This window comes from Marinomonas phaeophyticola, assembly GCF_026966905.1.
Classification (GTDB): Bacteria; Pseudomonadota; Gammaproteobacteria; order Pseudomonadales; family Marinomonadaceae; genus Marinomonas; species Marinomonas phaeophyticola.
The window spans coordinates 57,672-115,342 of record NZ_JAPUBN010000015.1; the positions used below are offsets into that span (position 1 = coordinate 57,672).

The 57,671-nt window shown below is 41.5% G+C and carries 52 protein-coding genes and 2 pseudogenes (2 of these 54 cut by a window edge); 20 read left to right on the top strand and 34 right to left on the bottom strand.

Features of this window, described 5'->3' with window-relative positions; translation table 11 throughout:
* The 5 genes from O1D97_RS09360 to O1D97_RS09380 all read right to left on the bottom strand — a co-directional run.
* Positions 1–414 carry the beginning of an iron-siderophore ABC transporter substrate-binding protein gene (locus O1D97_RS09360; RefSeq protein WP_269124983.1) on the bottom strand. The gene continues 516 nt to the left of window position 1, outside the view, so 414 of the gene's 930 nt are visible here — the first part of the coding sequence; the start codon lies at positions 412–414; the stop codon falls past the left edge of the window.
* Positions 408–1,175 (bottom strand): ABC transporter ATP-binding protein, encoded by a 768-nt coding sequence (locus O1D97_RS09365; RefSeq protein ID WP_269124985.1) that lies wholly within the window; start codon positions 1,173–1,175, stop codon positions 408–410. The genes O1D97_RS09360 and O1D97_RS09365 overlap by 7 nt, the downstream gene beginning before the upstream one ends.
* Positions 1,168–1,887 (bottom strand): siderophore ferric iron reductase, encoded by a 720-nt coding sequence (locus O1D97_RS09370; protein WP_269124987.1) that lies wholly within the window; start codon positions 1,885–1,887, stop codon positions 1,168–1,170. The genes O1D97_RS09365 and O1D97_RS09370 overlap by 8 nt, the downstream gene beginning before the upstream one ends.
* Positions 1,888–1,920: 33 nt before the next feature.
* A complete protein-coding gene (locus O1D97_RS09375; RefSeq protein ID WP_269124989.1) occupies positions 1,921–4,050 on the bottom strand; it encodes a TonB-dependent siderophore receptor in 2,130 nt (709 codons plus the stop codon).
* Between the two features lie 116 nt (positions 4,051–4,166).
* Positions 4,167–5,084, bottom strand: a complete 918-nt coding sequence (locus tag O1D97_RS09380; protein ID WP_269124991.1) for a helix-turn-helix domain-containing protein — start codon at positions 5,082–5,084, stop codon at positions 4,167–4,169.
* 242 nt (positions 5,085–5,326) lie between these two features.
* Between O1D97_RS09380 and O1D97_RS09385 the strand changes: the two genes are divergently transcribed.
* Positions 5,327–6,460, top strand: a complete 1,134-nt coding sequence (locus O1D97_RS09385; RefSeq protein ID WP_269124993.1) for an MFS transporter — start codon at positions 5,327–5,329, stop codon at positions 6,458–6,460.
* Positions 6,461–6,497: 37 nt separating this feature from the next.
* Here O1D97_RS09385 and gmhB read toward each other — a convergent pair whose 3' ends face one another.
* Positions 6,498–7,055, bottom strand: a complete 558-nt coding sequence (gene gmhB, locus O1D97_RS09390; RefSeq protein ID WP_269124995.1) for a D-glycero-beta-D-manno-heptose 1,7-bisphosphate 7-phosphatase — start codon at positions 7,053–7,055, stop codon at positions 6,498–6,500.
* Between the two features lie 91 nt (positions 7,056–7,146).
* On the opposite strand from gmhB, the gene O1D97_RS09395 reads away from it, so the two are divergent.
* Positions 7,147–8,070 (top strand): lysophospholipid acyltransferase family protein, encoded by a 924-nt coding sequence (locus O1D97_RS09395; protein ID WP_269125391.1) that lies wholly within the window; start codon positions 7,147–7,149, stop codon positions 8,068–8,070.
* A 25-nt stretch (positions 8,071–8,095) separates the two neighbouring features.
* Here the strand turns inward: O1D97_RS09395 and ybaK are convergent, their stop codons facing one another.
* From ybaK to def, 6 genes are all read right to left on the bottom strand, one after another.
* On the bottom strand, positions 8,096–8,566 hold the full coding sequence (gene ybaK, locus O1D97_RS09400; protein ID WP_269124997.1) for a Cys-tRNA(Pro) deacylase: 471 nt from the start codon (positions 8,564–8,566) through the stop codon (positions 8,096–8,098).
* A gap of 86 nt (positions 8,567–8,652) precedes the next feature.
* Positions 8,653–10,101, bottom strand: coding sequence for a TrkH family potassium uptake protein (locus tag O1D97_RS09405; RefSeq protein ID WP_269124999.1), 1,449 nt, complete (start codon positions 10,099–10,101; stop codon positions 8,653–8,655).
* A 162-nt stretch (positions 10,102–10,263) separates the two neighbouring features.
* Entirely contained in the window at positions 10,264–11,637 is a 1,374-nt protein-coding gene (gene trkA, locus O1D97_RS09410; RefSeq protein ID WP_269125002.1) for a Trk system potassium transporter TrkA, read from the bottom strand.
* 237 nt (positions 11,638–11,874) lie between these two features.
* Positions 11,875–13,224 (bottom strand): 16S rRNA (cytosine(967)-C(5))-methyltransferase RsmB, encoded by a 1,350-nt coding sequence (gene rsmB, locus O1D97_RS09415; RefSeq protein WP_269125003.1) that lies wholly within the window; start codon positions 13,222–13,224, stop codon positions 11,875–11,877.
* Positions 13,214–14,230: a methionyl-tRNA formyltransferase gene (gene fmt, locus O1D97_RS09420; RefSeq protein ID WP_269125005.1), complete on the bottom strand. Its 1,017-nt coding sequence runs from the start codon at positions 14,228–14,230 to the stop codon at positions 13,214–13,216. Before fmt ends, rsmB begins: the two co-directional genes overlap by 11 nt.
* Before the next feature lie 137 nt (positions 14,231–14,367).
* Entirely contained in the window at positions 14,368–14,874 is a 507-nt protein-coding gene (gene def, locus O1D97_RS09425) for a peptide deformylase (protein ID WP_269125008.1), read from the bottom strand.
* Positions 14,875–15,148: 274 nt separating this feature from the next.
* Between def and dprA the strand changes: the two genes are divergently transcribed.
* Positions 15,149–16,441 carry a DNA-processing protein DprA gene (gene dprA, locus O1D97_RS09430; RefSeq protein WP_269125009.1) on the top strand — a complete coding sequence of 431 codons (1,293 nt, stop codon included), beginning with the start codon at positions 15,149–15,151 and terminating at the stop codon, positions 16,439–16,441.
* 175 nt (positions 16,442–16,616) lie between these two features.
* Here dprA and hslR read toward each other — a convergent pair whose 3' ends face one another.
* Entirely contained in the window at positions 16,617–17,030 is a 414-nt protein-coding gene (hslR, locus tag O1D97_RS09435) for a ribosome-associated heat shock protein Hsp15 (RefSeq protein WP_269125011.1), read from the bottom strand.
* 76 nt (positions 17,031–17,106) lie between these two features.
* On the opposite strand from hslR, the gene cysQ reads away from it, so the two are divergent.
* From cysQ to O1D97_RS09460, 5 genes are all read left to right on the top strand, one after another.
* Complete coding sequence (gene cysQ, locus O1D97_RS09440) at positions 17,107–17,955, top strand: 3'(2'),5'-bisphosphate nucleotidase CysQ (protein ID WP_269125013.1); 849 nt, start codon at positions 17,107–17,109, stop codon at positions 17,953–17,955.
* A 254-nt stretch (positions 17,956–18,209) separates the two neighbouring features.
* On the top strand, positions 18,210–19,160 hold the full coding sequence (gene hemF / locus O1D97_RS09445) for an oxygen-dependent coproporphyrinogen oxidase (protein ID WP_269125015.1): 951 nt from the start codon (positions 18,210–18,212) through the stop codon (positions 19,158–19,160).
* A gap of 1 nt (position 19,161) precedes the next feature.
* Entirely contained in the window at positions 19,162–20,001 is an 840-nt protein-coding gene (aroE, locus tag O1D97_RS09450) for a shikimate dehydrogenase (protein WP_269125017.1), read from the top strand.
* A gap of 31 nt (positions 20,002–20,032) precedes the next feature.
* Complete coding sequence (locus O1D97_RS09455; protein WP_269125019.1) at positions 20,033–21,187, top strand: GNAT family N-acetyltransferase; 1,155 nt, start codon at positions 20,033–20,035, stop codon at positions 21,185–21,187.
* A gap of 103 nt (positions 21,188–21,290) precedes the next feature.
* A complete protein-coding gene (locus O1D97_RS09460) occupies positions 21,291–22,169 on the top strand; it encodes a DMT family transporter (protein ID WP_269125020.1) in 879 nt (292 codons plus the stop codon).
* 81 nt (positions 22,170–22,250) lie between these two features.
* Here O1D97_RS09460 and hmpA read toward each other — a convergent pair whose 3' ends face one another.
* Positions 22,251–23,435 (bottom strand): NO-inducible flavohemoprotein, encoded by a 1,185-nt coding sequence (hmpA, locus tag O1D97_RS09465; protein WP_269125021.1) that lies wholly within the window; start codon positions 23,433–23,435, stop codon positions 22,251–22,253.
* Positions 23,436–23,685: 250 nt separating this feature from the next.
* On the opposite strand from hmpA, the gene norR reads away from it, so the two are divergent.
* Positions 23,686–25,275: a nitric oxide reductase transcriptional regulator NorR gene (norR, locus tag O1D97_RS09470; RefSeq protein WP_269125022.1), complete on the top strand. Its 1,590-nt coding sequence runs from the start codon at positions 23,686–23,688 to the stop codon at positions 25,273–25,275.
* A gap of 78 nt (positions 25,276–25,353) precedes the next feature.
* Here the strand turns inward: norR and O1D97_RS09475 are convergent, their stop codons facing one another.
* Together O1D97_RS09475 and O1D97_RS09480 are read right to left on the bottom strand one after the other, a co-directional pair.
* Positions 25,354–25,800 (bottom strand): group II truncated hemoglobin, encoded by a 447-nt coding sequence (locus O1D97_RS09475; protein WP_269125024.1) that lies wholly within the window; start codon positions 25,798–25,800, stop codon positions 25,354–25,356.
* Between the two features lie 45 nt (positions 25,801–25,845).
* The gene (locus O1D97_RS09480; RefSeq protein WP_269125025.1) at positions 25,846–26,013 is read right to left on the bottom strand and encodes a hypothetical protein; all 168 of its coding nucleotides are present in this window, start codon (positions 26,011–26,013) and stop codon (positions 25,846–25,848) included.
* 456 nt (positions 26,014–26,469) lie between these two features.
* Here O1D97_RS09480 and O1D97_RS09485 point away from each other — a divergent pair.
* Positions 26,470–27,704: pseudogene (locus tag O1D97_RS09485) on the top strand (MATE family efflux transporter).
* A gap of 92 nt (positions 27,705–27,796) precedes the next feature.
* Here the strand turns inward: O1D97_RS09485 and O1D97_RS09490 are convergent.
* Positions 27,797–28,573: a TSUP family transporter gene (locus O1D97_RS09490; RefSeq protein ID WP_269125027.1), complete on the bottom strand. Its 777-nt coding sequence runs from the start codon at positions 28,571–28,573 to the stop codon at positions 27,797–27,799.
* A 207-nt stretch (positions 28,574–28,780) separates the two neighbouring features.
* On the opposite strand from O1D97_RS09490, the gene O1D97_RS09495 reads away from it, so the two are divergent.
* Together O1D97_RS09495 and O1D97_RS09500 are read left to right on the top strand one after the other, a co-directional pair.
* Positions 28,781–29,389: a gamma-glutamylcyclotransferase family protein gene (locus O1D97_RS09495; RefSeq protein ID WP_269125029.1), complete on the top strand. Its 609-nt coding sequence runs from the start codon at positions 28,781–28,783 to the stop codon at positions 29,387–29,389.
* Complete coding sequence (locus tag O1D97_RS09500) at positions 29,379–30,440, top strand: class I SAM-dependent methyltransferase (RefSeq protein ID WP_269125030.1); 1,062 nt, start codon at positions 29,379–29,381, stop codon at positions 30,438–30,440. Before O1D97_RS09495 ends, O1D97_RS09500 begins: the two co-directional genes overlap by 11 nt.
* Positions 30,441–30,531: 91 nt before the next feature.
* Here O1D97_RS09500 and O1D97_RS09505 read toward each other — a convergent pair whose 3' ends face one another.
* The 7 genes and pseudogenes from O1D97_RS09505 to O1D97_RS09540 all read right to left on the bottom strand — a co-directional run bounded on the left by O1D97_RS09505 (position 30,532) and on the right by O1D97_RS09540 (position 38,442).
* On the bottom strand, positions 30,532–31,539 hold the full coding sequence (locus O1D97_RS09505) for a peptide ABC transporter ATP-binding protein (RefSeq protein ID WP_269125031.1): 1,008 nt from the start codon (positions 31,537–31,539) through the stop codon (positions 30,532–30,534).
* Positions 31,536–32,504: a dipeptide ABC transporter ATP-binding protein gene (dppD, locus tag O1D97_RS09510; RefSeq protein ID WP_269125033.1), complete on the bottom strand. Its 969-nt coding sequence runs from the start codon at positions 32,502–32,504 to the stop codon at positions 31,536–31,538. The genes O1D97_RS09505 and dppD overlap by 4 nt, the downstream gene beginning before the upstream one ends.
* A gap of 9 nt (positions 32,505–32,513) precedes the next feature.
* Positions 32,514–33,409: pseudogene (gene dppC / locus O1D97_RS09515) on the bottom strand (dipeptide ABC transporter permease DppC).
* A gap of 24 nt (positions 33,410–33,433) precedes the next feature.
* Complete coding sequence (locus O1D97_RS09525) at positions 33,434–34,444, bottom strand: ABC transporter permease subunit (protein WP_269125037.1); 1,011 nt, start codon at positions 34,442–34,444, stop codon at positions 33,434–33,436.
* Positions 34,445–34,508: 64 nt separating this feature from the next.
* Positions 34,509–36,107 carry an ABC transporter substrate-binding protein gene (locus tag O1D97_RS09530; RefSeq protein WP_269125039.1) on the bottom strand — a complete coding sequence of 533 codons (1,599 nt, stop codon included), beginning with the start codon at positions 36,105–36,107 and terminating at the stop codon, positions 34,509–34,511.
* A 422-nt stretch (positions 36,108–36,529) separates the two neighbouring features.
* Positions 36,530–37,396 (bottom strand): NAD(P)-dependent oxidoreductase, encoded by an 867-nt coding sequence (locus O1D97_RS09535; RefSeq protein WP_269125041.1) that lies wholly within the window; start codon positions 37,394–37,396, stop codon positions 36,530–36,532.
* 419 nt (positions 37,397–37,815) lie between these two features.
* Complete coding sequence (locus O1D97_RS09540) at positions 37,816–38,442, bottom strand: SGNH/GDSL hydrolase family protein (protein WP_269125043.1); 627 nt, start codon at positions 38,440–38,442, stop codon at positions 37,816–37,818.
* Positions 38,443–39,134: 692 nt separating this feature from the next.
* Between O1D97_RS09540 and O1D97_RS09545 the strand changes: the two genes are divergently transcribed.
* The 4 genes from O1D97_RS09545 (at position 39,135) to O1D97_RS09560 (ending at position 42,219) form a co-directional block, all read left to right on the top strand.
* Positions 39,135–39,575, top strand: a complete 441-nt coding sequence (locus O1D97_RS09545) for a universal stress protein (protein ID WP_269125044.1) — start codon at positions 39,135–39,137, stop codon at positions 39,573–39,575.
* Positions 39,576–39,584: 9 nt separating this feature from the next.
* Positions 39,585–41,132, top strand: coding sequence for an alanine/glycine:cation symporter family protein (locus O1D97_RS09550; RefSeq protein ID WP_269125046.1), 1,548 nt, complete (start codon positions 39,585–39,587; stop codon positions 41,130–41,132).
* 187 nt (positions 41,133–41,319) lie between these two features.
* Positions 41,320–41,451 carry a hypothetical protein gene (locus tag O1D97_RS09555; RefSeq protein WP_269125048.1) on the top strand — a complete coding sequence of 44 codons (132 nt, stop codon included), beginning with the start codon at positions 41,320–41,322 and terminating at the stop codon, positions 41,449–41,451.
* A gap of 33 nt (positions 41,452–41,484) precedes the next feature.
* Positions 41,485–42,219, top strand: a complete 735-nt coding sequence (locus O1D97_RS09560) for a substrate-binding periplasmic protein (RefSeq protein ID WP_269125050.1) — start codon at positions 41,485–41,487, stop codon at positions 42,217–42,219.
* 14 nt (positions 42,220–42,233) lie between these two features.
* Here the strand turns inward: O1D97_RS09560 and O1D97_RS09565 are convergent, their stop codons facing one another.
* Positions 42,234–43,310 (bottom strand): GGDEF domain-containing protein, encoded by a 1,077-nt coding sequence (locus tag O1D97_RS09565; RefSeq protein ID WP_269125052.1) that lies wholly within the window; start codon positions 43,308–43,310, stop codon positions 42,234–42,236.
* A gap of 304 nt (positions 43,311–43,614) precedes the next feature.
* Complete coding sequence (locus O1D97_RS09570) at positions 43,615–44,280, bottom strand: 7-cyano-7-deazaguanine/7-aminomethyl-7-deazaguanine transporter (RefSeq protein WP_269125054.1); 666 nt, start codon at positions 44,278–44,280, stop codon at positions 43,615–43,617.
* Positions 44,281–44,599: 319 nt separating this feature from the next.
* On the opposite strand from O1D97_RS09570, the gene O1D97_RS09575 reads away from it, so the two are divergent.
* Both O1D97_RS09575 and O1D97_RS09580 read left to right on the top strand, forming a co-directional pair.
* A complete protein-coding gene (locus O1D97_RS09575; RefSeq protein WP_269125056.1) occupies positions 44,600–46,708 on the top strand; it encodes a putative bifunctional diguanylate cyclase/phosphodiesterase in 2,109 nt (702 codons plus the stop codon).
* Between the two features lie 113 nt (positions 46,709–46,821).
* Complete coding sequence (locus O1D97_RS09580) at positions 46,822–47,901, top strand: GGDEF domain-containing protein (RefSeq protein ID WP_269125058.1); 1,080 nt, start codon at positions 46,822–46,824, stop codon at positions 47,899–47,901.
* Between the two features lie 10 nt (positions 47,902–47,911).
* Here the strand turns inward: O1D97_RS09580 and O1D97_RS09585 are convergent, their stop codons facing one another.
* The 5 genes from O1D97_RS09585 to mtgA all read right to left on the bottom strand — a co-directional run bounded on the left by O1D97_RS09585 (position 47,912) and on the right by mtgA (position 53,159).
* Positions 47,912–48,916 (bottom strand): LLM class flavin-dependent oxidoreductase, encoded by a 1,005-nt coding sequence (locus tag O1D97_RS09585; RefSeq protein ID WP_269125060.1) that lies wholly within the window; start codon positions 48,914–48,916, stop codon positions 47,912–47,914.
* A 125-nt stretch (positions 48,917–49,041) separates the two neighbouring features.
* Positions 49,042–49,260: a DUF6500 family protein gene (locus tag O1D97_RS09590; protein ID WP_269125062.1), complete on the bottom strand. Its 219-nt coding sequence runs from the start codon at positions 49,258–49,260 to the stop codon at positions 49,042–49,044.
* A gap of 42 nt (positions 49,261–49,302) precedes the next feature.
* Positions 49,303–51,231, bottom strand: a complete 1,929-nt coding sequence (locus O1D97_RS09595; RefSeq protein WP_269125064.1) for a B12-binding domain-containing radical SAM protein — start codon at positions 51,229–51,231, stop codon at positions 49,303–49,305.
* A 149-nt stretch (positions 51,232–51,380) separates the two neighbouring features.
* Positions 51,381–52,376, bottom strand: a complete 996-nt coding sequence (locus O1D97_RS09600; RefSeq protein WP_269125066.1) for an ABC transporter substrate-binding protein — start codon at positions 52,374–52,376, stop codon at positions 51,381–51,383.
* A 99-nt stretch (positions 52,377–52,475) separates the two neighbouring features.
* On the bottom strand, positions 52,476–53,159 hold the full coding sequence (gene mtgA / locus O1D97_RS09605; protein ID WP_269125068.1) for a monofunctional biosynthetic peptidoglycan transglycosylase: 684 nt from the start codon (positions 53,157–53,159) through the stop codon (positions 52,476–52,478).
* Positions 53,160–53,393: 234 nt separating this feature from the next.
* On the opposite strand from mtgA, the gene O1D97_RS09610 reads away from it, so the two are divergent.
* Positions 53,394–54,098 (top strand): metal-dependent hydrolase, encoded by a 705-nt coding sequence (locus O1D97_RS09610; RefSeq protein ID WP_269125069.1) that lies wholly within the window; start codon positions 53,394–53,396, stop codon positions 54,096–54,098.
* Positions 54,099–54,162: 64 nt separating this feature from the next.
* Here the strand turns inward: O1D97_RS09610 and O1D97_RS09615 are convergent, their stop codons facing one another.
* Positions 54,163–54,897, bottom strand: a complete 735-nt coding sequence (locus O1D97_RS09615) for a helix-turn-helix transcriptional regulator (RefSeq protein WP_269125071.1) — start codon at positions 54,895–54,897, stop codon at positions 54,163–54,165.
* Positions 54,898–55,022: 125 nt separating this feature from the next.
* On the opposite strand from O1D97_RS09615, the gene O1D97_RS09620 reads away from it, so the two are divergent.
* A complete protein-coding gene (locus O1D97_RS09620; RefSeq protein ID WP_269125073.1) occupies positions 55,023–55,610 on the top strand; it encodes a glutathione S-transferase family protein in 588 nt (195 codons plus the stop codon).
* Positions 55,611–55,652: 42 nt separating this feature from the next.
* Here the strand turns inward: O1D97_RS09620 and O1D97_RS09625 are convergent, their stop codons facing one another.
* Together O1D97_RS09625 and polA are read right to left on the bottom strand one after the other, a co-directional pair.
* A complete protein-coding gene (locus O1D97_RS09625) occupies positions 55,653–56,351 on the bottom strand; it encodes a transposase (RefSeq protein WP_269125075.1) in 699 nt (232 codons plus the stop codon).
* A 509-nt stretch (positions 56,352–56,860) separates the two neighbouring features.
* Positions 56,861–57,671, bottom strand: the 3' end of a protein-coding gene (gene polA, locus O1D97_RS09630) for a DNA polymerase I (protein WP_269125077.1). The gene runs 1,955 nt beyond the window's last position; only the last 811 of its 2,766 coding nucleotides appear in the window; its start codon lies off the right edge, out of view; it ends in the stop codon at positions 56,861–56,863.

The following is a 57,671-nucleotide window of genomic DNA, read 5'->3' on the forward strand; positions in this document are numbered from 1 at the left end:
ATCTTCTCTATAGGTATCAAAAACAACAACGGGAGCGATGTGTTCTAAACGAGCCTGTTGAGACTTTAGTGCATCTGAAATAAGAATGACATCTGGTTTAAGTTGAGCCAAGCGTTCTAAGTTTGGCTCGGCTCGGTTACCTATGTCTATAGTTGCATCTGGAATGGCTGGTTTTACAACCCATTCTCTGTAGGCCTTAATTTCTGGTACGGCGATGGGTGTTATACCAAGCTCGATGACATTTTCAGCTAGTGCCCAATTAAGTACAGCGACTCGGGTTGGTGTTGTTTTAAAAGTGACTTCTCCTTGACTATCCTGAATGACAGTCTCGGCTGGCGAATTGGCTGAAAAAAGTAGTAGAAAGTTTATGATACACGCCATATAAAGTGCTGTAGTGTGAGTGAGTATTAACATGCAAGAGCAACCTTGGTATTGTTTTCTGGATGGTTGATGAGTGTCATAGGGATATTATAAAGTGATTCTAATTGCTCTTTTTTCATGAAATCGTCAACTGTTCCATGAAAAACACAACGGCCTTCATCGATGGCGAGAATACGATCAGCATAACGAGCTGCAAGATTAACATCGTGAAGTATTATGATAATCCCCTGACCTGTTTCTCTGTTTAGTTTTTGTAAAAGAGACAAAAGCTCATATTGATGGCTGATGTCGAGAGCCGATGTGGGTTCATCAAGTAAGAGAACGGGTGATTGTTGCGCTAATAGCATCGCTATCCACGCCCTTTGTTTTTCTCCTCCAGAAGCTTCTTCGACCAATTGATTTTCATAGTGAGATAACCCAACTTGCTTTAGTGATTGTGTCACTATGTCATGGTCCTTCTGCCGCCAGCGCCCCCATGTCCCATGCCAAGGGAATCGTCCTAATTGCACCAGCTCTCTAATAGTTAATCCAGCGGCTTCAGATAAAGACTGTGGGAGAAACGCAATTTCTTGAGCGAGTTGCCTTTGAGAAAAACCTAACAGTGGTTTTTCTTTAAAACGAATGCACCCTTTCGATGGATGTAACTGTCTGGCAAGACATTGCATTAGAGTGGTTTTGCCTGAGCCATTTTTTCCTAAAATCACGGTTAACTTGTCTGTAGCAAGCGTTAAATTAGGGATATCAAGAATGGGTCTCTGATTACGTTCAATAATGAGTTGAGAGAATTCAAACATGTCTTGGTTGACTCTTTTTTTGTTTAGGACAATTGTTGCAAAGATCGTTTTTCTGACAACGGAATGTTAAGCAGCAGGTTCGTCGGTGGAATATAATCTGATGACCTTGCCTTTCTAATCGATCAATAGGGTCAAGTGGCAGAGCCATAGGACTTGACCATTTGAGGTAATCTTCCTGAATTTTTTTAGGATTGTATTTTGGTATGTTTTGAGTGGCCGTTGTAAGATACCCCATCATTAGATCTGCAAGCAGAGCTTTATATAAAGTTGATTTACCTTTAAATTCGTCAGTGTGAGAATTTACTAAAGGGTCGAACAACAGCGCAAGTTGTGACGCGGCAGACTGAATACGAGCCTCTAGTGAACCTATTAACCAAGTGCCATCACGTAAGGTATAACCTGCAATATAGTTGTGATATTGATACTGCTGTATTGATGCTAAGGTATCAGGTACTTGCTTTAAGTGATAAACACACATTAATGCGAGTGAAACGGGCTGCCACCAGCTTAATTCCCACGCTCTAATTCGCCAGTAAGGTATGCCTGCTTCAGGGTGTGCTTGCTGTAATCCTTGTTTTAAATTACGTAATGCTTTAGTGGCTGAACAGCAAGAAAAGTAGTCTATTGCATCCTCCTCCTGCCATTCTTTTCCCTTTAGTGGTTCATAGAACTGTTGGGCTCCTGCGAACAATTGATCAAGAGGTTTCATCATAGCCTAAGGGTACCAAATACTGATTTCATAGTACTAAAAGTCATAGCGAGCACTTACTTCAAATGAGCGTTCATCGCCAAACCAGCAGTTATTTTCATCGTAGCAGCTATAGTATTCTTCATTAAAAGCATTAGAAATTGACAGCTGAATATTTGCTCCTTGTAGATCTGGAGACAATTTAGCTAGGTCATAACCCATGGATAAATCCACTAAGGTAGCAGAAGGAACTTTGTCAGTATTACGGCTGTTTAGCTCCATTTTCCCAATATATCTGACACCAGCGCCTAAAGTCGCTCCGGCCAAATAGCCTGATTGGGGCGCATAATTTAGCCAAGATGAAAGTTGCTGCTCAGGAGTCCAAATCGGTGTATTTCCTTGAATACCGCTATTGTCTTTGATCACTTCAACATCTTGTTTTGTATACGTAGCTAACAAATTAACTTCAGAGGTAATATGTTGCTGTAGCTCAAGCTCAATACCTCGAGAACGGACTTCCCCTACCTGTATCAAATCGTATGGGCTGCCGTTTGGGTCTCGAGTGAGTACGTTTTCTTTATTGATTTGATACGTTGTCAGACTGGCAATGGTGTTTCCGGAATCGTATTTAATTCCTGCTTCCCACTGACCAGCAGTGGATGTGTCATAAGTTTTGCCATTGACTCCACGGCCTGGTACGGGTTCAAAACTTTGTGCGTAGCTAATAAAAGGCGATATGCCATTATTGAGTTCATAAAGTGCACCAATTCGACCAGTAAACTGGCTTTGATCAACCTGTGTATCCGTCTGCGAGCCGTATTTCTTGCCTTTTTCTGTAGACTCAAAACTGTCATAACGACCACCTGCAATAAATACCCATTGATCTAATCGAATCTGATCTTGTAGGTACAGTCCCACTTGTTCTTTCTGAATAGTAAAATCACTGCTGTAATAAGGGTTATAACTCAAAGCGGAGCGAATAATTTGATTATGATTCGGGCTAAATAGATCTAGAGAAGGTGCTGTGGCGTCTTCATATTTAATATCAGAAGTTAATTTTAAAAAATCTAGCCCGACGAGTAGGTTGTGTTCTGCTGCGCCAACATCAAACAAGGCGGAAAATTGGTTATCAATAGTGATGCCTTTTGACGATTCGTCGGTCAGGTAAGCTTGACGTGTTATTGTTCGTTCGTCTTCCCCTAAGCCGGTTGAATATGTGTTTTCTTGGTAGGCTGTTGCATCCATGCCCCTGACATTTTGTAAGAAGCTCCAGGTACCGTTAATAGAATGATCGAGTTTATACCCAAATAGTAATACATCACGATCATAGGTTTCCCAATTACGATCACCTGCATAAGTATTAGGACTAAGAGAGCCATTTACATTATCAAAAACCGTTCCTTTCGATGGTAAGGAAGAATAAACCCCTGCTGCAGGGTCTTGTTGATAATATAGGTTTAGATTAAGTTGAGTTCGTTCGCTGAGTTCTAAGTCGAGTGATGGCGCAATCATGATTCTTTCTTCTTTAGAGGTCAGTGCTTGACCGTCTTTTTTTCTGATTAAACCAATGACTCTGTAGTTTATTTTGTCGCTAATAGGCCCAGTACTATCAATTTGTACTTCTTGTTTATTATCACTACCCAATGTGATTTCAAGGTGATTTTGGCGGCTTACTTGGGGTGATTTGCTGATAAGATTGACCATACCTCCTGGAGGCATAGCACCATATAAGGTAGACGTTGGTCCTTTAAACACTTCAACTTGTTCGATGGCTGCCGTATCTATTTGTGGTTGTAAATTCCAGTCGTTATATAGTAGTTGCAACCCATCGTAATAGTTTTGTTGGTTATTAAAGCCTCGAATATTAATGAAATCATTGCGGCTTATCGCCCCTCCTCTTAATTCGGTATTGGTACCTGAGGTATAACGGATGGCTTCAGATACGCTTTGAGTACCCCTTTGAGTAAGGCTTTCTTTCGTTGTGATGGAAATACCTTGTGGCGTTTCATAAGGTTCTAATAAGGTTTTGGTTGCTGTATTCCGGTAGGATTGCCCTTTTACGTTAAGTACCTCTAACAGGTCTCCATTGACTTCTCGTTCTTGGGCAACACTAACTATGGAATAGGATGAAGCGATAGCGATAGTAAGGGCGATTAAAGACGGTCTAAAGTGAGTAGGCGAAGGCATTGGAGCTCCAAGAAGTAGATGCTATTGATAATGAATCTCATTATAGTTTCTATTCTAAAGGAATACTTAACCTTTTGGGGCATTATTGATAAATAACGATGAATTTTATAATGGCATTAAGCTGTTTGTGTATGGGGGCGGATAGGAATCCAATACTCCATATCGCTGTCAGGGTTGTTAGCGTCATAGTTCGGCTCGTACTTTTCTAATTCAAACCCTGAAACACCATCATAATTAGACTCAGGCAACCAATGGCACAGGAACCAGGTCAGCGCTTCTTTAATTGCTTGAGCGTTGCCATGTATTGGGATAACAGCATATTCTTGGGTGGGGACTTCTAGTATCTCTTCAAAAGGCAAAGGATCTCGATGAGTGGATTGGTATCCAGCCCAATATAATACTTGTTGCGGATAATCACTATTATCGTAAGTATTAACGACACCTAGCGCGTTTTCTTCGAGGTGAAGTCTTGATTGACTTTGTTGATAGAGAGAGTGTTGATTCTCAAGCCATTTCCATAGCTTAGGTACAGATGTCTGGAAGTTTGGTTTGGAAGAAGAGAGTCCATGGACCCAGGTAGATATACCGTAAAGAGTAAAAGCGTTATGACTTTCAATACGAATTTGCATAAAGGCTTTCGTTGGCGTCCAAGGTGATTTACTTGTTGTATGACAAAGTAACGGAGTTCTTAGGCCGTGACGCTGGCCTCGTTGACGGTACTCCCTTGGTGAACAAGAGAATAACTGCTTAAACGCTCTGCTAAAACTGACATCTGATTCGAATCCGCACTCAAGTGCAATTTCGAAATGTTTCGCGTTAGAGGATAAGAGTTGCTCTGCCGCATGACTTAAGCGTAATTCACGAATATATTGAGCCACAGTGAGGCCTGTTGTTTCTAAGAATACTCTCTGTAGCTGCCAGCGAGACCAGCAGCTTTGTTCGGCAATCTCAGTAACATTTATTGATTTATCTAGATTAGCGTGAATGTAATCCAATATTTTTTCTATACGCGTAAATCGTGTTGTCAGAGCCATACAGTGTTTCTTATAAAATAATAATGATTCTCATTTTATAAGAAACGAATTAAATACTCATTACTTTCATGCAGATTTTTATATTAGCTAAACTGTAAAAGAGATTAAGTAATATTAAGAGAGATTTTACCTAGGTAACTACTATTTTTTCATCGGCCGACATGATTTACTTCCGCTGAAAAATTTTGTCATGATTAGCCTTAGTAAAAAGGCGCTTTAAAAGAAATTGAATGGGGTTTTAAATGAGAGAAGTGCCACGCACCGCCACCTATTGTTCCATGTTTATTGCGGCCGGTCTGATTAGCGGTGTGCTTGGCCCTAGTCTAATTTATTTATCGAATTTGGTTGCGGCGAGTGTGACTGAAATTTCCACTCTTTTTGTCGCTCGTTCTATTGGTAATATGTTTGGTGCCGTGATTGCTGGGCGTGTTTACGACAAAATCAAAGAAGCACATCACTACTTAATCGCTATGCTCGTCATTGGTTGTGTTTGCATTGCTCTTACTCCTTTTTCTACCAGTTTATTGATGCTTATTATGGTGTTCGCTGTGATGGGGTTCGCTGAAGTGTCGATCAATACTGGCGGCAATCTCATGATTTTATGGCTGCATAAGGACAAAGCAGGCTCTGCGGTTTCGCTATTACATTTGTGTTATAGCTTGGGTAATATGGTTGCGCCTTTGATTCTAATTCTCGGTGGAACATTAGGCCATGATTATGGTCCTGGGTACTGGATTATCGCCCTTTACACGTTATTTTTTCCTTTTCTGTTGTGGCGCCAATCAAGTCCTAAATTGGAGTCAACCCATAAACAAAATGGCCCACAAGCCTTTAATAAAGTGTTCTTTTTGTGTTTTGTGTTAACCATTTTTCTGTATGTAAGTTTGGAAATTACAGTAGCAGGTTGGATCAGTACTTACGCCGTATTACAAGGGGTAGATAAAACACAAGCGGCCATTTTGGTTACCTGGTTTTATGTTGCACTTTCTTTTGGTCGTTTTATTTCTGTACCTGCTTTACGTTGGGTTTCGTTAGTGTATTCATTATTTGCCTTATTATCACTTACTATTATTGGTGTGCTAGTACTGTTATTTTCGTCGCTTTCTATGGTTGGGGTAGCGTTGATTCTAGGACTTGGTTGTTCTGCTTTCTTTCCGATTTTATTTTCATTTGCAAACGGCGTGGTACCATTAACAGGCAAATTAACGGGTTACGTTTTTATGGGTTGTGGGCTCGGCGCCATGATTATTCCGGCTATTACTGGACCTCTTATAGATCATTTTGGGGCCAGTGTTTATCCTATTATTTTGCTGTTAATGGCGCTTCTCTTAATGGGCAGCTGGGTGAATCTACTAAGACTTAGCAAGGTTAAATAGGGCCTTAGTAGAGACGTTTTTATTGATTGAGCGTTACTTATTGATACTTAAATAACGTTTCTAGAGTAAATGCGGCGAGGTCGGTAAAGACATTGAAATGGAAGTCCATGTTTTTGTATTGGGTATCTCGGCCTTTTCCCGTTAACACCAACACAACCTTACAGCCTCTAGCTATGCCTGCTTCTAAATCCCGTTTAGAATCACCTACCATAATCGCTGGTGTGGTATTGAAGTTAACGCCTAGCTCCTGTTCGATCGTTTCTATCATGCCTGCTTTTGGCTTGCGACATGAGCAGTTGTCATCAGGTCCATGTGGACAATAGTGAATACCTGCAAAAGTACCACCTTCGTCCTCGACGAGCTGTTGCATCTTCGCGTGCATTTTGTTGAGAGTGTCTATGGTGTAATAACCTCTAGCGACCCCCGACTGATTCGTCGCAACATATACTTGAAATCCGGCTTTAGATAAGGCCGCAATTGACTTGATACTCCCTGGTATCGGTTGCCATTCGTCTAGCGTTTTTATGTATTGATCGGAATCGTAATTAATGACTCCGTCTCGATCTAAAATAATAATGGGCTTTTCATTAGACATAGTACAGCTTCCAAATTATGCGTTCGTGGGTATTATAAGCACTTTACTACTCACTCCACAGAGGTTTACGTTACAATACACTTTACTTTTGATGCTTGTATATTGGATTTCTATGTCATCTTTTATCTCTACCTCATTAATTTCGGTGATTAAATTAATGAGTCATTTTTCTTTTCCTGTGGTTCAAAAAATTGGCCAAGCCGTTGGTAGGAATCTATTACGTATGGATCGTAGAACTCAGGATGCGATTACTAAAAATTTAGCGCTTTGCTTTCCTGAGATGACAGCGGCAGAAAGAAACGCTATTGCTAAAAAGCGCCTTGGCTATATGGGGCAAACCTTGGCAGAAATGAGTCATCTCTGGGTAAAGCCTGCTTCTGAAAGCGTAGGCCTTATTGTTCCTCCATCGAGTTCTCAGGGAGTGGATAATCAAGTCTTTCTAGATGCGTTAGCCGATGATGGTGGCGTTATTATTTTAGCGCCTCATTTAGGTAACTGGGAAATGATGAGTTATTACGTTTCTCAATATCGTAAAATGACGGCTATGTATCGCCCCCAAAAAGATGAAAAACTGAACCAGTTTATCTTAACGGCAAGACAAAAAGCGGGCTCAGAATTAGCACCAACTAATCGTAGAGGTGTTATGCAATTGATGAAAGCGCTGAAAAGCAATAATGGTATGGTCGGTATCCTACCTGATCAGGTGCCACAAAAAGGCAGTGGTGTTTTTGCGCCTTTCTTTGGTATCCCTGCTTACACTATGACATTAGCCCATCAATTAGCATTAAAAACGAATGCTAAAGTGTTTGTCGGTTCGGCTTTTCAAGTGCAAGGAGGCTTTAGTGTGAAAATTGTTCCTGTTGCTGAGGCGTTTTACAATGAAGATGAGGTGGTGTCTGCGACCTCGTTAAATCAGACTATTGAATCTTTGATCCGTTTATATCCAGAGCAATATCAATGGGAATATAAACGCTTTAAGCTACAACCAGAAGAACAAGAGTCGCTTTATAAATAAAGAGACTCAGTTGCTCCAAAGGAATTCAGTCTTCTTTTATGTCGGCAAAAATAGCTTTGTGGCACGCCTTTAATAAATCTTGAGGTACTAGCCCTATGTCTAGTCCTCGTTTACCACCACTAACGTAAACTGTATCAAACTCTTGAGCACTTTCATCAATGCAGGTTTGTAGACCCTTTTTTTGACCTATCGGACTGATCCCCCCGACTAAATATCCTGTAATGCGTTCGGCATTCTTAGGATCTGCCATATGCAATTTTTTGACGTTAAAAGCCGTTGAAAGACGCTTTAGGTTGAGTGTGCTGGTCACTGGAACAATGGCCACAAAAGTGCTTTTATCATCCGTTACTAATAAGGTTTTAAATACCTGCTGAGGATTTAGTTTTAGCTTCTCTGCGGCCTCCATTCCAAAATTAGTACAGTTGGTATCATGCTCATATTCATGAACACTGTAAGGGATTTTTTGTTTTTTTAATTGTTTACATGCTGGTGTCATCTCGTTGATCCTATTAAAAATCAAAGGCATCCCTGTCCAAGTAATGCCGTATTTGAAAATTTCAAAATCTATCTGAATTAAATAACTTATTTTTGCCAAAACATAGGTGTAAATAATACTAGCAAGGTAAAAACTTCTAAGCGGCCTAGTAGCATAGCAAAGCACAACATCCATTTCGCTGGGTCATTAATGCTACCAAAGTTGGCGGCTACTTCTCCCAACCCAGGACCTAAGTTGTTCAGTGTTGCCGCTACCGCAGACCAGGCTGTGACTTGATCGATCCCTGTTGCCATTAAACCTACCATTAAGATCACGTATACTAATAGATAGGCAGAAAAGAATCCCCACACAGCAGAAATGACATTTTCAGGAATGGCTTTGCCGCCTAACTTAACAGGAATGACGGCGCTGGGATGGACTAAACGTTGAATTTCCCTAAACCCTTGTTTGAGTATTAAGAGAATACGAATGACCTTCATGCCGCCACCTGTTGAGCTAGCACAACCACCGGCAAATGAGGTGACGATCAGTAAGAAAGGTAAGAAATGAGGCCAGCTCGCGAAATCGGAAGTACTAAAGCCTGCCGTTGTAGCAATAGAAATACTTTCAAAAATAGCAAAGCGTAGAGCATCAGCCCATTCAAATGATGATGTGATACCTAAGACTATGGTGGAAAGGCTAATAGTACAAATCAAGATAAATAAGAAGAACTTCACTTCTGGGTCTTTAAAGTAATGCCAGATACTACGGTGGCGCCAGGCAAAAAAGTGTAAGGCAAAATTGATGGCGGCAATCACCATAAATGCGGCACAGATGAGTTCTATAACTGGGCTGTTAAAATAACCAATACTGGCATCATGAGTTGAAAAACCGCCGATAGCAACCGTAGAAAAGCTATGGCAAATAGCATCAAATAAGGTCATGCCGGCGGCCCAATAACCTAGAGCACACAAAAGTGTTAAGGTGGCATAAATATACCAAAGGGCTTTTGCTGTCTCTGCAATGCGAGGAGTAAGCTTTGAGTCCTTTACTGGGCCAGGGGTTTCGGCTCTATACAGCTGCATGCCTCCTATTCCTAACATAGGCATAATAGCAACGGCTAATACTATGATCCCCATTCCTCCTAACCATTGTAGTAGTTGGCGGTAAAATAATATCGAATGAGGAAGGTCGTCTAACCCAGTTAAAATAGTGGCTCCTGTTGTGGTTAATCCAGACAAGGATTCAAACAAGGCATCGGTAAAACTTAAAGCCGCCGAATCTGTCAACATAAAGGGAACAGACCCGAAGAGCCCCAGCACAGACCAAAACAGCACTGTGATGATAAACCCGTCTCGGATGCTTAAGTCTTGTTTTTGATTTCTAAAGGGTAACCAGAGGCAAAACCCGCCCACTAAGTTTACGCCCAATGCGTATAAAAAAGCGTTCAACGCGCCATCGTTATAGATGAGTGAAACCAACATAGGTGGAATCAAGGTTAGGCTAAATACCATCACCAACAAACCAATAACGCGAAGAATAACCTGAATGTGCATGTCTAACCCTTGATAAAAGAGACGTATAAATTGAGTTGTTATGTTATCAGAACAAAAAGGGCTCGTTATGACGTGGTCCCTTTTCTAATAAAATGCTCATGTAATTGAGATCGAGTGGATGAAGGAGATGACTCTTCCATTCACGCTGATCTCATTTATTATCTAGAAGAAAGTTAATCCTACTTGAAATAACTGTTCCACGGCTGGAATTTGTTTTTTGTTAGAAACAAAGATAATAATGTGATCTTCCGCTTGAATCATAAGATCGCCCGTCGCAATCAATACTTCATCTCCACGTACCACGGCCCCAATAGTCGAGCCTTCAGGCAGGTTGATGTTGGCAATACTACGGCCAACGACCTTAGAGGATTTGTAGTCTCCATGGGCAATGGCTTCTAATGCTTCCGCGGCTCCTTTACGAAGGGAATGGACATTCACCACATCGCCACGTCGAATAAAGGAAAGCAATGAGCTTATCGTTGTTTGTTGAGGCGATATGGCGATGTCTATCATACCTTCTTGAACAATATCCACGTACGCTGGGTTGTTGATGATGGTCATCACGGTACGAACACCAAGTCGCTTTGCTAACATGGAAGACATGATGTTCGCTTCATCGTTATTGGTCAACGCACAGAATACGTCAGTCGATTCAATGTTCTCTTCAAGTAACAGTTCTTGTTTAGAGGCGTCACCATGTAACACTATTGTGTTGTCTAACGTTTCAGATAAATAACGACACCTTGCTGAACCGCGTTCAATGATTTTAACTCGGTATTCTTTTTCTAATGTACGGGCTAGGCGTTCCCCTATATTACCTCCGCCTGCAATAATGATTCTTCTATAAGGCGTATCTAGAGGTCGTAATTCACTCATGACATCCAAAACATCTCTTTGGGCCGTTAGAAAGAAAACCTCATCGTGAGCTCTGATTTCGGTATTACCATCGGGTGTGATGGATTTACCGTCACGATAGATGGCGGCAATACGTGTTTGAATGGATGGCATATGTTCTTTTAAAAAGCTAATAGGTTGATTTATTAGCGGGCCACCCGTTTCTGCTTTTACGACAACTAGCTGTACTTTGCCATCAGCAAACTCCATTACCTGCAGAGCGCCAGGATAACGAATCAGTCGTTGCAGATGTTTAGTGACGGCTTTTTCCGGACTGATACGAACATCAATTGGAAGCGCACTATCATCAAAAAGTTGAGGGTATTTTGAATAAGCACTGGATCGAACACGGCCAATTTTAGTTGGGGTTTTAAACAGTGTGAAGGCGACTTGGCAAGCAACCATGTTGGTTTCATCGTGGTTACTAACGGCGATCAGCATGTCGGCGTCATCACACCCAGCTCTTTCTAAAATCTCTGGGTGTGCCCCACTGCCTTCGACTGTTTGAATGTCTAATCTATCTTGTAAATCTCGAAGAAGCTTGCCGTCGGTATCTATTACGGTGATGTCATTATCTTCATTCGCTAAGTTCTCAGCGAGTGTCGCTCCAACTTGTCCTGCACCAATGATTATGATTTTCATACAGTACCCTGATCGACTGAAACAACAGGCTCTAGGCTTCTGGTTTAACAGTCAAATGTGAATTGTGAATATAGATTTATTATTATGCTGTACAGAGTTAATTTTAAACACATTAATAAAATTAATTAACGTTGTTTGCTAAATGTTACAAAATAATTTTTCTACATAAATTAAAAAAGAGCCTACTATAGACTCTTTTTGTGGCATTACTTTTACGGTTAGCGAATTATTGTGTTTTTATACATCGAGCTTTTTTTCTAACAAACAATAATAGAAACCATCGTGCCCTTCTAATTGCGGTAACAGCTGCACCCCATGTTTGGTCTTTATGCCACACCCTTCGGGTAACTCGATGTCACGCTCAATCACATCGTTATGGTGATCAAGAAAGTGTGCTATCTGTAGCGTGTTTTCTTCTTCTAAAATTGAACAGGTGGCATAAAGAAGTTGGCCTCCAGGTGTGAGCGTTTTCCAAACTTCTTGCAGAATGTTTTTTTGAATCTGTGTCAGTTCTTCCACTTCTTTTGGCTTTCTATTGATTTTAATGTCTGGATTTCTTCGAATGACACCTGTCGCTGAGCAAGGCGCATCTAATAAAATCTTGTCGAACACTGTTCCGTCCCACCATGTATTCAAATCACTGGCATCAGCACAAATGACATTAGCCGATAATTGTAGACGATCCAAATTCTCATGAATCTTATCTAAACGCCACTCCTCAAGCTCAATAGCGGTAACGTCAATATCGGCCTTTTCTAATAGATGACCTGTTTTGCCTCCCGGCGCGGCACATGCATCTAACACCTTTTCCCCCGCTTTAGGCGATAAAATAAATGCCGCTAATTGAGCGGATTCATCCTGAACACTAAAATATCCTAATTCGAAATGAGGTAATTGATTTACTCTCACGGGCTTTTTAAGGTACAAAGAGGATGTGGCATAAACGCCCATATCTGTATCTATCCCTTCTTTTTGTAAAATTTCTATCGCTGTTTCACGTGAAACATGACGTTCATTTACTCTTAAACACATAGGTGGATGACCGTTGTTGGCTTCTACTATTGAATCTAATTGATCCGGCCAATGTTTCTTTAAACGTTTAATGAACCACTTAGGATGAACATACTCTACGGATGGCATGGACTGAATGGCGGAAACAATCTCATTTCGCTCACGTAAGTATCGGCGTAGCACGGCATTGATTAACTTACCTGCCCAATCCTTATTTAGTTCTTTCGTGGCTTCAACGGCTTCATTGACAGCCGCATGGTCTGGTGTATCCATATACTCAAGCTGATATAAGCCAATTAATAGTGCGGCATACAGATCGTAATCTTCTTCTTCAAACGGTTGTTGCAGCATACTTAATGCAATGCTGTTGAGTTTTGGAAACCAACGACATACGCCGAAACAGATCTCTTTTAATTTTGCTTGATGCTCACTGTTAACGCGACTCACGTGTTTGCTGAGCTGAGTACTAAGAGAGCCTTTGTTTTGCAAAACACCACTGATTACCGTAATCGCTACCGCACGCGCAGTTAAATACAATACGGATGACTCAGAAAAATACTTGTTCTTATCCGACATGAGAAATACCTTTGCTAATGATTTGACCAACTTGAAGGAGATCGCTGTGTTTGCCATTGAGCGCATCCTTGATGGTTAATCGTTTGCCTCCAGCGAACTGAATAACCGTAAGCGCGACTGTGCCTTTCCCTGTTGCGACATGAATTGCGTCTTTAGTTACCTCAGTGATTTCACCTGCGGTTGACGTAGTATGGTCATCAACAAGATAGGCACCATGAATTCTCATCGTTCCTTTACTGGTTTCTGTATACGCAACTGGCCAAGGAGATAAACCAAGAACTTTTCGAACGAGTGCTGAGGCCTCTGCATTCCAATCAAGTTCACCTTCTTGTTTTACTAGTTTAGATGCATAGCAGGCGTATTGATCGTCTTGCTTCTCTCTAGTAAGGGTTCCTGTATCCATTTGGTCAAGGGCGTTAATTAACGTCTCTCCCCCTAGTATTGCCAACTGATCATGCAGTTCACCTGACGTTTGTGTCTTCGAAATGGGACAGCTGGCTTTTAATAACATATCGCCGGTGTCTAAGCCGACATCCATTTGCATAATGGTAATACCTGTTTCTGTGTCCCCTTCGATGACGGCTCTATGAATAGGGGCTGCACCCCGCCATCGCGGAAGTAAAGAAGCATGTACATTAATACAACCCAGCTTAGGCATGTCTAATACGGTTTTTGGTAAAATTAATCCGTACGCGGCGACAATCATCAAATCGGCATTGAGCTCGGATAAGGTATTTTGATCTTCGTCTTGTCTAAAGTTTATAGGTTGAAAAACAGGAATATCATGCTCCGCTGCCAGTGTTTTTACTGGACTCGCTACGAGTTTCTGACCTCGTCCCGCAGGTCGATCCGGCTGAGTATAAACGGCAATGATCTGATAATTACGGCTGGAAGCTTTGTCAAGTAAGGCTTGTAAACTAGCGGCTGCAAATTCAGGTGTACCGGCAAAGATAATGCGTAAAGGCTGATGGCTTGCTTCTCTAATGGTAAGTGAGCTGGCGGACATGGACTAAGTCTCCAAAAATAAAAGATATAAGAAACGGTATGATGAGAGTAAAAGCAAAAATCAGGCCGCAGCCTGATTTTCAAATCTTTCATAGGTCTATATACAAACCATAGCTAAAGTAATGAAAGGTGAATGTGTTAATCTTTCATTTTTTTCTGCTTAAGCAATTTGGTTTTAATACGGTTTCGTTTTAACGGTGATAGATAGTCCACCATCAGTTTGCCGTCTAGGTGATCTATCTCATGTTGGACACAGACAGCGAGTAGATCATCTACTTCCATTTCAAATGTTTTGCCATGACGATCTAATGCTTTTACTCTTACTTTGGCTGCGCGGTAAATATGTTCATAAAAACCAGGAACCGATAAACACCCTTCTTGTTGTTCATTGGGTGCATCGTCAAGCACTTCAAATTCAGGGTTGATGAATATGATGGGATCATTCTTTTCGTCTGAAAAATCCATAACAACTAAGCGATGGTGATAATTCACTTGTGTCGCAGCCAGACCTAAACCATTCTCTTCATACATGGTTTCTAACATGTCATCGATTGTCTGTTGCAGCTCTGGAGTAAACTCTGTAATGGTTTTCGCCACAGTACGTAAGCGCGGATCAGGGAATTCTAATACCGGTAACACAGCCATAATAATTTTCCACAATTCAGTTCTAAATTGATCTACTTTGATTTTTCCTTGATCCAACTCTAATCAGATAAAGGCATACTCAGTCAAAGAGATGAATAAGTTGTCATAATTTTATTCTTCTATTGTAACGTATGTTAAAAGATTGATCAGCGTTTCTATGGAGTGAATTACGCAATTATGTTTGAATAATTAATAATATCGTTTAGGAAAAGCGATGAAGTAAGTCGTAGAACAACACAATGTATTATATTGATTGAATGCTAAGGAAAGTACCATGGCGATGCAACTCTCTATCGATGACTCGATCGATTCTTTATTAGAAGACGACCAAAGTGCGTCTCGTCAAAGACCACTGACTAAGCTCGATTGGCTATGCTTAAGTTTAATGAAAGGTGCAGGGCCGACCCGCTTAGATAGACTATGGAATTATCTCGTTGCGCTAGAAGCGGCAGGAGATTATAGCGCGACTTTTTGCTCTGAGTTGGACAGCGATTTATTTGTAAAATTGAAATGGCCTAAAGCGACGGCTTCTCATGCAGGTCAGTATTGTCAACACGGCCTATTGTCTTCGGAAACAAAGGCAAAATTAGAGTCTACGATGGAATGGCTAACAGAAGAGTTTCATTATTTACTCTTAAAAGGCGAAATGGATTATCCTCCCAAATTAAGTGAAATCCCCGTTCCTCCCGTTCTCCTATATGTAAAAGGTAACCTAAACTGTTTATTGAATACCTGCTTAGGTATTGTTGGGGCTCGGCGTTGTAGTCGCTATGGTCGACAACTGGGTTATCAGTTTGCTAAGCAGTTAAGTGAGGTGGGCATTACTATTGTAAGTGGTGGCGCTACCGGTATAGACAGTGCGGCTCATGAAGGCGCGAATGCGGCGGTAAAGCCCAATGTTGCGGTAATGGGGACAGGGTTAGAAAAGTGCTATCCAAAATCCAATACGAGATTATTTGAAACTATTTTAGGAACAAACGGTGCCTTGGTGAGCGAATATCCCCTCATGACAGTGGCCCGCCCTAACCTCTTTCCTCCTAGAAATAGAATTATCAGTGGTTTAAGCGAAGGGATTCTCGTAGTGGAAGCAACCGAAAAAAGTGGCTCGTTAATCAGTGCGAGTTATGCTTTGCAACATAACCGAGAGGTCTTTGCGATACCGGGAAGAATAAATGAGAGAAATGCTCGAGGGTGCCATAAGTTAATACAGCAAGGTGCTACCTTAGTTATGGATTTGGCGGATATATTAAATGAATTACCTGCTGTGGCTATTCAGAAATTACCTGATAATACCTCTTCTGACGCTGAGCAAACTAAGAGCGAGACCTTATTCATGCAACCCGTCGAGGCTCCCGTTGAATCATTATCTAAAGTGGCTCAGTCTATATTGATTTGCTTTGAGCGATGTGACAAAGATGAAGTACTGGAATTCTCCTATTTAATCGATATTATTGGCTGTAGTGTTAGTGACTTAATGCAAGCTTTGGTTGAGCTAGAAATGTCCGCCTGTATTGAAGCGCATACAACGGGTTACAGGCAATGCTATCAATACGGTGGTAGTAGGTAATGAATCAACAGGTAGGTAGACGATAAAGAAGTATGTCGCCCTTACCTCTTTATCTTACCAGTATAATCTATGGAATGAGGGAATTGTCATTCTGAAGCTAAAAGCGCGCTTTTAGACAGTGTGCTACACATTGAGAAGTAAGGATAGATTAAGGTTACCTCTGAAAATTGGAGTGTTAGAGCCCAAAAATATCTGTTTTAAGCTGTTTGATATCACGTCGTTCTTTTTTGTTAGGCTTGTGATCTGACATGATACGGCCGCCAAGTGTTTTATGCTGCAAGGCTTTCTTTTCCCGTTTTTCAATAGACTCAGCGGTTTCTTCGTACAGTAATTGTGCTTCAGGTGCGCCGCGTCTTTGCTCGCTAAGGGCTTTTACGATGATGGTTTTTTCGTCATAACCTAGTTTTAGGGTGAGCGTGGCACCGACTTCGACAGAGCGGCTGGCTTTACCCTTTGAACCGTTATAGGACACCTTGCCACCGTCAATAGCGTCTTTACAAAGTGACCGTGTTTTGTAAAAACGAGCGGCCCATAGCCATTTGTCTAAACGTATTACTTGTGAAGCAGGCTGCTTTTCTGTTTTACTCATAAGAGACTGTATTTACCTATTAAATTTCTATGTTTGAGTTTATTTTTTTGAGTTCGATGTTGAGGCGTAAGTTACTATGAAGGATGTTCATTGCCACCCATTTTTTATCGAGTTACAACAGATAATACACAAAGCGGCCGATGCAATCATGGAAATTTATCAACGCCATGATTTAGATATACAACAGAAGTCAGACGATAGTCCGGTTACCGCTGCGGATATGGCGGCTCACCATATTATTCTTGCGGGTTTAAATAAGCTGACACCAGATATTCCTGTGCTTTCAGAAGAAGGTGTTTTTCCATTTTCAGAGAGAGTGAAATGGCCTTTGCTGTGGGTTGTTGATCCGTTAGATGGCACAAAAGAATTTATTAAACGTAATGGTGAGTTCAGCATTAATATTGCTTTGGTTGAGCATCATGTACCCATTCTTGGAATGGTTTACTTACCGGTCACGAAAGAAGGTTTTTTTGGTGTAACTGGAGAGGTTGAAGGATTAGAAAAAGGCGCAATCAAATGGACTGAAAAAGCAATCCAAGTGATTGCAACACGAGAGCCCGAATCCACTTTAGTCGCGATGACAAGTCGCAGTCATGGCCCTTCTTTACCCGACACATTAAAAGCTCAATTGCTAAATGATTTCTCTCATATTCAAGAAATTACCAAAGGCAGTTCCATTAAAGCGTGTCGTATTGCTGAAGGTGTTGCGGATATACATTTACGTCGTGGCCCGACAAGCGAATGGGATACGGCCGCAACGCAAGCGATTGTTGAAGCGGCCGGTGGCGTTCTAATGGATTTTAACGGTATTCCCTTTGCTTATAATAAACGCGAATCCCTATTAAATGGACACTTTTTTGTGGCGACCTCTGCCTTGGCTCCGGTGATATTAGATTGGTACCAGTCAGAAAAAACGAATGAATAAATTCATTTTATAAATGGAAAAATGGCCTTGTGTTGATCGGGAGGAAATATGACAGTCGAAATTTCCCCCAACTTTTCTATCTCCTTTCTTTTGAATGAAATTTTGATCCAATAAATCACTTGGGTAATGAAAAAACCCAAGATTCTATTTGGTGTTGCATACCCTCTTCTGATCGATGAATGGTAAACTTTGCTGATTGAAAAGTACGAGCCTACTGATGTTGGTATTTTGATGGCATTTTATCGGAGAAGCATGTGACAGCTAATAATGTTCAACACGGATTAACTCAGGAAAATATTCTAGCCGTAAAAGCGTATCTTATGGGGTTGCAGGATCAAATTTGCGCCGCTTTAGAGATGTTTGAACCTCTATCACGCTTTAAAGAAGATGCGTGGGATCGTCCAAATGGTGGCGGCGGCCGTACTCGCGTTATAGAGAATGGTGAAGTGTTTGAAAAAGGTGGGGTGAATTTTTCCCATGTGATGGGGGACAAGTTACCTCCTTCAGCTACGGCGGATCGTCCTGAATTAGCTGGAGGCCGTTTTGAAGCCATGGGTGTGTCTTTAGTCATGCACCCAAAAAATCCATATGTTCCCACCTCGCATGCGAATGTGCGCTTGTTTGTGGTGCATAAAGAAGGCATGGAATCGGTTTGGTGGTTTGGAGGCGGTTTCGATTTGACGCCTTATTATGGTTTTGATGAGGACTGTACTCAATGGCATCAAACGGCCTTAGAAGCCTGTGAACCTTTTGGTGAGGATTATTACGATCGCTTTAAGAAATGGTGTGATGAGTATTTTCACTTAAAACATCGAGGAGAGCCTCGCGGGATTGGCGGTTTGTTTTTTGATGATTTTTCTGAGTTAGGGTTTGCAGACAGTTTTGCGTTTATGCAATCTGTTGGTGATGCTTATATTAAAGCTTACCATCCTATTGTAGCGAAAAGATTAGCGACACCTTATGGAGAAAGAGAACGCGATTTCCAATTAAACCGCCGTGGTCGTTATGTGGAATTCAACTTGGTGTTTGATCGAGGCACGCATTTTGGATTGCAAAGTGGTGCGGGTAGAACTGAGTCTATTTTGATGTCATTGCCTCCAGAAGTAAAATGGGGCTATGACTATAAACCTGCAGAAGGAACTGAAGAAGCACGCCTCTTAACGTATTTCCTTACTGATAGAAACTGGTTGAACCGAGGACTATAGAATGACCAAAACATCGATAGAACGAGATCAATATGGTGTGTTCGGTAACCCGATCGAACACAGTAAGTCTCCCGTAATTCATCATTTTTTTGCTGAATTAACACAACAGCCAATACAGTATTCAAAATTTTTGGGAGACCTAGATAGTTTTGAGCAGCAAGTGAAAACGTTTTTTGAGCAAGGAGGGAAAGGACTGAATGTCACTGTACCCTTTAAAGAACGAGCCTTTCAACTGTGTGATGTTTTAAGCTCCCGTGCGCAACAAGCGGGTGCAGTGAATACCCTATTAATAGGAAAAAATGGCGATATTTTTGGGGATACAACCGATGGTGTCGGTATGATTCGTGATATTTGCGACAACCATAGTCAGTCATTGACAGACAAAAGAGTATTAGTATTAGGTGCGGGCGGTGCTGTTCGAGGCATTTTGGAGCCATTACGTGATGCAGGACCAAGTACGATTGTGGTGGCGAACCGAACACTGTCAAAAGCTCAGGCACTTGCGGATCATTTCCATAAACAAACAACACCTATTACGGCCAGTGCCTTCGAAACATTAGAAGGCCACTTTGATGTCATTATTAATGGCACGTCGGCGAGCTTAGATGGTGACCTTCCTCCTTTACCAGATTCCGTGATTAAAACGGGTACCTGGTGCTATGACATGATGTATGGCAAAGAGCCAACAGTATTTTTAAAGTGGGCGCAGACATTAGGGGCTAACGGATCTGATGGTTTAGGAATGTTAGTTGAACAAGCGGCAGAGTCGTTTTACTTGTGGAGAATGCAGCGTCCTGATACTTGCTTGCTAATTCAAAAAATGCGCGATGACCTTTCTTAAACTGTGTGTAGATTGACATAAAGGTTTTTAAATGAAGGCACAATGGTTTAATCAAGTCCAACAAATAGGTGCTGAACGGTGGCAACAGGCGATCGGAGCAACGGATTATCCTTTTGCTCAATATGCGTTTCATGCGGCATTAGAAGAGAGTGGGAGTGTTGGCGGAGAAACGGGCTGGTATCCAGAATACATCTTATTGATGGAAGACGATGACACGCCTGTTGCCATTGTACCAACCTATCTAAAGACCCATTCACAGGGTGAGTTTGTATTCGATTGGTCTTGGGCGGATGCCTACCAACGTTATGGGCATCGCTATTATCCAAAACGGGTATGGGCTGTGCCCTTTTCGCCCGTTACCGGCCCCCGTATTTTTACGGCTTTAGATCCTCAAGGAAATTCAGAAGAGAGCTTAGGTTTGTACGCTGCCGTTGGCGATTTACTAACTCAGAGAACCAAGGAACAAAAAACCTCTAGTTGGCACCTTTTGTTTACTAAGCTTCACGTGAAACATGCTTTTGAACATGACCCAGCTTCGTTGCGTCTATCGTGTCAGTTCCATTGGTTTAATCGTAACTATCGAGATATAGATCATTATCTAGAGCATTTCTCTAGTCGTAAACGTAAAACGGCCCGTAAAGAAAGAAACAAGGTCATTCAACAAGGGCTACATTTAGAACGAAAATTAGGCACTGGCTTAAGTGTTGAGGAAATTGATTTTTTCTACCTGTGTTATCAGTCAACCTACGGGAAACGTGGGCAGCATGGCTATTTAACTAAGGCTTTTTTTCAACAACTCATTCAAACTATGGGTGAACAAGTTTTACTCGTTTTTGCTTATCAAAATGAGAATCTGGTTGCGGCGTCTTGGTGTTTCTTTGACGAACATGCTTTATATGGTCGTTACTGGGGATGCTTGCAGGAATTCGACTGCTTGCATTTTGAAGCTTGTTACTATCAAGGCATTGAGTTCTGTATAGAACAAGGCTTGCAGCACTTTGATCCTGGTACACAAGGTGAGCATAAAATCGCGCGTGGATTCGAACCTGTCTTTTCTCATAGTGTGCATTATATAGAGAATGAAGGGTTTCGAGAGGCTATTGGTGCATTTTGTAAAGAAGAAGCCGATGCCGTTGTGTTGTATCATCAGGAAACAACGAAACGGCTACCGTTTAAGTCAATATAGTGTCTTATTGCCACATTAATTGATGGTCATTCTAGCTTTTAGCATTATTTCATCATTTTATTATTAATCATTAAACAAACAGCAACTCAGCTAAAGGTGCGTTATGGGCGTTAAAAGTGCATTACAGTTATTATTATTAGCGGCTATTTGGGGCGCATCATTTTTATTTATGCGTATCGGCGCCCCTTCTCTTGGTCCCGTATGGCTCATCGAAGCACGTGTGGGTTTTGCGGCATTATTCTTGTGTGTGGTCGCTTTGTTGATGAAAAAAAGCTTGTCTCTTCGTCAAAACTGGAAGCACTTTTTGTTTCTAGGGGTGATGAGTAGTGCCTTGCCTTTTCTGTGTTATGGTTACGCGGCACAGTACTTAACCGCTTCTATGATGTCGATTGTGAATGCTTTGACGCCGGTATTTGGTACCGCGATTGCGGCTTTGTATTTTCGCACCCCGCTTTCACGGAATACCGTTATTGGCTTAGCGTTGGGCGTATTAGGCGTTTCTGTGATTGTTGGTTTCGACCCAGAACTGTTTAAAACCCAAGCTTGGTTTGCTGTGTTTGTTGTTTTAGGTGCACCTCTTTGTTATGGCATTGCTACTACGTATACGCAAGTTGGGCCTTCTGTGGCACCATTTGAGAATGCCCAAGGCTCAATGTTAATGGCGACCTTTGCCCTCTTGCCGATCGCAATGTTTTTTACGCCAAATACCACGCCAAATGCCACGGAATCACTTTCCGTGATTGCTCTTGGCGTACTATGTACTGGTGTTGCGTATCTGATTTTTTTCAAGTTATTAGGAGAAATAGGAGCCCCTTCTCTATTAACGGTGACCTTTCTAATCCCTATTTTTGGTGTGCTTTGGGGGGTGATGTTTCTGGATGAGAAAGTGGGTATACATACTTTTGTAGGTGGTGTCCTGGTTATTTTGGGAACCATGAGAACGACAGGGTTTTCATTTAAAAAAGCCTTAAAGTCAGAATAACTTCGCCAGCATAAATGTAGGCGCTTTGGCTAGCGCCCATCAGAGAACCTAGCCAAAGTTCACTATGATGTGATTAAGAAATTACATATCTTGATGTGGTCCAAATACTTCGTAATGAATTCGGTCTGTACTCACGCCAAATGTTTCCAGCTGTTGTTTTGCAAACTTCATAAAGCCTATGGGTCCGCAAAGATAGAAATCACCGTTTTCCAAAGGTAAATTCTCGATCGAACTTAAATCCATTAATCCGTGATGAATAAGAGGGTCTTCACTATGGTCGTTGTTGTACCAAGTATGATGAGTTAAATTAAGCGCTTGCGTTAGCTGTAAGACTCGCTTCTTGAAAGAGTGCTGCTGGTGATTCTCACAAGCATGCAGATGCATGACCGGTTGTGGATAGCCTTTTTGAGCCAGACTTTCTAGGATGGAAATCATAGGTGTTAGACCGACACCGGCGGATAGGGTCACCACAGGTCGGTTACGATCAACAAAAAAGAAATCGCCTGCAGGGGCAAAGAGTTCAACCTCATCATTTAACCGTAAGCCATCATGTAAGTAATTGGACACTATCCCTGGCACTCCCATTGCTTCTCGTTTTACTGAAATTCTATAGGTTTCACCATTCGCCGTATCAGATAAAGAGTATTGACGTATTTGCTCATATTCTGAGTTTTTTGGTTGTACTTTTATACCGAGGTATTGACCTGGTAAAAAGCCAATCACCGCTTGTTGATCAATAGGTTCAAAGATTAAGCTTTTCACCAGTTCGGACTCAATACGTTTTTCTATTAAGCGGAATTTTCTAGCGCCTTTCCAACCCCCTTCCGCCTCTGCTCTTGCTTGATAAAGAGCGCCTTCTCGTTGGATAAAAACATCTGCTAATTGTCCGTAAGCGGCGGTCCAAGCGTCTTCTATTTCAGGGGTAAAAGCATCTTGAGCAAGTTCTCGTAAGGTTTCAATCAAATGGTGGCCAACGATGGCATAGTGATCTGCTTGAATAAAAAGGCTTGTGTGTTTTTGGGCAATTTTTTCGACGGCTTGCGTCAGCACTGGCAAGTTATCTATGTGCTTTGCATAGGCGGCAATTGCATTAAACAAGGCCAATGATTGGGCTCCTGAATGCTGGTTACTCATATTAAAAATATGTTTTAACTCTGGGTTATGCTTGAACATACGCTGATAGAAATGTTGGGTAAGGGAATGACCAACATCTTCTAATAAAGGAATAGTACTTTTTACGGTAGCAATCTGGCTTTCTGTAAGCATGGTTGTTCCTCGACAATAAAATTAAAAAAGCATTTTTAGTAAACGTATTTGCGGTATTGCATTGCCTATGCCAAGAAGTAAAAACCTTTATAAAACATAATGCTAACAGAATTAAAAAATGACTCATGTCAAAATGACCTAAAATATTTATAGGTCAAAATGACCTATTTAGGTCAAACTGTTTTAGTATGTAAACGTGGCCGTTAAAGGTTAATACTGACCCTAGTGCCAATTCGAAAGAGAGTACGTTATGGCAGCCATATCTTCTAATGCGTTGATTGATCTTGCGATTGATTTAACAAACAGTGTTACAGGGATCGATAGGTTCGATCGATTATTGACAGTGATTCGTCAAACCATCTCTTGTGATGCGGTGGTACTCTTACGTCAACAGGGTCGAATCCTTATTCCCTTGGCACAACATGGACTTTTAAAAGATACGCTTGGTCGACGTTTTGATATTGACTCCCACCCTCGTTTTTTAGAAATATGTCGCTCTAAAATTCCGATCGTGTTTGAAAAACATTCGCCTTTACCTGATCCATACGATGGCATGTTATTGCTTCACGAAGGGAATCTACCTATCCATGCTTGTATGGGGTTGCCATTGCTTGTGGACCATGAAGTCATTGGCGTATTGACTTTAGATAGTATGGAACCGAATGTATTTGATGATATTCCTCAAAGAACACTTGATATCATTTCCGCCATGTCGGCCGCGACATTAAACACCTCAATGTTGCTGCAAACACTTGAAACCCAATCTCAACATGTGAAGAAAGTGGTTCTGGAATTAACCACTGAAGCATTAGTAAAGGACGGAGGTGAAATTATTGGCAACAGTCCTGCAATGCGTAAATTAAAGCAAGAACTTGAAGTTGTGGCGCCCTCTGATTTTGCTACCTTAATTGAAGGGGAAACAGGCGTTGGCAAAGAGCTGGTGGCACGAACGTTACATCATTGTTCGAGTCGTTCAGAAGGCCCTTTAGTGTATGTTAACTGCGCCGCCCTACCTGAGAATTTAGTGGAAAGTGAGCTTTTTGGCCATGTAAAAGGTGCCTTTACGGGGGCCGATCGTACTCGAGCAGGAAAATTTAGTTTAGCAAATGGTGGGACTTTATTTCTGGATGAGATCGGAGAGTTACCTTTAGCCGCACAAAGTAAATTGTTACGGGTATTACAAAGTCATGAAATTCAACCAGTAGGACAAGACGCTATTGAATATGTTGATGTACGTATTCTGGCAGCGACAAATCGAGTGTTAGCGGAAGAAGTAAAAGCAAAGCGTTTTCGAGCGGATCTTTATCATAGGTTAAGCGTATTTCCTATTAAAGTACCGGCATTGAGAGAACGTTCTGGTGATGTGCCTTTATTAGCTGGGTATTTTGCGGAACAGACCCGGCGAAAATTGGGATTGTCCCAGTTGATCATTGACTCACAAGCGTTGGAGTTGCTTAGCCATTACCATTGGCCTGGAAACGTACGAGAATTAGAGCATGTGATTATTCGCGCCGCATTGCATGCTAAGGCGAATACACGTCATTCTATTACTCGTATCTGTGTGGCGGATGTGAATTATTTATTTTCTTCAGAAGAAACGGATTTGACTCATTTTGAGATGTCGACAAACAGTCAATGTAATCAAGCAACCGACTTTTCAATATCGTTAAAAGACGCCACCGATCAATTTCAACGCTCTATGATATTGCAAGCGTGGGAACGCTCAGTGGGTAATTGGTCCGCCGCTGCAAAATTACTGTCTATGGACAGGGCTAATTTAATCCGCTTGAGTAAGCGCTTAGGCATTTCTGTGGTCAAGCAAATTAAAAGTGATGGATGACAGCATAATGGATAACACAAAGATAAGAGCAAGTGCCGTTGTATGCTTTACTTGTTCTTATCAATCGTGTCTTTTAGTTTAGCTTTTCTTCTGGGTGGCTTGTCTGGCGGCACTGACTTGACGAATGCGTTCAGCAGGAACCTCTAACTGAGCTAATAAATAGGTTTTTAACTCTTCGGAGTAGTCCTGCTTGTTTAATGCTATTGCCATGCAATCTAGCCACATTTTCTTATCTTCATAGCCAACATCAATATGAGAATGGGCTTGAGGGATACTAATAGAACCGTATTTTTGGCTGTATAAGCGTTCTCCTCCCATCCAACCAGATAAAAAACAATACAGTTTATCTATCGACAGTGTTAAGTCACTCGGGTGCATATCTTTGAGTTTTTTAAATTCACTATGAGTACTCATGGTGAGATAAAAATCTTCCACTAATTGATGTAATCCTGTTGTACCTCCAACAGCTTGTAGTGTGCTATCACCTTGTCCATAGCTAATGGTTTGTGGTTTTTCTACTGTCATAGAATGATCCTTTTTAGTTCGTGTATTACGAGCTTCATGATTCGGTTATTTATCTTCTTTATCCATTTTAATGGAATTACGGAAGCCTCCGATGGATGCTAAGACACCTATAATAATGCTCATAAAGAAAGGGATTTCAAAAAGTAAGGTAATACTAAAGAATACAACACCTACGGCTAAACCTTCGACAATCGGTTTTAGCTTCTTTTTCATAAAAACTCCAAACAAAAATAGTATGATAACCAGTTTAATAAAATCTTAGTCAAATTGCTGCTTTTACCTGTTTATAAAGTACTTTTATTCTATTTCTTTTTTGTTTGGGCTGTTTGATGCGTTACCGCTTATTTTGTGGATAAAAATAGAGTAACATTTAGTGACTGATTCTTGGGCTTTTTACTATTTTGTCCCCAAAATTTGAAAAAAAGTATGTATAACACCCCATACTACCCACAATTCAGTTTTTCTTTTTTGGTTTGTGAATAACTTTCTTGAAAAGTATTGATTGAGTTATCCACAGAGGATGTGTTTTTAATGTCACCTACTTTTTCCACTTCTACCCTTGTGAATAAATTCAAACAAGACCGGCCTGTGCATAACCGTATTTGGCAAATGTCTTGGCCACCCATGCTGGCTAATATCACAACACCACTCCTAGGATTAGTGGATACCATGGTGGTTGGCCATTTAGGAACAGCCACCCATATGGGCGCCGTAGCCATTGGAGCCAGTGTGTTTAGCTTTATTTTTGGGCTTTTGGTTTTCTCAGAATGGGCTCGACAGGACTGACGGCACAAGCATTAGGCAAAAAAGACATCAACCGTGTACGGGAGCTTTTATATCAATCCGTGCTCATGGGTGTGTTTATTGGTTTGTTGCTGATTCTGTTTAAAGAGCCCATTTTAGAGCTGGCGATGTTGCTTATGTCCCCAAGTGCAGAAATTGAACCCTGGGCTCGTCTATACTTTGAAGCTCGAATTATGAGTGCTCCCGCTGTATTAGCGGGTTTCGCACTGATGGGATGGTTCTTTGGAATCCAATATTCGAAAGGTCCATTATGGATCTTATTAGTGATTAATATTGCCAATATGGTTTTGGATTATTATGCGGTCTATTACCTTGATATGGCCAGTGATGGAGTGGCATGGGCAACGGTATGGTCCCATTATATAGGGGTGACTTTTGCTATTGTACTCGCGATTAATAAATTGAGAAGCATGTCAGGTGCGGTGCCATGGCTGTCTCTTGTGAAGTGGCGAGCGTATGTGGAATTGGTACAAGTGAACCGCTATCTTTTTGTACGGACCGTACTGTTATTAATAGCGACGAGTTTTTTTACCGCTCAGAGTGCGCAACAAAGTGACTCAGTGCTTGCGGCCAATGCGGTATTACTAACCTTTGTTCTTATTATTGCGAATGCATTAGACGGTTTTGCTTTTGCTGTAGAAGCCTTATGTGGGGAAGCAAAAGGTGCGAATAACGAGTCTCAATTTAAAAAAATTGTGAGTCTGTCCTGCATTTGGGCGATCATCACTGCGATTGGACTTACAATTGTATTTTGGGTGTTTGGAAACGCTATTATCAGTCTATTAACCAGTGTTCCTAGTGTAAAAGAAGAAGCCGCTCTGTATTTACCTTGGTTGATTTTATTGCCACTACTGGGGGTGTGGTCGTTTATGTTAGACGGCATTTTTATCGGTGTTACGGCGGTAAAGGAAATGCAAAACACCATGATTATGAGCGTTTTACTGGTGTTTTTTCCTTTATGGTATGTGACTCAAGCTTTAGAAAATCATGGATTATGGTTAAGCTTTTGCTGCTTATTTATTGCTCGTGGTCTAACGCTCTACTGGTGTTATCGAAAGGCTCTAGCAAGCGGTGCTTGGTTTAAGAAAACCTTTCCTTAAGCTGAAGCTGGCTCTTAAGAGTCTCTTAGACTGATAAGATATTATCTAGGCAAATTGAGGTGTATAGGGAGTGTGTTGCCAATACTCTTCATCTACGCTTGAAAAGTTGAATAAATACCCACGATACAAATAAACAATAAGGAGACACCTAGTACGCGAAAAAATACAGGCGTCTCCGCTTTCTGAATTTTTTCATGAAATGCCTGCCCCATTAAATGCCCGATAAATGCGCATGGTAGTAACCACAAGTGATGAATCAATTGTAAGTCTATACCGGTGATCAAAAAGGATGTCATTTTGATCACTACAAGAATAAACCAGAGAATAAACAGTGTGTCTCTTAATTGGTGTTTCGCGACCTTGGTGGCAAAAACGGCAACGATAAGCGGTGCGCCGATAAGAGATGCACCACTGAAATAGCCGCCAATGATTAAAAAGAGAATATCGAGGTAGGGTTTATCACTCTTAAACGGTTTATTCAAGATATAAGAAATGGCATATATGGAGACAATGAAAAATATAATGGCTGTCATGATATCGGATGGTAGGGTTAACAGACCTAATATCCCTATCATCTTAGGTACAATGATGATACTGAGAGCGTATTTTAAATAACGCCAATCAATATTGGACTCAGTATTATCTTTTTGCTTTCTATTCTTTCTGTATCCTTGAAATGCGATCCAGCTAGAGAATATGAGCAGTTGCACCGCCACAAGGGGAAGAAAAATGAGAGGTTCATTAAGAACCAGTAGCAAGAAAGGTAAGGCTAATGCTGCCCCGCCAAAGCCTAAACCACTACGAACAAAGCCACTCCAAACAAAAATAAGCGCGATTAAGCCGTACTGCCACCAAAGTAACTCTTCCATTACGGGTGTTCCTTAAATACTGAGGGCCATCTGTATAAGATGATTTGATTTACAGATGCACTATTATCCGTCAAATAATCATTCTTTGCAGTAAATTGGCCCTTATTTATGAGCAAGAATAGGATAAAAAGAAACGCTCGGTACGTTTTCGAGCGGTGCTAAGGTATCATTAAGATAATATTTGAATACAGAGAGAGTGATAATAACGTGAGTGCTCAAAATAGGCATTTTATAGTGGGTTACGGCAGTTTAATAAACAGTAGTAGCCGTGCTAAAACCGGCGAAACGGGCCATGTATGGTCGATTAAAATAGCGGGTTTTGAACGTCATTGGTCGATTATGTCGTCTGAATTCGGAATGAGTTCCGTGGCAGTCATTCCCAAACTGGGTGCTTATTGTAATGGCGTATTGATTGAGATTTCTGAAGAGGAAATTCCGGCGTTTGATAAACGAGAGCAAGGTTATAAACGCACTCAAATAGACCCTCAGCAGCTGTCTGCTTATGATGATGAGGTTTTACCCACAGGGACAGTGTGGATTTATCACTCTCACGAAATTACGTCACCAAATGTCACCTGCCCTATTACGCTTAGTTATGCGGATGTTATTTTGGCTGGTTGCTTAGAACATGGAGCGACATTTGTAGAGGATTTTTTACAACATACCCGAGGTTGGGAAAATACGGTGTTAAATGATAGGAGAGCCCCTCGCTATCCTCGTGTTCAACCAGAACTTGATGTTACAAAACTGAATGCCCTATTTGAAAATGTGGCGAATATAACCCAAGAAGAGCTGTCCATTACCTATGAATTTTAACCCTACCAGTTTACTACTAGATCGTGTAGCTGACGCATTCTCAGGCAAAGTATTGTTTGCGAATCCCGATGATACCTACCCTCTTGAATTGCGCCAGAGAGCGGAGGTGTCGGCTTGGTGTCAGTCAAAAGTAACGTTTGATGATTTGGTCAAGGGTGGGTTTGATGAAAGTCATATCGAGTTTAACGCCATTTGGACTCAACCAACTCTGGAAACGTTTGATCACATCATCTTAATTCAACCCAAAGCTAAAGAACTGTTAGATTATCTTATTGCGGCCACTATGCCTCATCTTAAAATAGGAGGTAAAATCTGGCTGGTTGGAGATAATAAAAGCGGCGTTAAATCGTCTTACAAACGGTTAGAAAAGCACGCTGTAATGGCTGGAAAAGTCGATGGAGCAAAGCATTGTTTAGTCTATAACGCCAGCAAAGAAGTTGCGACACCAGCATTTAAATTTGAAAAATGGGTAACCACATGGACGCAAACAGTAGCGGGTCAAACCTTTAATTTATGCAGTATTCCTGGGGTATTTGGCCATAAAAAACTGGATAAAGGGACCGCTCTACTGTTAGAACAATTATCTGAACACCGCTTTATGAGTGATGCCCAGCACGCCCGTTTTCTGGATTTTGGTTGTGGTGATGGCATTATTGCCCTTTGGCTTCATAACAAAACGGGTGCGAAGGTGACGGCATTAGATGAGAGTGCACTCGCGTTAAAAGCCACGGAGTTGACCTTTGCTGCTAATAATGTAAGTGATTACTTAACAACATTAGGCTCTAATGGGTTAGAGAATGTAAAAGGTCGATTTAACTATATTGTTACTAATCCACCTTTTCATACGGGCATGGCGACGGATTACAGTGTGGCTGAAGGTTTCTTTGCATCGGTTAAACAACACCTAACCTTAAATGGTGAATTGTTTGTGGTGGCTAATGATTTCTTACGTTATCCCGACTTCATTGATGCGGCATTAGGAACGCATACGCGTTTACAGCGGGCTCAAGGGTTTGCTATTTACTATGGAAAGCAGAAAAAACCAAAATAAGTGGAATGCCTTTCATTGATTTTGATCTAAATAAAAAATAGGAGCCTTACTATGGGCTCCTATGTGTATTTACGTAAAGCAAAACCTCAAGTTAAGCTAACGCTTCTTCCAGATCCATCCTTTGCTCTTCAACCGCATGACAGGCAATCAACTGCTCTCCTTCTCTACGTAACAAAGGCGTTTCAGTCTTACAACGATCATTGGCAAAGCTACAACGCCCATGAAATGCACACCCACTAGGAGGATTGAGTGGAGACGGCAGTTCACCTTGCAACTTAATGCGTTTACGGCGCTTATCAGGCGATAGTTGTGGTGTACTAGACATCAAGGCTAAAGTATAAGGGTGTTTCGGATTGGCAAAAATATGCTCTTTAGGACCTTGTTCAACCACTTTTCCTAAATACATCACCATGACTTCATCGGCGATGTGTTCTACAACCGACAAATCGTGAGAAATGAAGACATAACTTAGACCAAATTCTTCTTGTAGATCCATCATCAAATTCAGCACTTGTGCTTGTACCGATACATCTAGTGCAGAAACTGGCTCATCAGCAACGATGACATTAGGGTCCAGCATTAAGCCTCGAGCGATGGCAATACGTTGTCTTTGACCTCCAGAAAACATATGCGGATAGCGATCATAATGTTCAGTTTTTAAGCCTACTTTAGACATGATGGCAAGCGCTTTTTGTTTTCGTTCGGCTTTAGTCAATTTTGTATTAATGACCAATGGTTCTTCTAAAATATCGCCAATTTTTTTTCTAGGGTTCAAGGAACCATAAGGGTTTTGAAAGATAATTTGAATACGCTGACGGAGAGCCATCTGCTCAGATTTAGACAAGGTCAGTAAGTTTTGCCCCTTGTAGTCAAGTTCACCTGAAGTGGGTGTTTCAATCATAGTTAACATACGTCCAAGAGTGGATTTACCACAACCAGACTCCCCAACTACCGCAAGGGTTTTGCCTCGTTCAAGTTCGAAACTAATACCGTCAACGGCTTTAACGAGAGCATCTTCTTTGAAGAACCCCTGGCTGACTACGTAATGTTGTCTTAACTCTGTACCTTTCAATACTAAATTTTTATTGGTATTGCTCATGCCGCCGGTCTCCCTTCTACATCAAGTGGTGTATGGCATTTTACCTGTCGGTCTAATGTTCCTTGAGTTTCAGGTTCGGTAGATCGACACAGATCAGTAGCATAAGGGCAGCGAGGGCTTAGTAAGCAACCTGCTGGACGATCATAGACTCCTGGAACCACACCAGATAATGCATCTAGTCGGCTCTGACCAACCGATGATTCAGGTAATGATTTAAGCAATGCCTGTGTATATGGGTGTTTCGGTGTGGAAAACACTTCAGCAGCAGGTCCAGATTCAACGATCTGACCTGCATACATGACGATAACACGATGAGCTACTTCCGCCACTAGAGCCAGATCGTGAGTAATTAACACTAAGCCCATTTGTTTCTGGCGTTGTAGGTCAATCAATAGATCAATAATTTGAGCTTGAATGGTGACATCCAAAGCGGTAGTCGGTTCATCGGCTATTAACAGTTTCGGATTGCAGGCGATGGCCATGGCAATCATAACTCGTTGACTCATGCCTCCTGATAGCTGATGAGGGTAAGCGGATAAGCGGGTTTCTGGTGCTGGAATCCCGACTTGATTCAATAGTTCAACGGCGCGTGCATTGAGTTCTTTTTTGCTACCGCCTTGATGGGTTTTCAACGCTTCAATGATTTGATAACCAACAGTAAAACAAGGATTTAGACTTGTCATCGGGTCTTGAAAAATCATTGCTATTTCAGAACCTGTCAATTTACGGCGCTGCTTTTCCGGCATATTAAGTAAGTCTTGTCCATTAAAAGACAGCTTGTCTGCTTCTACCTTGCCAGGGAAATCAATTAATCCCATGATAGATAAAGAGCTAACGCTTTTGCCGGAGCCAGACTCACCAACTATACCTAAAACTTCGCCTTCTTCGACTTTGTAACTGATATTATTAACGGCTTTGAATTTGCCAAAGGTCACGGATAAATTTTCGAGTTGTAATAATGACATAATACTCTCCTACTGTTTCAGCTTAGGATCAAGGGCATCACGCAAACCATCACCCATGAGATTAAAGGCTAATACAGTGATCAGTATCATTAAGCCTGGGAACGTAACAACCCACCACGCGCGTTGTACAAACTGTAAGGCATCTGCCAACATACTACCCCATTCAGGTGTCGGTGGTTGAGCCCCTAAACCTAGGAAGCCCAATGCGGCCATATCTAGAATAGCGGTTGAGAACCCTAGCGTGGCTTGTACGATGAGTGGTGCTAAGCAGTTTGGGAGAATACAAATAAACATTAAACGTAATGGACTCGCACCGATAACACGGGAAGATGTGACGTAATCTCGAGACATTTCAGCCATAGTTGCGGCACGGGTTAAACGTACATAATGGGGCAAGGAGACAATGGAGATAGCTAAAGCCGCATTAATAATACTGGGCCCAAGGATGGCGACAATCGCAATGGCGAGTAGCAAGCTTGGCATAGCCAACATAATGTCGACTATTCGCATAATGGTTGTATCAATCATGCCCTTACAATAGCCAGCGGTTAGCCCAAGTAAAATCCCCATAAAAAGAGAAAAGGTTACTGAGATAATGCCGACGGCAATGGATAAGCGCGCACCGTGGATTAAGCGGGATAAAATATCTCGACCTACATCGTCTGTACCGAGTAGATAACTCCAATTCCCCCATCTAGCCAAGCGGGTGGCAGCAAGAGTGCATCCCGGGCTTGGCTAGAAGGAGAATGGGGGGCAACTAGGTCGGCGAAAACGGCAAGAAAGCAGATAAAAACGATAAAAACCAAACCAGCAACGGCGCCTTTATTGCTTTTAAAGTAATACCAAAATTCTTGTAACGGTGTTCTTGGCACCGGTGCAACTAAAGAATCTGATGACACTGTCATTTGTTCTGTGCTCATAATGGTTCCTTAATGACTGTGACGAATACGAGGATTGATAATGCCATAGGTAATATCAACTAATAGATTCACAACGATGATGATGGTTGCAACAATTAAGATACCACCCTGGACTACGGGATAATCTCGACGTCCAATGGATTCAATGAGCCATTTTCCAATACCCGGCCAAGCAAAGACGGTTTCTGTTAGAATTGCACCAGAAAGTAAAATGCCTACTTGCAAACCGATCACGGTAATCACGGGAATTAGAGCGTTTCTAAGTGCATGAATCACGATCACTCTCCAAGGTGCTATGCCTTTAGAGCGAGCCGTTCGAATGTAATCTTCGCTTAATACTTCTAACATTGATGAACGGGTCATGCGGGCGATTACGGCCATTGGAATAGTACCAAGGACAATACTCGGTAAAATTAAGTGTGCAACGGCAGATTTGAAGGCCCCTTCTTCATCCGACAACCAAGTATCGATCAACATAAACCCAGTTGTATTGTCTATCCAATAGACCACATCAATTCGGCCTGAGACTGGGGTCCAGCCTAAATTAACGGAAAATACCAGCATGAGTAGCAATGCCCACCAAAAGATGGGCATAGAGTAGCCTGTGAGAGAGACTGTCATCACAGAATGGTCAAAAATGGTCCCGCGTTTAACTGCCGCAATGATACCTGCGGGTAAGCCGATGAGAATGGCGAACAGTGCCGCACAAATAGACAATTCTACTGTGGCTGGGAATAAAGCTAAAAACTCATCTAACACAGGTGTTCGGGTGATGAGCGAGTTGCCTAAATCTCCCTGTAATACCCCGCTTACATAGCGAAAGTATTGAATATAAAGTGGTTGGTCAAATCCTAACTCGGCACTGAGTTGGGCATGACGCTCTGCTGAAACACCCCGTTCTCCCGCCATGACCTCAATTGGATCACCAGGAATCATGTGAATAAGGGTAAAAGTCAGTAAAGTAATACCAAGGAAGGTCGGAATTACCAAACTTAAACGACGTAAAATAAATTGGAACATAAGAAATCTCTTGGAACGCAGAAGCCAGAGTAGACAACTCTACTCTGGCTTTTTTGGCGGGAAACTATTTCGTTAGACTAACACCAGAGAAGTAATGGCCACCTAATGGATCGATAACGAAGTTTTTCACTTCTTTACGAACGGGTTCGTAAACAACAGAGTGAGCTACCGTTATCCAAGGTGCTTCACGTTTGAAGACCATTTGAGCTTCTTCATAGTACTTAGTACGGTTAGCAACGTTAGAGTCTTGTTTTGCTTTAAGTAGCAAATCATTAAACTCTGTGTCACACCATTGTGCGCGGTTTGAACCACCGACACCATCACAACCAAGCAATACGTATAGGAAGTTATCTGGATCACCATTATCACCAGTCCAACCTAGAAGAACCGTATCATGTTCACCTTTCTTAGAACGGTTTAGATATTCGCCCCACTCGTAAGAAACGATCTCAGCTTTTACTCCGACTTTCGACCAATCTTCCTGCATTACTTCTGCCATACGACGTGCATTTGGATTGTATGGACGCTGTACAGGCATGGCCCAGATATTAGTAGAGAAGCCATTTTCATAGCCCGCTTCTTTAAGTAGTTGTTTCGCTTTTACTGGATCGTATGGGTAATCCACTACGTCGTTATTGTAAGACCACATTGTTGGTGGAATTGGGTTTTTCGCCGCTTTACCTGCACCTTGGAAAACCGATTTAATAATCGCATCTTTGTTGGTTGCAAGGTTCAACGCTTGACGTACACGAGCATCATCGAATGGTGCTTTTTGAGTGTTAAACGCAAGATAACCGACGTTCAAACCTTCCTGACTCATCAGATTGATGTTTTCGTCTTTTTTCATTTGCTCCAAATCGGCTGGATTTGGATACGGCATCATATGACATTCGCCAGCTTTCAATTTAGCATAGCGAACTGACGCGTCTGGTGTAATAGAGAATACAAGACGATCGATTTCTGGCTTACCTTTCCAGTAGTCTTCAAACGCTGTGTAGCGGATCAAAGAATCTTTTTGATACTGTACTTTCTGGAATGGACCGGTTGCCGCTGGATTAATATCGATTTGCTCTGGTGTGCCTTTTTTCATTAGCATATCGGCTTGTTCAGCAGAGAAGACAGAGGCGAAATCCATTGCAAGGTTGGCAATGAAAGGCGCTTCAGGCTGGTTAAGAACAAACTTAACTGTGTAATCATCAACCTTAACGATTTCTTTGATCAACGTATCCATGCCCATACCTGTGAAGTACTCATAAGAGCCACCAGATACTTTATGGTAAGGATGATCAGGGTTTAACTGACGTTCAAATGTAAAAAGAACATCGTCGGCATTAAAGTCACGAGTAGGTTTGAAGTCTTTTGATGAATGGAACTTCACGCCTTTACGTAGATTAAAAGTATATTCAAGACCATCAGGCGTAACTTCATAACTTTCTGCTAAACCTGGTTCTGTTTGTGTTGTACCAAGTTTAAATTCAAAAAGACGGTTAAACATGTTTTTAGAAGACGCATCAAATGTGGTACCAGAAGTATAAAATGCTGGATTAAACCCTTCCGGACTGCCTTCAGAACAATATACAAAAGTAGATGCTGCATGTGCAGATGTAGATATCGCTGTTGCAGCCATAATGGCCATTGGTAAAGCGGCTAACCCTTTTATCATTGTATTTCTCCGGTTCTCTTATGTGTAATTAATTGAAACAACGTAAAGTCAAAAAATACTTTTTTTGTAATGTTTATCCATTGAGAAGGGTAATATGAGCTTGTTGCGATTTATCGATGGCTTTGCCCTAGTGTTACCAATAGAACAAAGCCTTCTTTCTCTTCCGTGAGCCCCCTTTTCCCCATTTCAAAAATGCTTATATTGAATAAGTGTTTGAAACAGTGTCATTGAAGAGTAACGAAGGTGCATAAAATGACCAATCGAAATAACGATAGACCTTATGCGTATAATGTATGAAGGCGGTATTGGTTTTTTGAAAAATCTAATAAAATTAGTGGTTTATGTTTTTTTGATTAAAGGGCGTTTTAATTTTTTTGTTAAAAACACCCTTTAATAAAGAATTTATTTTAAATAATCCTGTACTATTTTAAGGATTTTATTAAAACGGAGGTGTCACAGCGACCATGGCCTTCAGAAATAAGCTGTTGGTATTTCTCATCCACGTCTTTCGTTAAAGGTAGGTCTAATGTCATCTTTTGAGCTTGGTCTAAACAAAGGCCAAGGTCTTTATGCATCCATTCAATGGCAAAACCAAAATCGAATTGATCCCTAGCCATGGTTTCACCTCGGTTTTCTAATTGCCAAGACCCAGCTGCACCGTATTTAAGTGTTTCTACTAACGTGGCAATATCGAGTCCTGCCGTTTTTGCAAAACGGATGCCTTCAGATAAACCGGATAATACGCCAGCAATTAAAATCTGATTCACCATTTTGGCTATTTGCCCATGACCAACAGGACCTTGGAGCACAATGGCTTTAGAATAACTTTCTATGATGTTCTGCGTTTGCTCTAATATGGAGGCCTCTCCCCCAACCATAACGGTAAGTACTCCATTTTCAGCGCCTGCCTGGCCGCCAGAAACGGGAGCGTCTAAAAAGTAACAACCCTTTTCCATCGCTATTACCGCTAACTCTTGAGCCACTTCTGCCGATGCCGTGGTATGGTCAACAAAAATGGTACCTGCCGAGGCCTTTGCAAATGCACCATTTTCCCCTAAATAGACTTCACGAAGGTCATTGTCATTACCAACACAAGTAAAGACAACGTCTTTTGCTTCTGCTGCTTCTGCTGGGGTTTTGGCCCAAGCTCCAGAATAGATTTGTGTCCAGTGCTCAGCTTTAGAAGCCGTTCTATTAAATACAGTAACAGCATAGCCTGAACTGCTCAGGTGTCCTGCCATAGGGAAGCCCATTGTTCCTAGCCCGATAAAAGCAACTTTCTTATTCATATCTACCTCTTACCTATGATTGATCTTAAAAAATACGATGTGGTGAGTGCTTGTATGGTGATTGATTAACGTTAACAGATTAACCTGAGTGATTTCGAATGGTTAGTGACAGTCAGGATGAATTATAAGCGTACAGTGAATTTATAATAGGTTGCATGATCAATTACACCTGTGGATAAAAATGTGTACTTAATTTAGAAAAGGCTTATTTAAGGTGTGATTAACTGTTTGAATAGTAATTGTTTAAAAATCAAGTATCTTACTTTGTTTTTTATAAACTATTCTGTTTGAGGGTTATTGATTTAGCGTTGTAATTGATATAAGGCTCCCGATATTGAGCATTTTGTGGTGAGTCTTTACTTACTAGGTTGAGACTCAATACCGGTGCTTTTAATTACGTTGTCTTATAAAACTGTTAATTAACAATTGATTAACTCTTTTATAAGAGGTGTCAACGATTGCGAAAGCTGTTTATTGGCGGCTAAATCGAAATGCACACCATCAAGTTCACTAGGCTGTAAAATACTGGACGAGTTTAAAAAAACGCAATTATTGATCGTCGCCACTCTTTGATAATGTTGATGTAGTTCTTGCGATTTTTCTACTGCCCCTCGGTACATGTCAGTCAGGTCGCCTTTTGGGGATAAAATATTTGGTGGTGCGACGATAACGATTTTTGGCGCTGCGAATTTATGAGGGCTAGGAGCATGAACTTTATGAATAATTTGTTCAATTCCTTTCGAGGCTTCATAAGCGCCTATATTAAAGTAGTGTTTTAAATCATTTGTACCCAACATGATAATGAGAATGTCGACAGGCCCAAATATTTCTAATGCTGATTGGATGGCTAAAGAACCGTTCCGTCCTTCTCTAAAGGGATCATTCCATATTGTGGTTCTACCCGGTAACCCAAAATTAATCACCTCGTGTTGTTCCCCTAGTTGTTTTGCTAACAGCTCAGGCCAACGTTGATTGCGATTGAATCGACCTCCTTGTGGAGCGGCGCCCCAAGTTAAAGAATCGCCATAACAGAGTACAGTTGCCATGATATTCCCCCTACTTACTTTAAGCTCTGCTTAAGTGTAGTCAGGAATCACACAGAAGGATAATTTATTTAATGAGCAATATTTGATTTTCAGTGATCAAGTTTAGTGCAAAAAAAACGTTACCCTTACCGATTTTGATGCCTTCTACACTTTTATGGTTGTTAATTACTCGAAAAACCTAAATAGAGCTAAGAATTCGGCAGTTAGTCTCTAACTGGCCCAATTTTTGCCTTTCATATTGATCGATGCTTCATAAGAATCGTGTCGACACCGCAGCTAAGAACGAGACAAAATATTGATGGATTTAGAGCAAAACGGATTGTCAGTGTTGAGACTATTTTTTAACTTTGTGATTTATTCAGCAATAAAAAAGTGGAATCACACGCGTCGATCCATACTATTTATCTAGAATTAGATTCATCTAATTTAGAATATATTTGATTCATAAAATCCTATGTATTGTCTCATTTATAGCTAAAAATTTTGACGGGGAGCTATAAAAAAGGTATTTATAACTACTAAGTAGGGGGAAAAGCCTATTATTGGCTTATCAAATACTTGAATTTTTACGAAATCTCTACTGAATACATTATCTTAGCTACCTTCCATTGGTTGAAACGCTCAATGTGTCAGGAAGTCGTAAATCTATGCTCCACAATAATAAATAATAAAATATAAAAGAGGGTTTATCTATGTCAACAACTCTGATTGTTGGTATCGACGGTAGTGAAGCTGGCGCTCGCGCTTTGTCTTACACTAAACGTCTAGCCACTTTGATTGGTTCTGATTGTAAAATCGAAGTAGTCTATGTCATCGAATGGTCTCCTTATTCTTTCCAAACTCCGGAAGAAAATGCTCAACGAAATAAACAACGTGAAAAAGCAATTTCTATTGCTAATGAACGTATTGTAGAACCTGCAATTAAATCTCTCCAAGATGAAGGCTTTGCCGCTGAAGGCCGTGTATTGCATGGTAAAGTGGCCCACCTATTGAATTCTGTTGCTGTGGAAACAAATGCAGAGCAAATCGTTGTAGCTCGTTCATCTGCTGCGGGTTTCACGTCTCGTGTATTCGGTAGTGTGACAGCGAACTTGGTTATGAGTTCTACTGTACCAGTCACTGTTGTAAGCTAAGGAGTTATTATGAGATTAAAAAACACAATGTATTCTATGATGGTGCTCTTTATGGGCCTGTTTCAAGCAAGCATAGCTAAAGCGGAAGGAATTGATGCTGCTGTAAATGCTGTATTTGCTTCTTCAACAGGTTGGTTTGTAAGTCTTATTTTTGCTCCTTTACCTGGTACGTCTTTTCCATGGATCGTACTTTGGTTAGTCGTTGGTGCAACGGTATTTACTTTGTATTTTGGGTTTGTTCAATTTCGCGCGATCGGACATTCAATTGACCTAGTAAAAGGTGAGTATTCAGATCCTAAAGATGCGGGTGAAGTCAGTCACTTTCAAGCATTGACAACGGCTTTATCTGGTACGGTTGGTTTAGGTAACATCGCTGGTGTTGCTGTAGCGATTGGTATTGGTGGCCCAGGTGCGACATTCTGGATGATCTTAGCGGGTCTGATGGGGATGGCATCCAAGTTTGTAGAGTGTACGCTAGGTGTTAAATATCGTAATGAATATAAAGACGGTAGTGTATCTGGTGGACCGATGTACTACATTTCTAAAGGTTTTGAAGAGCGTGGTTTACCAGGTGGTAAATTCTTAGCGGCGCTATTTGCTGTTTTCTGTATCTTCGGTGCCTTTGGTGGCGGCAATATGTTCCAAGCGAACCAAGCACACGCTCAGTTAAGCAGTGTTATTGGTGATTATCCTGGTTGGATTACGGGTATTATCTTCGCTGTCATTGTTTTCTTGGTGATCGTTGGTGGTATTAAATCAATTGCTCGTGTAACAGAAAAGATCGTTCCTTTTATGGGGGTTCTTTATGTTGGTGCTGGTGTTGTTATCTTGCTGATGAACATTGATCAAATTGGTTGGGCTTTCGGCCAAATCTTTGAAGGTGCTTTCACTGGTCTTGGTGTTGCTGGTGGCATGGTGGGTGCTTTGATCCAAGGCTTTAAACGTGCGGCGTTCTCGAACGAAGCCGGTGTTGGTTCGGCAGCGATTGCTCACTCGGCTGTAAAAACCAATGAGCCGATCACTGAAGGTCTTGTATCATTACTTGAACCATTCATTGATACGGTTGTCATTTGTACTATGACAGCGCTTGTCATCATTATTACTGGTCAATTAGTATCCGATCCAGCTACTGGCCTTTATGTTCTAAATGAAGCTGGTACTGCGATTGCTACTCAAGATGGTAGCTCTGGTGTGGCATTGACTTCAGCGGCATTTGGTTCTGCGTTCACGTGGTTCCCATACATCTTAGTATTAGCGGTTGTGATGTTTGCCTTCTCTACAATGTTAAGCTGGTCTTACTATGGTCTAAAAGCATGGACTTACCTATTTGGTGAAGGCAAAAAAGCTGAGATGACGTTTAAAGTCTTGTTCTGCTTATTTGTTATTGTTGGTGCTTCTGCAAGCCTAGGTCCAGTTATTGACTTCTCTGATGCGATGATCTTCGCAATGGCTGTTGTTAACATTATCGGTCTGTACTTCTTAATGCCAATTGTTAAGAAAGAATACATTTCTTACTTCGCGCGTTTGAAAAGCGGTGAAATTAAGAAATTTAAATAATGTAATGATTATTTAATTCAAAAAAAGGCGCTTAAATTGGCGCCTTTTTTTGTGCTCTACGTTTCTCTATCTGTAAAGGTTACATGGCTAGCTATTTAAATAAATAAGAGAATGTCTGCATTTATGATGTAGTGGATCTATACTGATATAAAGAAATGATTTTTTGATCCTTTGTTATATGAGAGCCATGGAAGGGTGGCGACGAGAGTCAAAAGAGACTGTGCTTGCTCAATTACTGATGAATGAGTTAAGTGCAAGTATCGCTCGTAATGATGAAATAAGTTACGCTCGTTTTGAGCCTAATCTATATTCAGAATAAAAAATCAAATGATTAATAAAAGAGAGCCCACTAATGAAGTATCTTCGTAAGTTTTTTATTACCGTTGCGTTAATTCTTTTTTCCATTGTGACTTTTGCAAGTGATATTACCTTTCTTACTCATTCTATTAAGCCTTTTTCATATGAGCAAGACGGTGAGATTAAAGGGTTTGCGGTCACCCTCGTGAGGGAAATGATGAGGGAAGTTGGTCAGCCCGAAGACTTCAGAATGTTTCCTTTTAAGAGGGGCTTGGTTATGGTACAGAACCAGCCAGGTCACGCTCTATTTATTACTGCTCGCCGCCCTGAGAGAGAAGACACGGTAAAATGGGTGGGTCCTTTAATTGAAAGCGGTGTGTATTTTTATAAAAAACGCGGTCGTGATTTACAAGCTGAAACTCTTGCTGACTTAAAAAATAATGTCACCATAGGGGTCGCGATTGGTAATGCCGATCATGTGTATTTAGAGGCTCAAGGTTTCAAAAATTTATCCACTCTAACTAGCCAGACAAAAACACTGGATCTGCTTTCTCGGAATCGTCTAGATGTCACTCCTGTAAGTGAAATTGTCATGCCTGAACTGGCTAAAGAAGCAGGTATTGATGTGAATTTAATAGAAAGAACGAATATTAAGCTTTATGACTCCACTTTATTTTTGGCCTTTTCTAAGACAACACCAGATGCTGTGATTCAAGAGTGGCAAGAGGCATTAGACTTATTAAAATCATCCGGCCGCTATCAAGAAATATACAATCAGTTTATCCAGTAAGAAGCGCCTGCGAGTTAATGAGTCAGTTGAGAATCAATGATTCGATTTCGGCCGATTTGTTTTGCGGTATATAAATGCTTATCTGCTATATTGAAGACTTCGTCAGTATTTTTGCCCTCATGAGAGTAACCAATACCAATACTCGCTGTAATTCCGTGTACTGGGTCTGTATCCAGCTGGCTAATGGTATCTCTTAGATAATCGGCGAGTGCCAAGATTTTTTCTCTATCCTTATTGAGGGTGAGAATAATAAATTCTTCACCACCCCATCGACCTAAAATATCATCGGGATGTACTTTTCTACTCAAATGAGAGGCAATTTTTACCAGTATTTGGTCTCCAATTAAATGACCATGCACATCATTAACTTGTTTAAAGTGGTCAATATCAACGACTAAAATAGCGTAATTTTGGTTATTTGAGTCTGAGTTTAATCCTAAGTCCTTGATGACCTTATCAATGCCTCTACGATTTAATATGTGGGTTAATAGGTCAACATAAGCATAACCTTCCAATGTCATCGCGTGTTGTTTCACTTCTTCATTATTTTTACGTAGTTTAATCACCATCCATAACAATGCGATGTAGGCTGTATGGGCTATCCCCATGCTTAGCACAACACCTAACGTATTGTGTAATGAGTGGTTTGCTATGATGGCAAGAAAATGACCAACGATAGTAATACTAAAAACAATGACGGTAGTGGGAACGGCTTTTTTGACATCTAAAAAAAGATACGCCATCACATAGTTGAGCCCTAACCATTGGGCGGAATTGAGAAAAGGTTCTTGATTAACAGTATGAGACCAAAGGCTGTAACTGATTAAAAATCCGGCTATAACCGTGTAGGCAAGCATTAGTAATGTGTGGTTATTAACTTTGTTGTTAACACTTAAAAAATAGATAGAAGCTAAAGCGATGATACTAATGAGGTAGCTTAATTGATTAAACACCACAAGAGAGTGAAAAATCGAATTTATGAGCCACATGAGCGTAAAACAAGCGACTGAAAATAGAACTAATTTTCGGAACAGTTCAGGTTTGACCGCCGATGTACGCAAAAAATAATGCTCAATTTGTTTCTGTCCCATGTTGAATCAACACCTATACCAAACAAAAAATTACGATATTGTACAGGTTTTTTACAATTTGAAATAGTTCGATATTTAATCATGAGCTAAAAGTCGATGATATCAGAGTGAGTCATATTGTTAGATTGTGACTATTCGTCTTTTAAATTATCAGAATGGCGTTTAAGCGTTCCATTTTTAGGCGTAATCAAAAGCCTTGCAAGGCGTGTTTTGCTACTGATGCTTTGAGGTAGGAATGTAAGTGAGCACGAGCGGAAATTTTAGGTTAAAACCGCTCATACTTAGCCTCTATAGGGTTGTTTTACTATGTTTTATCGTTCTCAATATGGGGTGTGACTGAGGTAATTTTATTGGTTAAAAAAGACAGTAGAACACCATACATAGGGATAAATAGACCAAGGCTAATTAGCAATTTAAAGCCATAATCGGCCCATGCAATCTCCTGCCAATGTTGTGCCATAAAAGGGTCAGGGCTTTGGTAAAAAGCGATGCCAAAGAAGGCCAAAGTATCTAACCCATTACCGAGTAAGGTGGATGCAGCGGGTGCAATCCACCACTGTTTCAATAGACGCAATCGATTAAAAATTTGTACATCTAGCATTTGCCCTAATAGATAAGCCATTAAGCTAGCGATAGCAATACGAGCAACAAACCAATCTATTGTGGATAAGGCATCTAATCCTTTGTACTCCCCTTGAAAGAAAATAACCGATAATACATAGGAAACAACCATGGCCGGTATCATCACTAAAAAGATGATCTTACGGGCTAACCGTGCCCCAAAGATGCGTACCGTTAAGTCAGTTGCTAAGAAAATAAAGGGAAAAGTAAATGCTCCCCAAGTGGTGTGAAAACCTAAAACAGTGAAGGGGATTTGTACTAAATAGTTACTAGAGGCAATGATTAGTAAGTGAAATGCAGCAAGCAGGAGCAGCGCTTTGCTTCGCTGTTCCGAAGAAAAATGATTCATATTGTGACCTTTTTCGTTTGATTGGGGTGAGGGAACCCAAATGGATACACATAAGCAGAGAAATACCGCCGATGTTTTTTTATATTAGACCATACGGTCAAACTTTGCGCGAGATTATACAGCAATTAAAGAAAGAGACAATGAGTGATAAGGTTAAAGAAGTTAAAAAGAGAATAGAATAGGCAAAGATCCGCCATCATTTGTATTATTAATGATTTTAAGTTTGTAAAACATTAGATTAAGAGATAACTTTAAAGTCACAATTAGGTCTAATTGAGTAATAACGGCCTAAACTGTAAATATGGAAATTTAAAATATATTGAAAAAAGAAGACATTCTTTTATTCTTTATTTTGGGGGAGCGAGTGTTATTAGATACTAACGTGAAAATTGTGATGCTTTTAGTGCTCACTTCCATGATGGCTTTAGCATCTCATCGCTTTGGCTTTTTAGATACCCATTTATCGTTAATGAATGGCGTTCATATTAACAACCAATCTTCCATTCAAGAAGGTAATTTAACATCCAAATTCCAGAAAAGTAAGAATGGAGCACGTGTTCGCTGTAATCTCAGTGATGATGACGGTTTTAATTTATGTGGTATATCTATTGGACTCGGTGAAGAGTCTCCTGCACGTGGCTTGAATTTGAGTATATATGATGCGCTTGAATTGGATGTGGTATTCCAGGCTCCTATTGATAATCAAAAATTGAAAGTCACTTTTAGGAACTATAATGAATCCTACTCGACTTTAGAAGACGTTGTATCATTGAAGTTTAATACCATTAGTTACGTTCCATCAACGTCTGAAACGCCTTTATATGTGCCCTTGCAAGCTTTACAAATTGAAAACTGGTGGTTGGCTCAGTATCAAATAGGTTTTGACCATAGCCAAACAGACATTTCTAATGTGTCATTTATTGAATTTATCACCTTTGATATGCCTAAAGCGGGTGTATATGATATAGAAGTAAAAAATGCTGTTTTACGAGGCCAATTACTGACAGAAATTGAGCTGTTAAAATATATTTTCTTGGTATGGTTAGTTGTTTTTATAACCTTAATGATAAGACAGCGAAGCCAACTGAAACGTGCACTGATCATGGATTCAGTTACTCAATGTTATAACCGTAAAGGTATTAATCAATGGGTGAGTAAGGCATTAGTGAAACATACAGTATGTCTTTTCTACATAGATATTAGTGGCTTTAAAAAAATAAATGACGCTTATGGTCATTCAGCTGGAGATGAGCTGTTAGTCATCTTTGCCGATAGAATAAAAAACTCATTGTACCCATTTAATGAAAATAGTGCGGTTATCTCTCGTCTATCAAGCGATGAATTCCTTATTGCTTTTAAAAGCTTGTCAGAAGACCAGCTTGAAGCACTCGTTAAAGAGCTTTTTGTGTTGCTGCAAGCTCCATTCAATTTGAGTGGTAATAAAATAGTTGTCAATATTAGCTTGGGCGTTGCGAAATGTTCCGAAGACATTAGGACTTTTAACGAATTGCTGGCGCAGGCTGATTCCGCTCTCTCCTATGCCAAAAAAAGTGATTTAGTGCGTTTTAAAGTCTTTGATGAGTACGTTGCAGAAGATATTTATTATCGAAAGCAAGTTGCGGAGCAGTTAAAAAATGCTTTATCTGACGATTTGTTACATCTTAATTTTATGCCTATTTATGACAGTAAATCACTCAAAGTGGAAGCTGTGGAAGTATTGCTTCGTTGTCACAGTGATGGTTTAAAAGGGGTCGGACCTGACGTATTTATCCCGGTTGCTGAGGAGTATAACCTGATTAAAGCAATTGATTTGTGGGTAATAGAGGCAACGTTCAAAAAGATAAAACAAGAACGAACACTCTTAGCGGATGTCCCTGTTACATTCTGTATTAATATTTCATCCGCTGAGCTACATAATGTTTCTTTCAGTCTCCACCTCGGTACCTTACTCGATAAGTATCAAATTAGGCCTAACTGGATTGAATTAGAGATTACCGAAACAAGTTTTATTGAAACCGACAGCAGTAGTATTCAAATCCTAAATGAAATCCGCTCACTTGGAGTAAGGTTAGCTCTAGATGATTTTGGTACAGGGTATACTGCGTTTAACCAACTTATAAATTATCCAATCGACTGTTTAAAAATTGATAAGTCTTTCATAGATAATATTGGTTCACAAAACAGCACGGCGGAATCTATGATTAAAGCTATTTTACTGATTGCTAAATCGTACAAGCTGGTCACTATTGCAGAAGGCATTGAAACACGAGATCAATACCATTATCTCGCTGAAAATGGTTGTAATTTTATGCAAGGTTACTTTTTGGCAAAACCAATGGATTGGCAAAATTTTAGGGCTCTGCTTTGCTCCCCTCAAAGCGAATCTTTGTTAACGAAACTGCAAGAGCCATTAATACCAGAAAAGTAACGTACATTCTTGATTATCATTCAATATTTAGGCGAACGTAATAAATATCTGCAGAGGGTTTTCATATAGATTATTTTATTTCTATGTTTCCTTTTAGATAGTGAGAGGGTTATGTGAAGAAAAAAATATCAATAAAAAAAATACTTAGCTGGTTATTAGGTAGTAAAAGCCTGCCTTTTCAGTATACACATCATTTTGTTTTATTGGTTTGTGCTGCCGTTTATACTTTTTCGGTGTGCTTTAATATTGCCTTAGGTGTGTCTGATGATTTTAATATATATCTTCAAATGGGCTTAGTACCGGCTATTATTTGGATTTGGTATCAGTCTCGCTGGAAAGGTAACTTTCATAAAATGGCGATTATTTTCGCTTATTTTTTGAGCCTGGTGTCGATACCTACTAATTGGTTGGGGAACGGCGGATCAAGTGGCCCTACGTATCTTATGGGTATGGCTTCTTTAATTTATTTATCCATATTATTAAGAGATATTTCTTTATATAGACGACTTGGACAAGCCTTAATTGTTTTGATACCGATACCTTTGGTTTATATAGAATATCTGTATCCAGAGCTTATCTTTTCTTACCCGGACGATACATTACGTCAAATCGATTTAACTGTTTCTTTTATACTTATCGGTTTTATCGTCATCATTATTATGGAAAATTATTTTAAACGCTTCCAGCTAGAACGGGAAAAAGCAGAATATTTAACGGAACAGCTGCGTTTTTTATCGGAACAAGACCCTTTAACCAGTCTTTACAATCGTAGAGGCCTCGATCGCTACTTTGAAGAAAAAGCGAATAGCCACGCCTTGTTTTCAATGGTCATTTTAGATTTAGATAACTTTAAGCATCTAAATGACCAAAGAGGACATAGCTATGGTGATGAAGTGTTATGTTCATTGTCCGGCGTACTCAAGGACAGAGCAATTAAAGATAAAGGCATCGCAGTGCGCTTGGGAGGGGAAGAGTTCGTTCTATTATTGCCCTTGAATGCAGAGGATGCTGTTGAGAGTACTAAGAAGGTCGTAGCGGCATTTTCAAGAGAAAAGCTTGCTCATGGCTTCGTTACCTTTAGTGCTGGCGTTGCTCAAGCTGAGCCGGAGGAATCTCAAGAAAGCCTGCTCAAACGGGCTGATGCTTTGCTTTATAAAGCAAAAAAATCAGGACGCGCTTGCATCCTGATGTAGAACGATATCCTTATGCTCTTTTCATAAAGTCTAGCTCTGAAGTGAGCTTGATGGCGTGTAAGCGTGTCGTGACGTCATGAATAGGAAAAGAAAAAATCACTTCGTCTATTTGTGTTGCCTCAATAAACTTAGCTAACTTCTCAGAAACAGTGGCTTGAGTTCCAACCATAGCGTATCTCAATGTACTGTTAATCATACCTAATTCAGACGCAGAAACCACAGAGGTCATATCGTCCACCGGTTTAGGGAAGGCGACATTTGTGCCGCGTCTAAGGTGGGCAAACTTCATTTTTGCAGACGTAAAATGGAATTCAGCATCGGCTTGAGAGTCGGCTACAGAAGCCATAACGCCTGCCGAGACAAAAGGTTTTTGTAATTGCTTGGATGGGCGGAAGTTAGCACGATAAACAGTAATGGCATCCAACAACATATCTGGCGCAAAATGAGAGGCAAAAGAAAAAGGCAGCCCCATGTAGGCGGCCAGTTGCGCGGAATATAAACTTGAACCTAATAGCCAAAGAGGGACATGACTGCCTTCTCCAGGGATAGCAATAACGTGTTTTGTTAGCGCATCATCGCTGAAATAGCCTTGTAACTCGGCCACATCATCAGGATATTGATCGACCTCGCCTGTTAAGTTACGGCGTAATGCTCTTGCCGTCATCATATCTGTACCTGGCGCTCTACCTAGGCCCAAATCCACACGGTCGGGGTACATAGCGGCTAAAGTACCGAACTGCTCTGCAATCACAAGTGGCGAATGATTAGGTAACATCACACCTCCAGCGCCAATGCGTATACGCTTAGTTACCGCTCCAATAGCCGCTAGCATCACTGCGGTTGCGGAGCTTGCGACACCGCGTGTTCCATGGTGTTCCGCTAACCAAATGCGCTGATAACCATAGTCATCGGCACATGCCGCTACAGATTTACTGTTCTCAATGGCATCAGCGACGGACTGACCGTCGCCTATAGGTGCAAGATCAAGAATAGAAAAGGGTACAGAATGAGACATAGTCGCTCCATTGAAGAATCGTTAATGTCTGTATAATGGGGGCTGAACCAGTAAAACATAGGGAGTGGTGCGATAAAACATAAGGCCTTCCAGAACAAGTCGGACTTGAACCGTATTATCTGCCGTTATAATCCTGCTTTGACCATGTCTTTGATAATGTAGGCCTTCACAAAATGGTCTAACTGGTGGGTTTGAATCCACCAAGTAGCCGCTTCCATTAATAATTCTGGGTTGTCATTCTTATTGGCAAAAAACGCATAAAATGAAACGCCGACATCATCTCCTTTAGTGGCTATCTTTTTATCACATACATCGATAATTTTGCTTCTTAATTCCATTCTCATAAGCTTCCCCTAGTGTATAGTTTTTGATGGTATTGACGGTGGTTAACTGAGGGCAATCACATCGTTAACGGCGCGTGAGATCAATTCTTTTTTCACGAGTGTGGTCTTAACTGGTTGTTCAAACCAGAAGCCCATAGGCTGATCAAAACCGATGCCGTGCATATAATTGTAGAGGGCCTTACGTAACCCTTCCCCTAGCATGCCATGATCGGTACCGGTTGAATCGGTAAAATCCACATCGTTTTCGGCAAAGAGAATGTTAGGACGATCTGCCAGAGTGATGCCAAACTCTTCAGGGTTGACGCCAATAGGACTGTGTACTGTGGCGGCAAACCGGTGCCAGAAAGCCGATTGAAAGCAGCCTTCTTTCATCATCTGACGAACCATTTCTAGCGCATCGATGGTTTCTTGTTCCGTTTGAGTGGGGAAGCCATACATCAAATAAGAATGAACTAAAATATCCGCATCGCTAAATGCTTTAGTGACGCGTGCGACTTGTTCAACACTTACGCCTTTTTTCATTAGCTTTAGCAAACGATCCGAAGCCACTTCAAGACCGCCACTGACGGCGATACAACCTGAATCGGCGAGTAACTGACAGCGTTCTGGAGTAAAGGTTTTTTCAAAGCGAATGTTTCCCCACCAGCTGATGACGACACCGCGTTCTATCAAACGTCTTGCCAGAGCGAATAAGGCTTTTGGTGGCGCCGCTTCATCGACAAAATGGAAACCTGTTTGGCCCGTTTCTTCGATGAGTTCTTCGATGCGATCCACCAAAATATCGGCTCCAGCGGCATCATAACGATCAATGTAGTCGAGAGTGACATCGCAAAAGCTGCATTTTCTCCAGTAACAGCCGTGAGCAATGGTTAACTTATTCCAGCGGCCATCACTCCAGATTCGATGCATCGGATTGAGCATTTCACATAAGGAAAGATAATCCTCTAATGGCAGACCATCGTAAATCGGTGTGCCTACGTCCGTTTGAGGTATGTCGTGCAAGGCGGTGTTTTCGTTAAAATGCACATAAGGCTCGCCACTACCATCCTCAGCAAGGAAGTAAGTACGTACCAATTCTTCTATTTCACGTTGTCCATCAAAATACTCCAGTAAGGTCATAAAAGGACGCTCACCGTCATCGAGGCAAATAAAATCGACAAACTCAAATACCCGAGGGTCTTTAAGGGCGCGCAGCTCGGTATTCACAAAGCCACCGCCCATAACGATGGGAAGATCTGGATTAATCGCTTTACATGTTTGCGCGATACGTAATGCGCCTAAAACATTACCGGGGAAAGGAACGGTTAACGCCACCACGCTGGGTTGAGTTTCTTCCAAATACTGTTCGACCAATTGCTCTAGAATTTCAGAGCTAAAACTGGGTTCGCCCATTAATGTATTGTAAAGGTCGTCAAAACTAGGATTGGCGGCCGCCAGGCGCTCACCATAACGACTGACCTCGAAATAAGGATCAACACCTTGGGTAATTACCGCTGAAAGGTCATTGATAAATAAGGTAGCTAGGTATTTCGCTTTATCTTGAACCCCAAGATTTCCAAAAGCGGCTTTTAATATGTCACCAGACACCGCTTCCATCTGAGCAATCGCATCAAATGCAGGGCCTTCTGGCAAAAAGCGACGGGAGACAATCCGCAAAGCAAGGCTGGAGTCTTTTCCTTGTAAAAAGCGAATAATTGGCTCAACGCAGAGGCGATAACGGTCGAACTCGGTTAAAAAAGTAAAAATCACATCCGGAAGTTCATCGTCGTCAAAAGACTCAAAATTTTCTTCCACATGCTGACGGATAATATCCAGCGCTGGTGCTGTCATCATCTCTAGAAAAAGTTCAATGGCAGGGTCACGTTGCACCGCCTCGTAGCCCCGAGAACGTAAAAAACCTGTCAAATACGCCGTCGCTGGGTACGGTGTATTCAATTGGGTCATCGGAGGGGTCATCAGAAGAACGGTCATAGCCTGCCTTGATTATAAAAGTAGATAAAATTAAGGCTGCATTCTAGCAGTAAAAAGCAAAGAGGGTCAGAATCCTGAACAATAATAAAGTGAGTCACTTCTGCAACAGAAGAGACAGATTCATTGCTCTGAACCTCTTTGCGTCTGAATCAGAGTGCGGATTCTACTTTTGATGCTACCTCATCAGACACCCATGCTTTCCAAATATGAGGGTACTGTTCTAAGAAGTGATACATAGCTGTTTCTTCATCGGCTTGGTTATCTTCCATCCAGGCCAATAAAATGCTCATTTCTTGATTCGTAAAGCCGCGCTTTGAAAAGTATTCAAAAGCCTGAGGTTCTGCCTGAGAAAACGCTTCAGTGGTGATAGTGGAAACTGGAGAAGGAGGATACATGGTGACTTTTGGTGATTCACAGTCTGGTTGTGTCGTGCAGTTACGGTACTCTTCGACATCGGTTCCACTGCCAAAATCCACTTTTACCATTTCATATTTGCCAAGTACCGGAGTCGGTGACCAATAATAACCAAACCATGGTAAATTACGTTCGTACGCTTTAGCAATCGTTCCGGCCAGCCCCGCACCGGAGCCTGGATCAATCATTTCAAAGCCATGAGTTTCTAATTCAAGCGCATTGAAAAGGTGCTCAGAAGTAATTTGACATGTCCATCCCGCAGGACAGCCATAAAAAGCATAAGTGGTATCACTCTCTGGATGTTGAAATAATTCGGCATGTTGAATAACGCCCTCTATGGTTGCCATTTCAGGGTACTGATCGACTAAATAAGCGGGTAACCAAAACCCTTCCTCTCCACCATTCACCAGAGAGTTACCCGCATATCGAAGACGTTTGTTGGCGATCCCTTTATCTAATGCTTCTTTAATACCGTTAGTCCACAACTCTGGTGCAACATCCGGACGGCCTTTTTCAATCATGGACAACCCAGTAGGCACACTGTCACCAGGGACCAATTCAGCATCACATTGATAGCCATTATTAAGAATGAACTGATCGACATGAGCAATCAAACTGGCGGAATTCCAATTCATATCGGCAATGGAGAAGGACCCACAGGCTGACGCATTCGCCTGAATGGAAAAAGTAGAAAGCAATATAACGGGTAGCATGGAAGGTAGGGTTTTCATCTGAAGGAATTCCTATAGAGAGGTTTGATACGTAATTATAAACATAAGATGAAAGAGTAAAAGCACAAAATAGTTCTGACCTCTTAAATAATAAAGCCGTTAACGTCGGTTAAGAAGCGGCGTTAGATAACCAGAGCCCAGTTGTTGCATTTGCTGTTCAACCCAATTGACTCTCTGAAGAAGGTAAGAAGTTAATCGATGAGGGTCTCGTGTTCGAGGACTCGGTAACAGTACGGCTAATCGAGCCGCTTGATTTCGCGTTAGATGACGAGCCGAGGTACCAAAATAATGTTGGCTCGCCGCTTCGACACCGTAAATGCCTTTGCCGAATTCGGCCACGTTCAAATACACTTCAAGAATGCGTTTTTTCCCCCAAATTATCTCAAAACTCATGGCTAACCCAGCTTCTAGACCCTTGCGTAAAAAGCTACGACCTGACCATAAAAAGACATTTTTCGCGGTTTGTTGCGTGATGGTACTCGCGCCACGAAGTCCATCACCGTCGTCGTACTGACTTATCGCCTTACTGATCGCGGTAAAGTCGATACCGGCGTGTTCAGGAAAGCGCTGATCTTCGGCGGCAACTACTGCCAAGGACACATGCGTAGGTAGTTCATCGATATCTATCCAGAGGTGGTTCACCGGGTAAGCGCTCTGTAGCATAAATGCGGTTGTTGGGAGCGGAACAAACCGAAACACCAATAAAACTAAAGACGATACTAGCAACGTACGCCATACAAGCGCCCATATTCGATTTAACATACTGCGTTTACGCTTTGCCATTTGCCGTCTCTTAATTGATAACTAGAAGCTTTTTAACTCAACAATAAACATGAGTATAAACAAAAAATAGATCAGGCCCCTTTTTAAAATACAGCGGTCTAGACGTTTATGATTCATTTACATTGGCGCACCTTTAATTCTATTGCCTGCTTCCTGTAATATGCGCCCAGTAATCACTTACTATCAGTAAAAATGCGATTTCATCCGATATCACCGCAACAAGGACAACCTCCTATGGCTGACTTTAAAACCCACGTTACTGTGGCCGCCGTACTCAGTGCACCATTGGCCGCCAGCACCTTTATTATGGGGTTTGCGACTATGAATGAAGCTGTTTTTTATGCCTTAGCCGGTACGCTAGGAGGCATGCTGCCCGACATTGACGCCGATGAGTCCATTGCTATTCGGTTGGTGTTTCGTTTGTTCGGCGTATTAGTGGCCGGACTCACAATAACACTCTGGATGGATCAATTAATCCATTGGCAATTACTCGCTTTAGCCACCGGCAGCTATTTAATTGTGCGCTTCCCAATACAATGGGTGTTTGAACAGTTCACCGTTCATAGAGGAGCGCTCCATAGTCTGCTGGCCAACCTGATGTTTACGGCGCTTACCGTTCCCATTGTGTATCATTTTTTCTCACTAGAAGCGAAAACTGCATGGGGCATTGGCGGCTTTATATTTTTAGGATCAACCATACACCTTATACTAGACGAGCTATACAGCATTGAACTCTCTGGAATGCGCCTCAAACGCTCCTTTGGCACAGCGCTTAAGTTAACCGACTGGGGAGAGCCATTCGCATCTTTAGTGTTAGTGTTCAGTTGTGCTTTAGGCTACTGGCTAAGTCCAGATACCGACGCTTGGCTCTTTACCCTCGCATGGCTACCAGAACCCGCACAAGTATCAGAATGGATAGCGCAAGAGTTTAATGGTTAAGAAAAAGGGTGTTTAGACGAGTACTTAAGGGATCTGACCCCTTTTAGGTGAATGGATTACAGCGTTAAATACTTTGATAAAAAGGCGTGTAAATTCCGATGAATACCTCGATAGGCTTCAATTTGAAATGGCCTCTAACAGGTCGAGCGTTTTGTATCCTATCGATGCGGAACATTCTCGAGGACGATCTAAGGTGATCCCAAGCGGTGATGTACCATATCGGCCAGTTTAGCAAGATATACTGCGCTTCAATCACCCGAGTGGTTTGTTCTCCTGTGTCAGACTGATAGTCGATCTCTAAACAGCGCTGTTCTAAAAATGCCTCTGCGATGTTTTCGGAAAGGTGTGGTTCGGGGGCCGTGTAACGAGAAACGGTATTTGCACCTGCATTGTCGCCAATCATGATGCGCTTACGGATATTGCTGACAGAGCTTCGCTGTTCTTGAGGGAACGCTTGGAACAGCTTCTGTTTAATGGCTTTCAAGTTGCTGGTCAGCAGAGGCGATTGCAAAGACTCCATAATCGCTAATGAAAGTATCAGCTCAACGACTTCATAATGACTTAATTGAAGGCGATCCACACCCCAGCGGCCATTTAAGCGAATGCCTCCCCCACGACCTCTTTCCGATTCAACAGGATACCCTGCACGCCTCAACTCGGCCAGTTCACGCATCAAGGTACGCTGACTAATACCCAATTGCTCGCGCAACTCTGAGGTTTTCCAGTAGGATTCCGAGCGAAGTAAACCAATGAGCCGATTACGTCGTTCTGTACGTTGTTCAAAGTTGGAATTGATCATTTATCTAATATGCCATCGAGCGGCATAAATATCCATATACTTCACATCAACGGCCACATCTCATGTGTTTTGGTGGTCATATATCACAGTGTTCAATAACATCATACCCACGAGGAGTTTTAACAATGAAGCACTATTACAACCCAATGAGCCGAGCCATTTCGACTGACTGGATGTTAAAGGAACTGGATGTTCAACATGAAAAAATCAATATCGACTTTGCGACAAACGAAAATAACGCCGCTGACTTCCGTAAAATCAACCCCATGGGTAAGTTACCAGTATTGGTCGACGGTGAAACGGTGGTAACGGAAGTCTCGGCTATTTGCGCTTACTTGGCAGATAAGTTTCCTGAGAAGAAATTAGCCCCTGAAATCGGTTCGGTTGAGCGTGCCGCCTATTATCGCTACTTGTTTTTTACAGGTAACACCATAGAACCTGCTTTTTCCCTTGCCGCGTGTGGCTTTGAGCATCCCGATCCTGTCTCGGCGGGTTGGGGTGATATGCCTCGAGTACTGGCTACCATTGAAGAGATGACACCTACGACAGGCTGGGCGCTTGGCGAACAATTTACCGCCGCCGATGTTGTTTTTGGAGGACTTCTAGACTTCTCCATCACCTTTAAGTGGATAGAGCCATCCCCCAAGGTTGCGGCTTATGTAGAGCGCATTCGTCAACGATCTGCTTATAAAGCGACTCATACGGCTTTTTAATGATGTCAGATTAAAAGGGGTCAGATCCCTTAAATTAATTTTTTAAGGGATCTGACCCCTTTTAGAGGGGCGGCCGCGATAGTCTTGACCAACCCTTTGTTTTAGTTGAGCTTCGACTTTCTCTTTAAAATAGCTGTCGCCAAGAGGCGTACCCGTTTGCCAAGCTGACAGTATTGCTGATAATGCTCGAGTATCAAGGTGCTGTTCAAACAGTCGTATGTAGTTTTTTATTCTTTCTGCGGTGTTACGGCCTAGGGCGTTATAGATAGGGTTAATCGTAATAAACGAAAGTGGTTTGACTCCGCTGTTGTGATGAAAGCTAGACCAACGATATAAACTTGGATGATCGACCATATTCGCTCTAACGGGGTTAAGTTCAATGTAGCGCATGACGGCTAAGAAATAACGGTCTGATTGTACTAAGCTACTTTTAAACCGTCCCTCCCATATAGAACCACTACGTCCGTATTTATGATTTATAAAAGGGACATAACGTCGACCAATATGTTGCATGAACTGACTTACACCTGCCCCAGATTGAGCCGTTAACAGAATATGAACATGGTTTGTCATAAGGACAAAAGCGTGAATAGCAACATTGTATTTGACAGCGGCTTCTTTCATCCAGAAAACGTACGCTTTGTAATCTTCATCCTCGAAGAAAACGGGATCGCGAGAAGCGCCGCGCTGAACTATATGTACCGGAACATTTGGTAAAAAGAAACGGGGTTTTCTTGGCATCTTTTCCTCCTTGAAGAGAAACCTCTGTGAGTATCTTAAAGGGGTCAGAACCCTTAAACAATAGTGATGTGGTGAGTGACTAGAATCGTCCGTTTTTAAGGGTTCTGACCCCTTAAATTAGTTACTGGCATAACACGGGCAGATACTTGCAACGGCAGCGCTTTTATATCTGTGCGTTCCAGTAAGTATGCGTAGCCTACGGATGTATGTGTCATATTCAGCACCAAAAAATTTTTACAACACTAAGATTTTAGTTATATCTGCTTCATTCGCTAAGATAATAGTTACATTCTAAGCATTTTTACTTGGCGTTGGATATGCCTAACTGCAATTTAGTCTAAGAAAATGTTTACGGAGCTAAGGTTTTTGTTAAAAATCTCCATTTCTTCAAGAAAATGTTTACAGGCTATGTGTAAGTAATAAAAGGGGTCAGATCCCTTAAAAATAACGCCAATGTTAGTTGCAACCTAGTTCAGTGTTTAAGGGATCTGACCCCTTTTAGAGGAGGCTTAATGCGCCTCGTCCCAGTTATCTCCCACGCCCGCTTCGACCAATAATGGTACGTCAATTTTGCTGCTGTTTTGCATGATCTCGACGATTTTGGCTTGTGCGGCGTCTAGGTCTTTTTCGGCGACTTCGAAGATCAATTCATCGTGTACTTGCATGATCATTTTCACGTCTAGGTCGGTGCCTTGTAGCCAGTCGTGCATTTTGATCATGGCACGTTTGATGATGTCGGCGGCGGAGCCTTGCATCGGTGCGTTGATGGCGGTGCGTTCAGCGGCTTGGCGCATGATGGCGTTTTTCGCTTTGATATCAGGTAGGTAGAGTCGGCGGCCGTAGATGGTTTCGACATAACCTTGTTCTTTGGCTTGTTCGCGGGTGCTGTCCATGTAGTGTTTTACACCTGGGTAGCGGTCAAAATAGATCTGTATGTATTTTTGTGCTTCTGGACGACTTATACCCAATTGTTTGGCCAAGCCGAAGGCGGACATGCCGTAAATAAGGCCGAAGTTGATGGCTTTGGCGCGGCGGCGTTGTTCGGTGGTGACTTCGCCTAGGCTGACTTCGAAGACTTCGGCGGCGGTGGCTTTGTGGATGTCGGCGTCTTTTGAGAAGGCGTCGAGCAAGCCTTTGTCTTGAGACAGATGCGCCATAATACGCAATTCGATTTGCGAGTAATCGGCGGCAATCAGTTTATGACCGGTTGGCGCAATAAAGGCTTGGCGAATACGACGACCTTCGGCGGTACGAATTGGGATGTTCTGTAAATTCGGATCCGTGGAAGACAAGCGCCCTGTGGCGGTGACGGCTTGATGG

What these genes read in the sequence shown, in the direction of transcription:
- O1D97_RS09365 (WP_269124985.1), bottom strand. Translation starts at nt 1,175, where the DNA reads ATGTTTGAATTCTCTCAACTCATTATTGAACGTAATCAGAGACCCATT.
- O1D97_RS09370 (WP_269124987.1), bottom strand. Translation starts at nt 1,887, where the DNA reads ATGATGAAACCTCTTGATCAATTGTTCGCAGGAGCCCAACAGTTCTAT.
- O1D97_RS09375 (WP_269124989.1), bottom strand. Translation starts at nt 4,050, where the DNA reads ATGCCTTCGCCTACTCACTTTAGACCGTCTTTAATCGCCCTTACTATC.
- O1D97_RS09380 (WP_269124991.1), bottom strand. Translation starts at nt 5,084, where the DNA reads ATGGCTCTGACAACACGATTTACGCGTATAGAAAAAATATTGGATTAC.
- O1D97_RS09385 (WP_269124993.1), top strand. Translation starts at nt 5,327, where the DNA reads ATGAGAGAAGTGCCACGCACCGCCACCTATTGTTCCATGTTTATTGCG.
- gmhB (WP_269124995.1), bottom strand. Translation starts at nt 7,055, where the DNA reads ATGTCTAATGAAAAGCCCATTATTATTTTAGATCGAGACGGAGTCATT.
- O1D97_RS09395 (WP_269125391.1), top strand. Translation starts at nt 7,147, where the DNA reads ATGCTTGTATATTGGATTTCTATGTCATCTTTTATCTCTACCTCATTA.
- ybaK (WP_269124997.1), bottom strand. Translation starts at nt 8,566, where the DNA reads ATGACACCAGCATGTAAACAATTAAAAAAACAAAAAATCCCTTACAGT.
- O1D97_RS09405 (WP_269124999.1), bottom strand. Translation starts at nt 10,101, where the DNA reads ATGCACATTCAGGTTATTCTTCGCGTTATTGGTTTGTTGGTGATGGTA.
- trkA (WP_269125002.1), bottom strand. Translation starts at nt 11,637, where the DNA reads ATGAAAATCATAATCATTGGTGCAGGACAAGTTGGAGCGACACTCGCT.
- rsmB (WP_269125003.1), bottom strand. Translation starts at nt 13,224, where the DNA reads ATGTCGGATAAGAACAAGTATTTTTCTGAGTCATCCGTATTGTATTTA.
- fmt (WP_269125005.1), bottom strand. Translation starts at nt 14,230, where the DNA reads ATGTCCGCCAGCTCACTTACCATTAGAGAAGCAAGCCATCAGCCTTTA.
- def (WP_269125008.1), bottom strand. Translation starts at nt 14,874, where the DNA reads ATGGCTGTGTTACCGGTATTAGAATTCCCTGATCCGCGCTTACGTACT.
- dprA (WP_269125009.1), top strand. Translation starts at nt 15,149, where the DNA reads ATGGCGATGCAACTCTCTATCGATGACTCGATCGATTCTTTATTAGAA.
- hslR (WP_269125011.1), bottom strand. Translation starts at nt 17,030, where the DNA reads ATGAGTAAAACAGAAAAGCAGCCTGCTTCACAAGTAATACGTTTAGAC.
- cysQ (WP_269125013.1), top strand. Translation starts at nt 17,107, where the DNA reads ATGAAGGATGTTCATTGCCACCCATTTTTTATCGAGTTACAACAGATA.
- aroE (WP_269125017.1), top strand. Translation starts at nt 19,162, where the DNA reads ATGACCAAAACATCGATAGAACGAGATCAATATGGTGTGTTCGGTAAC.
- O1D97_RS09455 (WP_269125019.1), top strand. Translation starts at nt 20,033, where the DNA reads ATGAAGGCACAATGGTTTAATCAAGTCCAACAAATAGGTGCTGAACGG.
- O1D97_RS09460 (WP_269125020.1), top strand. Translation starts at nt 21,291, where the DNA reads ATGGGCGTTAAAAGTGCATTACAGTTATTATTATTAGCGGCTATTTGG.
- hmpA (WP_269125021.1), bottom strand. Translation starts at nt 23,435, where the DNA reads ATGCTTACAGAAAGCCAGATTGCTACCGTAAAAAGTACTATTCCTTTA.
- norR (WP_269125022.1), top strand. Translation starts at nt 23,686, where the DNA reads ATGGCAGCCATATCTTCTAATGCGTTGATTGATCTTGCGATTGATTTA.
- O1D97_RS09475 (WP_269125024.1), bottom strand. Translation starts at nt 25,800, where the DNA reads ATGACAGTAGAAAAACCACAAACCATTAGCTATGGACAAGGTGATAGC.
- O1D97_RS09480 (WP_269125025.1), bottom strand. Translation starts at nt 26,013, where the DNA reads ATGAAAAAGAAGCTAAAACCGATTGTCGAAGGTTTAGCCGTAGGTGTT.
- O1D97_RS09490 (WP_269125027.1), bottom strand. Translation starts at nt 28,573, where the DNA reads ATGGAAGAGTTACTTTGGTGGCAGTACGGCTTAATCGCGCTTATTTTT.
- O1D97_RS09500 (WP_269125030.1), top strand. Translation starts at nt 29,379, where the DNA reads ATGAATTTTAACCCTACCAGTTTACTACTAGATCGTGTAGCTGACGCA.
- O1D97_RS09505 (WP_269125031.1), bottom strand. Translation starts at nt 31,539, where the DNA reads ATGAGCAATACCAATAAAAATTTAGTATTGAAAGGTACAGAGTTAAGA.
- dppD (WP_269125033.1), bottom strand. Translation starts at nt 32,504, where the DNA reads ATGTCATTATTACAACTCGAAAATTTATCCGTGACCTTTGGCAAATTC.
- O1D97_RS09525 (WP_269125037.1), bottom strand. Translation starts at nt 34,444, where the DNA reads ATGTTCCAATTTATTTTACGTCGTTTAAGTTTGGTAATTCCGACCTTC.
- O1D97_RS09530 (WP_269125039.1), bottom strand. Translation starts at nt 36,107, where the DNA reads ATGATAAAAGGGTTAGCCGCTTTACCAATGGCCATTATGGCTGCAACA.
- O1D97_RS09535 (WP_269125041.1), bottom strand. Translation starts at nt 37,396, where the DNA reads ATGAATAAGAAAGTTGCTTTTATCGGGCTAGGAACAATGGGCTTCCCT.
- O1D97_RS09540 (WP_269125043.1), bottom strand. Translation starts at nt 38,442, where the DNA reads ATGGCAACTGTACTCTGTTATGGCGATTCTTTAACTTGGGGCGCCGCT.
- O1D97_RS09545 (WP_269125044.1), top strand. Translation starts at nt 39,135, where the DNA reads ATGTCAACAACTCTGATTGTTGGTATCGACGGTAGTGAAGCTGGCGCT.
- O1D97_RS09550 (WP_269125046.1), top strand. Translation starts at nt 39,585, where the DNA reads ATGAGATTAAAAAACACAATGTATTCTATGATGGTGCTCTTTATGGGC.
- O1D97_RS09555 (WP_269125048.1), top strand. Translation starts at nt 41,320, where the DNA reads ATGGAAGGGTGGCGACGAGAGTCAAAAGAGACTGTGCTTGCTCAATTA.
- O1D97_RS09560 (WP_269125050.1), top strand. Translation starts at nt 41,485, where the DNA reads ATGAAGTATCTTCGTAAGTTTTTTATTACCGTTGCGTTAATTCTTTTT.
- O1D97_RS09565 (WP_269125052.1), bottom strand. Translation starts at nt 43,310, where the DNA reads ATGGGACAGAAACAAATTGAGCATTATTTTTTGCGTACATCGGCGGTC.
- O1D97_RS09570 (WP_269125054.1), bottom strand. Translation starts at nt 44,280, where the DNA reads ATGAATCATTTTTCTTCGGAACAGCGAAGCAAAGCGCTGCTCCTGCTT.
- O1D97_RS09585 (WP_269125060.1), bottom strand. Translation starts at nt 48,916, where the DNA reads ATGTCTCATTCTGTACCCTTTTCTATTCTTGATCTTGCACCTATAGGC.
- O1D97_RS09590 (WP_269125062.1), bottom strand. Translation starts at nt 49,260, where the DNA reads ATGAGAATGGAATTAAGAAGCAAAATTATCGATGTATGTGATAAAAAG.
- O1D97_RS09595 (WP_269125064.1), bottom strand. Translation starts at nt 51,231, where the DNA reads ATGACCGTTCTTCTGATGACCCCTCCGATGACCCAATTGAATACACCG.
- O1D97_RS09600 (WP_269125066.1), bottom strand. Translation starts at nt 52,376, where the DNA reads ATGAAAACCCTACCTTCCATGCTACCCGTTATATTGCTTTCTACTTTT.
- mtgA (WP_269125068.1), bottom strand. Translation starts at nt 53,159, where the DNA reads ATGGCAAAGCGTAAACGCAGTATGTTAAATCGAATATGGGCGCTTGTA.
- O1D97_RS09610 (WP_269125069.1), top strand. Translation starts at nt 53,394, where the DNA reads ATGGCTGACTTTAAAACCCACGTTACTGTGGCCGCCGTACTCAGTGCA.
- O1D97_RS09615 (WP_269125071.1), bottom strand. Translation starts at nt 54,897, where the DNA reads ATGATCAATTCCAACTTTGAACAACGTACAGAACGACGTAATCGGCTC.
- O1D97_RS09620 (WP_269125073.1), top strand. Translation starts at nt 55,023, where the DNA reads ATGAAGCACTATTACAACCCAATGAGCCGAGCCATTTCGACTGACTGG.
- O1D97_RS09625 (WP_269125075.1), bottom strand. Translation starts at nt 56,351, where the DNA reads ATGCCAAGAAAACCCCGTTTCTTTTTACCAAATGTTCCGGTACATATA.